General features: G+C 59.1%; 55 protein-coding genes, 1 tRNA gene and 1 pseudogene (1 of these 57 only partly in view). 36 read left to right on the forward strand and 21 right to left on the reverse strand.

The annotated features are described in order from the left end of the window. Nucleotides 1-4: the 3' portion of a hypothetical protein gene (locus tag WNY80_RS00785; RefSeq protein ID WP_342885434.1), read on the forward strand. The gene continues 938 nt to the left of window position 1, outside the view; the window shows 4 of its 942 coding nt (coding positions 939-942); its start codon lies beyond the left edge, outside the window; its stop codon occupies nt 2-4. 258 nt (nt 5-262) lie between these two features. Here the strand turns inward: WNY80_RS00785 and WNY80_RS00790 are convergent, their stop codons facing one another. Together WNY80_RS00790 and WNY80_RS00795 are read right to left on the reverse strand one after the other, a co-directional pair. After that, on the reverse strand, nt 263-1,084 hold the full coding sequence (locus WNY80_RS00790) for a glutathione S-transferase family protein (RefSeq protein ID WP_342885435.1): 822 nt from the start codon (nt 1,082-1,084) through the stop codon (nt 263-265). An 11-nt stretch (nt 1,085-1,095) separates the two neighbouring features. After that, nucleotides 1,096-1,482: a YciI family protein gene (locus WNY80_RS00795; protein WP_342885436.1), complete on the reverse strand. Its 387-nt coding sequence runs from the start codon at nt 1,480-1,482 to the stop codon at nt 1,096-1,098. 316 nt (nt 1,483-1,798) lie between these two features. On the opposite strand from WNY80_RS00795, the gene WNY80_RS00800 reads away from it, so the two are divergent. The 6 genes from WNY80_RS00800 to WNY80_RS00825 all read left to right on the forward strand — a co-directional run bounded on the left by WNY80_RS00800 (nt 1,799) and on the right by WNY80_RS00825 (nt 6,882). Beyond that, nucleotides 1,799-2,380, forward strand: a complete 582-nt coding sequence (locus WNY80_RS00800) for a malonic semialdehyde reductase (RefSeq protein WP_342886278.1) — start codon at nt 1,799-1,801, stop codon at nt 2,378-2,380. A 21-nt stretch (nt 2,381-2,401) separates the two neighbouring features. Continuing rightward, nucleotides 2,402-2,863 (forward strand): OsmC family protein, encoded by a 462-nt coding sequence (locus WNY80_RS00805; protein ID WP_342885437.1) that lies wholly within the window; start codon nt 2,402-2,404, stop codon nt 2,861-2,863. Nucleotides 2,864-2,945: 82 nt separating this feature from the next. Continuing rightward, on the forward strand, nt 2,946-4,004 hold the full coding sequence (locus WNY80_RS00810) for a C4-dicarboxylate TRAP transporter substrate-binding protein (RefSeq protein ID WP_342886279.1): 1,059 nt from the start codon (nt 2,946-2,948) through the stop codon (nt 4,002-4,004). A 32-nt stretch (nt 4,005-4,036) separates the two neighbouring features. Further along, complete coding sequence (locus WNY80_RS00815; protein ID WP_342885438.1) at nt 4,037-4,681, forward strand: TRAP transporter small permease subunit; 645 nt, start codon at nt 4,037-4,039, stop codon at nt 4,679-4,681. Next, nucleotides 4,678-5,988, forward strand: a complete 1,311-nt coding sequence (locus tag WNY80_RS00820; protein WP_342885439.1) for a TRAP transporter large permease — start codon at nt 4,678-4,680, stop codon at nt 5,986-5,988. Before WNY80_RS00815 ends, WNY80_RS00820 begins: the two co-directional genes overlap by 4 nt. A 21-nt stretch (nt 5,989-6,009) precedes the next feature. Next, entirely contained in the window at nt 6,010-6,882 is an 873-nt protein-coding gene (locus tag WNY80_RS00825) for a dioxygenase (protein ID WP_342885440.1), read from the forward strand. A gap of 145 nt (nt 6,883-7,027) precedes the next feature. On the opposite strand, the gene WNY80_RS00830 is transcribed toward WNY80_RS00825, so the two are convergent. Next, a complete protein-coding gene (locus tag WNY80_RS00830; protein WP_342885441.1) occupies nt 7,028-7,771 on the reverse strand; it encodes an FCD domain-containing protein in 744 nt (247 codons plus the stop codon). A 35-nt stretch (nt 7,772-7,806) separates the two neighbouring features. Then, nucleotides 7,807-9,216 carry a malonyl-CoA decarboxylase gene (locus WNY80_RS00835; RefSeq protein ID WP_342885442.1) on the reverse strand — a complete coding sequence of 470 codons (1,410 nt, stop codon included), beginning with the start codon at nt 9,214-9,216 and terminating at the stop codon, nt 7,807-7,809. Between the two features lie 307 nt (nt 9,217-9,523). Here WNY80_RS00835 and WNY80_RS00840 point away from each other — a divergent pair, with 307 nt between their 5' ends. Then, nucleotides 9,524-10,744, forward strand: coding sequence for a hypothetical protein (locus tag WNY80_RS00840; protein ID WP_342885443.1), 1,221 nt, complete (start codon nt 9,524-9,526; stop codon nt 10,742-10,744). A 190-nt stretch (nt 10,745-10,934) separates the two neighbouring features. Here WNY80_RS00840 and WNY80_RS00845 read toward each other — a convergent pair whose 3' ends face one another. Beyond that, nucleotides 10,935-11,618: a fumarylacetoacetate hydrolase family protein gene (locus WNY80_RS00845; RefSeq protein ID WP_342885444.1), complete on the reverse strand. Its 684-nt coding sequence runs from the start codon at nt 11,616-11,618 to the stop codon at nt 10,935-10,937. 315 nt (nt 11,619-11,933) lie between these two features. Here WNY80_RS00845 and WNY80_RS00850 point away from each other — a divergent pair, with 315 nt between their 5' ends. The 4 genes from WNY80_RS00850 to WNY80_RS00865 all read left to right on the forward strand — a co-directional run bounded on the left by WNY80_RS00850 (nt 11,934) and on the right by WNY80_RS00865 (nt 16,167). After that, nucleotides 11,934-12,866: a TAXI family TRAP transporter solute-binding subunit gene (locus WNY80_RS00850; protein WP_342885445.1), complete on the forward strand. Its 933-nt coding sequence runs from the start codon at nt 11,934-11,936 to the stop codon at nt 12,864-12,866. 88 nt (nt 12,867-12,954) lie between these two features. Then, nucleotides 12,955-14,856, forward strand: a complete 1,902-nt coding sequence (locus WNY80_RS00855) for a TRAP transporter fused permease subunit (RefSeq protein WP_342885446.1) — start codon at nt 12,955-12,957, stop codon at nt 14,854-14,856. Between the two features lie 2 nt (nt 14,857-14,858). Next, entirely contained in the window at nt 14,859-15,398 is a 540-nt protein-coding gene (locus WNY80_RS00860; protein WP_342885447.1) for a cupin domain-containing protein, read from the forward strand. A 7-nt stretch (nt 15,399-15,405) separates the two neighbouring features. Next, entirely contained in the window at nt 15,406-16,167 is a 762-nt protein-coding gene (locus WNY80_RS00865) for a sulfite exporter TauE/SafE family protein (protein ID WP_342885448.1), read from the forward strand. Between the two features lie 83 nt (nt 16,168-16,250). Here the strand turns inward: WNY80_RS00865 and WNY80_RS00870 are convergent, their stop codons facing one another. Continuing rightward, nucleotides 16,251-17,000, reverse strand: a complete 750-nt coding sequence (locus WNY80_RS00870; RefSeq protein ID WP_342885449.1) for an SDR family oxidoreductase — start codon at nt 16,998-17,000, stop codon at nt 16,251-16,253. 105 nt (nt 17,001-17,105) lie between these two features. Then, complete coding sequence (locus tag WNY80_RS00875; protein ID WP_342885450.1) at nt 17,106-17,795, reverse strand: GntR family transcriptional regulator; 690 nt, start codon at nt 17,793-17,795, stop codon at nt 17,106-17,108. A gap of 302 nt (nt 17,796-18,097) precedes the next feature. On the opposite strand from WNY80_RS00875, the gene WNY80_RS00880 reads away from it, so the two are divergent. From WNY80_RS00880 to WNY80_RS00890, 3 genes are all read left to right on the forward strand, one after another. Further along, on the forward strand, nt 18,098-19,102 hold the full coding sequence (locus tag WNY80_RS00880) for a TRAP transporter substrate-binding protein (protein ID WP_342885451.1): 1,005 nt from the start codon (nt 18,098-18,100) through the stop codon (nt 19,100-19,102). 101 nt (nt 19,103-19,203) lie between these two features. Next, nucleotides 19,204-19,698, forward strand: coding sequence for a TRAP transporter small permease subunit (locus tag WNY80_RS00885; RefSeq protein WP_342885452.1), 495 nt, complete (start codon nt 19,204-19,206; stop codon nt 19,696-19,698). Then, the gene (locus WNY80_RS00890; protein WP_342885453.1) at nt 19,695-21,005 is read left to right on the forward strand and encodes a TRAP transporter large permease; all 1,311 of its coding nucleotides are present in this window, start codon (nt 19,695-19,697) and stop codon (nt 21,003-21,005) included. Before WNY80_RS00885 ends, WNY80_RS00890 begins: the two co-directional genes overlap by 4 nt. A gap of 23 nt (nt 21,006-21,028) precedes the next feature. On the opposite strand, the gene WNY80_RS00895 is transcribed toward WNY80_RS00890, so the two are convergent. Beyond that, nucleotides 21,029-21,187 (reverse strand): helix-turn-helix domain-containing protein, encoded by a 159-nt coding sequence (locus tag WNY80_RS00895; RefSeq protein WP_342885454.1) that lies wholly within the window; start codon nt 21,185-21,187, stop codon nt 21,029-21,031. A gap of 388 nt (nt 21,188-21,575) precedes the next feature. On the opposite strand from WNY80_RS00895, the pseudogene WNY80_RS00900 reads away from it, so the two are divergent. The 5 genes and pseudogenes from WNY80_RS00900 to WNY80_RS00920 form a co-directional block, all read left to right on the forward strand. Beyond that, nucleotides 21,576-21,680 (forward strand): annotated as a pseudogene (locus WNY80_RS00900) (DDE-type integrase/transposase/recombinase); the annotation flags it as partial. A gap of 157 nt (nt 21,681-21,837) precedes the next feature. Then, nucleotides 21,838-22,749 (forward strand): ABC transporter substrate-binding protein, encoded by a 912-nt coding sequence (locus WNY80_RS00905; protein ID WP_342885455.1) that lies wholly within the window; start codon nt 21,838-21,840, stop codon nt 22,747-22,749. Nucleotides 22,750-22,855: 106 nt separating this feature from the next. Beyond that, the gene (locus WNY80_RS00910) at nt 22,856-23,980 is read left to right on the forward strand and encodes an ABC transporter permease (RefSeq protein ID WP_342886280.1); all 1,125 of its coding nucleotides are present in this window, start codon (nt 22,856-22,858) and stop codon (nt 23,978-23,980) included. Then, a complete protein-coding gene (locus tag WNY80_RS00915; protein WP_342885456.1) occupies nt 23,977-24,912 on the forward strand; it encodes an ABC transporter ATP-binding protein in 936 nt (311 codons plus the stop codon). The genes WNY80_RS00910 and WNY80_RS00915 overlap by 4 nt, the downstream gene beginning before the upstream one ends. Next, nucleotides 24,909-25,661 (forward strand): ABC transporter permease, encoded by a 753-nt coding sequence (locus WNY80_RS00920; protein WP_342885457.1) that lies wholly within the window; start codon nt 24,909-24,911, stop codon nt 25,659-25,661. Before WNY80_RS00915 ends, WNY80_RS00920 begins: the two co-directional genes overlap by 4 nt. A 121-nt stretch (nt 25,662-25,782) precedes the next feature. Here WNY80_RS00920 and WNY80_RS00925 read toward each other — a convergent pair whose 3' ends face one another. Both WNY80_RS00925 and WNY80_RS00930 read right to left on the reverse strand, forming a co-directional pair. Next, nucleotides 25,783-26,985, reverse strand: coding sequence for an OsmC family protein (locus WNY80_RS00925; RefSeq protein ID WP_342885458.1), 1,203 nt, complete (start codon nt 26,983-26,985; stop codon nt 25,783-25,785). Between the two features lie 149 nt (nt 26,986-27,134). Then, nucleotides 27,135-27,902 (reverse strand): GntR family transcriptional regulator, encoded by a 768-nt coding sequence (locus WNY80_RS00930; protein ID WP_342885459.1) that lies wholly within the window; start codon nt 27,900-27,902, stop codon nt 27,135-27,137. Between the two features lie 206 nt (nt 27,903-28,108). On the opposite strand from WNY80_RS00930, the gene WNY80_RS00935 reads away from it, so the two are divergent. Genes WNY80_RS00935 through WNY80_RS00965 form a run of 7 tightly spaced genes read left to right on the forward strand, consistent with a single transcriptional unit; the run spans nt 28,109 to nt 34,249 of the window. Then, the gene (locus tag WNY80_RS00935; protein WP_342885460.1) at nt 28,109-28,318 is read left to right on the forward strand and encodes a hypothetical protein; all 210 of its coding nucleotides are present in this window, start codon (nt 28,109-28,111) and stop codon (nt 28,316-28,318) included. Nucleotides 28,319-28,337: 19 nt separating this feature from the next. After that, complete coding sequence (locus WNY80_RS00940; RefSeq protein ID WP_342885461.1) at nt 28,338-29,777, forward strand: aldehyde dehydrogenase family protein; 1,440 nt, start codon at nt 28,338-28,340, stop codon at nt 29,775-29,777. Between the two features lie 37 nt (nt 29,778-29,814). Next, nucleotides 29,815-30,801, forward strand: coding sequence for a TRAP transporter substrate-binding protein (locus WNY80_RS00945; protein WP_342885462.1), 987 nt, complete (start codon nt 29,815-29,817; stop codon nt 30,799-30,801). Beyond that, on the forward strand, nt 30,801-31,325 hold the full coding sequence (locus WNY80_RS00950; RefSeq protein ID WP_342885463.1) for a TRAP transporter small permease: 525 nt from the start codon (nt 30,801-30,803) through the stop codon (nt 31,323-31,325). The genes WNY80_RS00945 and WNY80_RS00950 overlap by 1 nt, the downstream gene beginning before the upstream one ends. Continuing rightward, a complete protein-coding gene (locus tag WNY80_RS00955; protein WP_342885464.1) occupies nt 31,325-32,644 on the forward strand; it encodes a TRAP transporter large permease in 1,320 nt (439 codons plus the stop codon). The genes WNY80_RS00950 and WNY80_RS00955 overlap by 1 nt, the downstream gene beginning before the upstream one ends. A 15-nt stretch (nt 32,645-32,659) precedes the next feature. Continuing rightward, nucleotides 32,660-33,478 (forward strand): glutathione S-transferase family protein, encoded by an 819-nt coding sequence (locus tag WNY80_RS00960; RefSeq protein ID WP_342885465.1) that lies wholly within the window; start codon nt 32,660-32,662, stop codon nt 33,476-33,478. Between the two features lie 15 nt (nt 33,479-33,493). Continuing rightward, nucleotides 33,494-34,249, forward strand: coding sequence for a glucose 1-dehydrogenase (locus WNY80_RS00965; RefSeq protein ID WP_342885466.1), 756 nt, complete (start codon nt 33,494-33,496; stop codon nt 34,247-34,249). 97 nt (nt 34,250-34,346) lie between these two features. Here WNY80_RS00965 and WNY80_RS00970 read toward each other — a convergent pair whose 3' ends face one another. Further along, nucleotides 34,347-34,835: a cytochrome b/b6 domain-containing protein gene (locus tag WNY80_RS00970; RefSeq protein WP_342885467.1), complete on the reverse strand. Its 489-nt coding sequence runs from the start codon at nt 34,833-34,835 to the stop codon at nt 34,347-34,349. A gap of 105 nt (nt 34,836-34,940) precedes the next feature. Beyond that, a complete protein-coding gene (locus WNY80_RS00975; protein WP_342885468.1) occupies nt 34,941-35,243 on the reverse strand; it encodes a hypothetical protein in 303 nt (100 codons plus the stop codon). A gap of 26 nt (nt 35,244-35,269) precedes the next feature. Between WNY80_RS00975 and WNY80_RS00980 the strand changes: the two genes are divergently transcribed. Continuing rightward, nucleotides 35,270-35,551, forward strand: a complete 282-nt coding sequence (locus WNY80_RS00980) for a hypothetical protein (protein ID WP_342885469.1) — start codon at nt 35,270-35,272, stop codon at nt 35,549-35,551. Further along, on the forward strand, nt 35,518-36,450 hold the full coding sequence (locus WNY80_RS00985; RefSeq protein WP_342885470.1) for a hypothetical protein: 933 nt from the start codon (nt 35,518-35,520) through the stop codon (nt 36,448-36,450). The genes WNY80_RS00980 and WNY80_RS00985 overlap by 34 nt, the downstream gene beginning before the upstream one ends. Before the next feature lie 456 nt (nt 36,451-36,906). On the opposite strand, the gene WNY80_RS00990 is transcribed toward WNY80_RS00985, so the two are convergent. The 4 genes from WNY80_RS00990 to WNY80_RS01005 all read right to left on the reverse strand — a co-directional run bounded on the left by WNY80_RS00990 (nt 36,907) and on the right by WNY80_RS01005 (nt 42,993). Beyond that, nucleotides 36,907-38,334, reverse strand: coding sequence for a hypothetical protein (locus WNY80_RS00990; protein WP_342885471.1), 1,428 nt, complete (start codon nt 38,332-38,334; stop codon nt 36,907-36,909). A 187-nt stretch (nt 38,335-38,521) separates the two neighbouring features. Continuing rightward, complete coding sequence (locus WNY80_RS00995) at nt 38,522-41,461, reverse strand: hypothetical protein (RefSeq protein WP_342885472.1); 2,940 nt, start codon at nt 41,459-41,461, stop codon at nt 38,522-38,524. A gap of 715 nt (nt 41,462-42,176) precedes the next feature. Beyond that, nucleotides 42,177-42,266 (reverse strand) — tRNA-Ser (locus WNY80_RS01000). A gap of 70 nt (nt 42,267-42,336) precedes the next feature. Continuing rightward, nucleotides 42,337-42,993, reverse strand: a complete 657-nt coding sequence (locus tag WNY80_RS01005; protein WP_342885473.1) for a site-specific integrase — start codon at nt 42,991-42,993, stop codon at nt 42,337-42,339. On the opposite strand from WNY80_RS01005, the gene WNY80_RS01010 reads away from it, so the two are divergent. Next, nucleotides 42,955-43,356, forward strand: a complete 402-nt coding sequence (locus tag WNY80_RS01010; protein WP_342885474.1) for a hypothetical protein — start codon at nt 42,955-42,957, stop codon at nt 43,354-43,356. The genes WNY80_RS01005 and WNY80_RS01010 overlap by 39 nt on opposite strands. A gap of 180 nt (nt 43,357-43,536) precedes the next feature. On the opposite strand, the gene WNY80_RS01015 is transcribed toward WNY80_RS01010, so the two are convergent. Next, nucleotides 43,537-44,613, reverse strand: a complete 1,077-nt coding sequence (locus WNY80_RS01015) for a porin (RefSeq protein WP_342885475.1) — start codon at nt 44,611-44,613, stop codon at nt 43,537-43,539. Nucleotides 44,614-45,366: 753 nt separating this feature from the next. Here WNY80_RS01015 and WNY80_RS01020 point away from each other — a divergent pair. From WNY80_RS01020 to WNY80_RS01030, 3 genes are all read left to right on the forward strand, one after another. Beyond that, the gene (locus tag WNY80_RS01020; RefSeq protein ID WP_342885476.1) at nt 45,367-46,428 is read left to right on the forward strand and encodes a porin; all 1,062 of its coding nucleotides are present in this window, start codon (nt 45,367-45,369) and stop codon (nt 46,426-46,428) included. 184 nt (nt 46,429-46,612) lie between these two features. Next, nucleotides 46,613-48,379: an OmpA family protein gene (locus tag WNY80_RS01025; RefSeq protein WP_342885477.1), complete on the forward strand. Its 1,767-nt coding sequence runs from the start codon at nt 46,613-46,615 to the stop codon at nt 48,377-48,379. Nucleotides 48,380-48,535: 156 nt separating this feature from the next. Then, nucleotides 48,536-49,336 carry a hypothetical protein gene (locus WNY80_RS01030; RefSeq protein WP_342885478.1) on the forward strand — a complete coding sequence of 267 codons (801 nt, stop codon included), beginning with the start codon at nt 48,536-48,538 and terminating at the stop codon, nt 49,334-49,336. Nucleotides 49,337-49,380: 44 nt separating this feature from the next. Here WNY80_RS01030 and WNY80_RS01035 read toward each other — a convergent pair whose 3' ends face one another. After that, nucleotides 49,381-50,316 (reverse strand): alpha/beta hydrolase, encoded by a 936-nt coding sequence (locus WNY80_RS01035; RefSeq protein WP_342885479.1) that lies wholly within the window; start codon nt 50,314-50,316, stop codon nt 49,381-49,383. A 74-nt stretch (nt 50,317-50,390) separates the two neighbouring features. After that, entirely contained in the window at nt 50,391-52,430 is a 2,040-nt protein-coding gene (locus tag WNY80_RS01040; RefSeq protein ID WP_342885480.1) for a lytic transglycosylase domain-containing protein, read from the reverse strand. Nucleotides 52,431-52,789: 359 nt separating this feature from the next. Between WNY80_RS01040 and dapA the strand changes: the two genes are divergently transcribed. Together dapA and smpB are read left to right on the forward strand one after the other, a co-directional pair. Next, nucleotides 52,790-53,671, forward strand: coding sequence for a 4-hydroxy-tetrahydrodipicolinate synthase (dapA, locus tag WNY80_RS01045; protein WP_342885481.1), 882 nt, complete (start codon nt 52,790-52,792; stop codon nt 53,669-53,671). A gap of 2 nt (nt 53,672-53,673) precedes the next feature. Beyond that, nucleotides 53,674-54,156, forward strand: a complete 483-nt coding sequence (gene smpB / locus WNY80_RS01050) for an SsrA-binding protein SmpB (RefSeq protein ID WP_342885482.1) — start codon at nt 53,674-53,676, stop codon at nt 54,154-54,156. Here the strand turns inward: smpB and WNY80_RS01055 are convergent, their stop codons facing one another. Further along, nucleotides 54,157-54,720, reverse strand: a complete 564-nt coding sequence (locus WNY80_RS01055) for a uracil-DNA glycosylase family protein (protein WP_342886281.1) — start codon at nt 54,718-54,720, stop codon at nt 54,157-54,159. 131 nt (nt 54,721-54,851) lie between these two features. Further along, a complete protein-coding gene (locus WNY80_RS01060; protein ID WP_342885483.1) occupies nt 54,852-55,436 on the reverse strand; it encodes an NYN domain-containing protein in 585 nt (194 codons plus the stop codon). Nucleotides 55,437-55,835: 399 nt separating this feature from the next. On the opposite strand from WNY80_RS01060, the gene rpoZ reads away from it, so the two are divergent. Further along, on the forward strand, nt 55,836-56,237 hold the full coding sequence (gene rpoZ, locus WNY80_RS01065; protein WP_342885484.1) for a DNA-directed RNA polymerase subunit omega: 402 nt from the start codon (nt 55,836-55,838) through the stop codon (nt 56,235-56,237). Nucleotides 56,238-56,293: the final 56 nt, after the last annotated feature.

A 56,293-nucleotide genomic window follows, 5' to 3' on the forward strand; every position in this document is an offset into this window, starting at 1 on the left:
CTGACCTGCCGTTCAACTTGTCTATTTCCGCCGCTTGGGGGAGCGTGAGCCGGGCTCTCCATGTTAGCTGCCAGTGCGGCAATCGATGCCATGGCCGCTTTTGCCTGGACCATGATTATTCCTCTGGTGCCAATAAAGTTTCGAATGATCTGTCCTGAAACGACAATATCGACAAAGCATCATTCTGAGTAAAAATATACATCTATGTTTAGCGGCGCCGGCAGACATGGCGGTTTGAACTGTGTGATGCGGATTACATCGATCAGCGGTTTTGCAGGTATGCCTGCCATTTTTGCTCAAGCCGCGGCCAGTGCGCCGATCCTTGCGTGCGCATTTTCGCGGTCACGTCTGCGGGCGAGAACGCCTCGATCGCGTCCAGGTAGCTCTGACGTTGCCGGTACGCCTCCAGCCAAGGGCTGATTTCCGGAAAGCGGCCGGACCATAGGGCGTCAAACCCCAAGCGATCCAGCCGGTCGATATAGGCAATGAGTGCGATGTCGGCCATCGAATGCCGTTCGCCTGCCAGCCATTTGCCGCGACCGAGGGCAGCGCTCATTTCGGTGAATGTATTGAACAGGGCATGGAGGTCGCCGTCGACATGCGCCGACTCCAGTCCGTTGTCGATAATGTCCCGCCGTTTTGCCGCCGCCTTCGGGTTGGGGATCCGCGCAATCATTGCCGCGATCTGATCGGGTTTCTTGGTTGCGAGAATGCTGGAACGCTGGATTGTTGCGTAGGTCAGCGTGTTGATTGCGGCATGAATGTCGAGGCATTTGAGCAGCCAGTGCCGGGTTGCCACGATCGCCTTCGGATCCGTCGGCATCAACGGATTCCGATCCGAAAGGCTGTCGATGTATTCGAGGATCAGGCTCGATTCGAGAACGACCAGATCTCCGTCCACAAGGGTCGGAACAACGCCGTTTGGATTAAGCGCGAGATAGGCCGGGTCGAACTGCTCACCGGCCTTGAGGTCGAGCAGTTGGCTATTCCATTCCAGACCTTTTTCGACCAATCCGACACGGACCTTTGCCGAGCAGACGCTGGTTCTGCCGTGATAGAGAGTAATCGGGTCGTGCTTGTTCACCGGATGAAGCCTCAGTCAAAACCGCCGCGTTGTTCCGAAAGCCGGAGCTGAATATTCAGGGAGCCCTCATTGACCAGCCAGGCGCGGACGGTGAAGCTGCGGCCGCCTTGTTTGTGCATGGGATCCTTGGCGGCGATTGCGCGCGCCTCCTCGATGTCTTCGGCCCGGTAGATGATAAGGCCGCCGCCGCTCATCGCCGTCCCGGTTTCATCGGAAACCGGTCCGGCAAGAAACAGTTTTCCGGCTGCTTCCATTTCCTTTTGATAGGCGAGGTGGAAGGGCAGGATTTGTTGTATCTTTTCAGGTGGAGCCTTTGCCACCGATTCCACGATGAACAGTTGATAGGCAAGGGCGCCGCGTCCGCGGGCGATATCCCGGTATTGAGCCCAAGTTGGCATCTTCATTCCTCCTCTGCCGTTGGCCTGAATTCAGTTTTACACAAAAAAGTGTTTTGGAAAATAAAATATCGATATTTATTGACCGACTGAGGCAAATATGTGTAATTTTGGAAGTGAAAGATATGCCGCTATCCTGCGCAGGAAGCGCGACTTTTACGTAAAGGCGCGATCCGTGGAGAGCGAGCCGGCGAAAGCTGGTGAAGCGGCCTGGAAAATGGAGACTTGAATGAACCTGCACAAACCCGATGGAACCACACCCGAAGATCTTCGGGCCGCCGCGCAAGCGGATGCAATAGCATTGCGCGAGCGCATCGGGATGCTGGACCAGGACTCGCTTGATCTCATCCTGACCGGTGCCCGTTCCCATTATGCCTGGACAGACAAGCCGGTGACCGAGGAGCAGCTCCGCCGCATTCATGACATCGTGAAGATGGGGTCGACCAGCATGAATTCATGCCCGGCACGGTTCGTTTACGTGCGTTCCAGGGAAGGCAAGGACCGGCTGGCGAAATCCCTCAAACCGGCCAATGTCGCCAAAATGGCCAACGCGCCGGTTACGGCAATCATTGCCTACGATACCGAATTCTGGCGTGAACTGCCGAGACTGTTTCCCCACGACGACCGGCGGCCGCTGTTTGAGGGCAAGCCGGAGTATTGCGAGGAAACCGCCTTCCGCAATTCGACGCTGCAGGGCGCCTATTTCATGATTGCCGCCCGGGCGATCGGGCTGGATATCGGCGCCATGTCCGGCTTTTCCAATGCCGTGGTCGATGAAGAGTTCTTCAAGGGCACGACATTGAAATCGAACTTTCTCTGCAATCTCGGATATGCGGACGAGACGGCTCTTTTCCAGCGTCTGCCGCGCTTCGATTTTGAAGACGTTTCCACATTTGCGTAACCTGAAGGGAGCGTGCCAAGCATGGAAATCAGGCCTAAAACGACAGTGAAGCTCAGGATGGCGGCAAAATGCCGGTCGCATTCGCTTTCGGAACTGAGCACGCGTGATGTGTCGTTTGTCATCGATGAGCCGCTGGAGCGTGGCGGCACGAACCTGGGGCCGACGCCCACGGATACCGCGATTGCGGCGCTTGTCGGCTGCACCAACACGATCGGCAACAAGTGCGCGGACAGCCTCGGTATCGATGTTGGTCATTTCGAAATTTCTGCGGTGTGTGAATTTGACCGGAGGGGCGTGACGTTGACGGAGGAGGTCGACGTTCCTTTCAAGAAGATCACACTGACCGTCGAGGCCGATGGGCCAGCCAGCGATGCCGATCTGCAGCGACTGGCTCAGGAAGTTGCCAAGTATTGCCCGGTTTCGAAGCTGTTTCGGCAGGCGGGCACTGAAATCGAGGAAATCTGGAAGAAGAAATCCGCCTGAAGCTGCATGCTGCAGTCAGGTGATCAACTGGGAGGATGATTACATGATGAAACTTTCGCGCCGGATGTGTCTCTTGACTGCTGTGTCTATGGGCATGGCCTTTTCGCCGCTGGTGTTGCCGGCACAGGCAACCGAAACAATCAAGATGATTGCGATCGACGGCTATCCTGACCGATCGATGTGGGTGAAGGAGTTTTCCGGCTTCTTCATTCCGCGTGTCAACGAGGAACTCGCCAAGACCGGGAACTACAAGATCGACTGGCAGGAAGCCTATGGCGGCGCCATCGTCAAACCCCGCGGCGTGCTCGAGGGCATCAAGCTCGGTCTCGGAGACATCGGCATTGTCACCACCATCTTCCACAATTCCGCGCTGCCCAGCCAGGGCATTTCCGCGGTAACGCCGATGGTTTCCGCCGACGCAAGAGTGGTTGCCAAGGCGGTTGACGAGATCGCCCGGGAATTTCCGCAGATGAACAAGGAGTTCGATGCGGAAAACCAGGTTTACCTGGCGACCGGCGTTGTGCTCGACAGCTATCAGCTGTTCTCCAAGACACCGCTCAATTCGCTGAAAGACCTCGAGGGCAAGAAGGTTGCCGGAGCCGGCTACAATCTGCGCTATCTTGAAGGTGTGAAGGATGCTGCCGGCGTGCGCGGTGGTCTGCCGGACTTCTACAATCTGGTTCAGACCGGTGTGGTGGATGCAGCCATGCTGTGGCCGGAAGCCGCGGTTACCTTCAAGATGGCCGAAGTGGCGCCTTACATGCTGCAGGTCGACCTTGGTGCGGTGAACTCGAAAACCGTGACCATCAACAAGGATATCTGGGCCAAGCTGCCGGATGAAGTGAAGACCGTGCTTCAGAAGGTTGCCGTCGAGTACCGCGATCAGGTTGCCAATGTTGCAATGGACAAGGCGGCATCTTCGGTTGCAGCCTTCGAGGCTGCCGGCGGCACCGTCGTCGTACTCCCCGCAGCCGACCGCGAAGCATGGGCGAAAGCCATGCCGAACATCGCTGCCGAGTGGGCTGCAGGTCTGGACAAATCCGGCGCGCCGGGGTCCGATATGCTGAAGGCATACATGAAGAAGCTGGTGGATGCCGGAGCAACGCCGGTCCGTGACTGGGCGGCTGACCTCGCCAACTGATTTAGTCCAGAACGAGCACGGGACCGGAAGACATGCAAAATCTGGTGAGCGGTATTCGAGCCATTGCCACAAAGCTTGCCGTTGGCGCAAACGTGATAGGCACCACGTTCATCCTGCTGCTCGTTGTCATCATGAATGTCGATGTGGTGGCGCGTGGAGTTTTCCACGCGCCGCTGCGCGGCACTGTCGAGGTCGTGATCTTCTCGCTGGTGCTGATCGTCTTCCTGCAATTGCCCAATGTCGTGCAGGGCGGACGACTGACCCGTTCAGACGGTTTCCTTCTGCTAATGCAGAGCACCCGGCCGAAAGTATCGCATCTCGCATCGCGCGTGATCGACCTGGTGTCCGGGCTCTTCATGGCTTTGATTACCTGGACGATGTGGCCGGAATTCCTCGATGCCTTCGGCAGTTGCGGTTTCTTCGTTCAGCCGGAATTTGGCGGCGCCCCGACGGGAAGCATGTGGGGAGATGTGGTCCAGTCCTGGGGGCGGTGCGACTATTTCGGCACGCCGGGCGTCTTCACCGCACCCTGGTGGCCCGCCAAGCTTGCGATCCTCTTTGGCGTCGGGCTCTCGGCCCTGTTGTTTCTGCTCAAGGCAATTGCCGGTTCAGACTACGGCGACGCCTTTCCCGACTCTGACAACGACCCCTCCAACATGCAGCGCAGCCAGTCATGACCCCTGTTGAAATCGGTATCATCTCAGTCATCGCCATCGTGGTGATGATCTACATGGGCGTCTACATTCCCGTGGCGCTCGGCCTCGTCTCGTTCGCCTCGATCTGGATCATCAGCGGCAAATCAGTTCTTGCCTTCAATTTCCTCAAGGTGGCTGTCGGCGACGGCGTGACAGAATATTCCTTCGCCACGATTCCGCTGTTTACCGTGATGGGGCTACTGGTGTCCAAGGCAGGTGTCGGGACAGACATCTATACAGTCATGAACCGCGGCTTCAGGAAAATTACCGGCGGCATCGGAATGGCAACCGTCGGCGCCAACGCGGTGTTCGCTGCCGTGACCGGCTCCTCCATTGCCTCGGCGTCGGTGTTCACCAAGATCGCCGTGCCGGAAATGCAGCGCTACAAGTACAATCCCAGATTTGCCGTTGGCGTGGTTGCCGGCTCGTCCGTTCTCGGCATGATTATTCCGCCAAGCGCCATGCTGATCATCTATTCCTTCGTGGCCGAACAATCCGTCGGCGAGATGTTCATGGCGGGCATCGTCCCGGGGTTGCTGCTGACGGCCGCCTACATCCTGACCATCATGCTGATGGGCAAATTCTGGCCGTCCTTTGTCGGAGAGGATGCCGGCTCAAGTGATACGCCGCCGCTCACCTATGCCGAGCTGGCGGACAAGACGCTGCCGATTACCCTGCTCATCGTTGTCGTGCTTGGCGGGATCTACACCGGTTGGCTGACGCCGGTGGAAGCGGGTGCTGCCGGCGCACTGATCGCCCTGGTTATCGCCCTGGCGCGCCGCAAGATCGGGCTGAAAGGCTTGTGGGAAACGACAATCGACACCGGCTATATCACCGCCTCGATCCTGTTTCTGATCACCATGGCATCGCTCTACAGCCGCATGCTGGGCTACGCCGACCTGCCGGGCGAGCTGCATGCGTTTCTGGATCACTACCAGTTCGGTTTCTTCGGCATCATGGTCATCTATGTCCTGCTGATGCTGTTTCTCGGCACGCTGCTCGACACGGCATCGATCATCCTGATCGTTGTGCCGCTGTTCATCACCCTGATCGAGGCAAGCGGGCACAGCCTCGTATGGTTCGGCATCGTCACGGTGATTGGCGCCGAAATCGGTCTTCTGACGCCTCCGCTCGGTATTTCCTGCTTTGTCATCAAGGCAACCCTGAATGACCCGAACGTCAGTCTGAAAGACGTTTTCCTCGGCGCCCTTCCATTCGCTTTCGTGATGCTGCTGGTGCTGATGCTGATTATCCGTTTCCCCGCTCTCTCGACGGGGATCATCCAATGAAATCGACCTTGAGGTAGAGCTATGCGCACCGTGAACCAGGACACCATAACCCAGGCTTTCCTAGACTATTGCGGAGCCGAGACCGATCCGCGCGTGAGAACCTTGCTGGAGAGCCTGGTCAAGCACCTTCACGCCTTCGCGGTGGAGAACAAGCTGACCCATGCCGAATGGCGCAAGGCGCTGGAGCTTCTGACCAAGGCCGGCGAGATCACCGATTCAGAGCGCAACGAGTTCGTGCTGTTTTCCGATGTGCTGGGCTTGTCATCGCTGGTCGACATGATCAACTCGCCCGACGACGGCACGCCATCGAGCGTGCTTGGCCCGTTCCATATCCTGGGTGCGCCCGACCTGCCGGTTGGCGGGGATCTGAAGGGGGACAATGAGGGCGCGACCGTCATTGTCTCGGGCATTGTCCGCAGGCCTGACGGCCAGCCGATCAAGGGTGCCGAGATCGAAATCTGGCAGACGGCGGACAACGGGCTTTACTCGAACCAGGACCCGGACCAGCCGGAATACAATCTGCGCGGTCATATGGTGGTCGGCGATGACGGCCGCTATCTGTTCACGACCATTCGTCCGCAGCCTTATGCGGTTCCCGATGACGGTCCGGTGGGAGAGTTGCTGCATGCCACGGGGCGCCATCCCTGGCGGCCGTCGCACCTGCATTTCATCATCACCGCACCGGGCTATCGCTCGCTGGTCACCGAAGTCTTCCCCAGCGACGATCCCTATCTCGATGCGGACGCGGTCTTTGGGGTGCGTGAGAAGCTGATCATGGTCTATGAAAAACAGTCGGCAGGCGATCCTGTCCCAGACGGGCTTGCCGTGGGGGATGCGCTGACGGATCCCTATTACAAGGTCGACTTCGACTTTGTTCTGGTGCCGGAAGCCTAGAGCGAAATATCTTCAAACCGGGTCGGCCTGACGGGCCGGCCCGGTTTTGCCTTGGGCAAAGCGGGTTCAGGGCAGCATCGTCCGGGCGCCTTGGCGGAGCACGGCATTCCGGGTGGCAAGCAGTTGCGTTCGAGAATGACCGGGTTCAGGCCTTTTTCTTCGGCGACAGCTTTTGCTTGAGGAAATTTCCGGTCGTCGAGTAATGCGACATCAGGAGCTCGACCGCGAGGTCTGCGTTCCGTTCGAGCACGGCATCCGTAATGGCGTTGTGCTCGGCGTTGATGTCGCGTGACGGGTAGGCTTTCGAGCCGGACAGATGGCGGTAGCGCACGTTCTGATCGTAGAGCTGGTCGCAAAACTTGAGCATGATCGAGGACGGGCAGGCGGCCAACAGCGCCATGTGGAAATGCTTGTGGCGGATTTCCCATTCCTGGTTGGCGACGAACTGGTCATCGGCCTGGGAGCGCGGAACACGCGAAAGCCGGTAAGCGGAAAGAACCACCTGTTCCTCCCAGCGGTTGTCGCCGTGTGCAATGGATTCGCGCAAGGCCCGCTCCTCCAGCCAGCGCCGGGTGCGAAGCAGCTCGTCGAATTCCTTTTCACTCACATCGGCGACACGAAATCCGCGCTGGTCGATGCGCTCGACGAACAGATCCGAGGTCAGCATGCTCAAGGCTTCACGGATAGGGCTCGAGCCGAAATCATAGCGGCCCCGCAATTCCTCGATCTTGAGCTTCTTGCCGGGTGTGAGGGCGCCGGACATGATATCCGAACGCAGTCGTGAATAGGCCTGGCTGGTTATCGAGCTTGACCCGAGCGATTCCCCGTTCTGGCCGGATCCGGCCTCGTCCTGGGTCGCAATGTCATTTTTCTGGCTAGCTTCGTCCAAATCGGTCCCCGAGTTGCGTGCGGTACTCCGTCTCATCATGACATCCCCGCCGATTCGATGGAAGCCGACTCGCCGCTTGCAGATGCTGCCGCGGAATTTTGTCTGGCAAGCATATTGTCGAAGAGCTTGGCCGCGCGGTTCACTGCCGATGAGGCCACGATTTGGCCCTTGTTGGCGAAAGCCTCGTGATTGGTCTCGATTTCGTCGAGCTGGTAGCGATAGTTGACCATGATGCCGAATGAGCCGTTCATGCCGTTCTCCGACCGGTCCGCGGCCCAGTTGACGCGGTCAAGCCTTGCGCCGTTGCCCAGATGGAAGCGCGCGACCGGGTCGATCTGTTGCCGCTCCGGATTGCCGTTGCAGAGATACCAGGCAGCCAGCGGAGTGAGGATTGTCTCGATTTCCTGGGCCGCCCTGGCGTCATCTTGCCAGCCGTCCTTGCTTGCAAGTTCTAGCGCCTTGCGGGCTGCCGGCGGCAGTTGAATGTCGCTTGTGCCCTCCAGCGCGCCTGCTGCCCATTTCCTGAATGAGGGAACCGGAGAGAGGGTGACGAAATTCTTCAGGTTCGGATATTCGGTGCGCAGTTCTTCCACCACCTGCTTGATGAGAAAGTTGCCCAGCGGGATTCCGCGAAGGCCTTTCTGGCAGTTGGAAATGGAATAGAAGATGGCTGAGTTAGCCCGCTTGCTATCCAGCGCGGACCCTTCCGAATTCTCGTTGCCCAATACGCTGTCGATTGCGGAGGGGACTTCGTCCATCAGCGCCACTTCGACAAAGATGAGCGGCTCGTCTCCGAGCCTGGGATGGAAGAAAGCGAAGATCCTGCGATCTTCAGGATTGATCCGCTTGCGCAGGTCCTCCCAGCCGGCCATGCCATGAACGGCTTCGTACTGGATGATCTTTTCCAGGATTGCTGCCGGGGTGTTCCAGTCAATGCTCCTGAGATCAAGAAATCCGCGACTGAACCAACTTGTGAACAGGTGAACGAATTCACGATCAACAAACCGCAATTCCGGTGCCTCGCGCAGCCGCGCCAGCAGATCGGCCCGCATTTCGACCAGGTATCTGGTCGCATCGGGGGCCTGATTCAATCGCGTGATGAGGTTGAGGCGCGACGGCTGTGAAGCCGACCGCAACCTGTCGAGGTTCTGATGGTTTGGATTGCTGACATAGGCGTTGGCGGCATCCAGCGCCTTGTCCTGCTCGACGGAAAACTCCGACAACAGCAGCCGGAAGAAATCGGTTTTCTCCGGTTCATCAAGCCTTTTGTAGCAGTTCAGGATCTCGCGCGAGATCGCAGCGCCGGAGGCTTCACCGCGGCCTGAAAGCAGCATGTGGCAAAGCTTGATGATCTCAGCGGGGGCGAGCTTGCGCTCCTGCTGATTGGACATGCCGATGATGGAGAAGCCCTTGTCGGCGATTAATTGCAGTCGTGATCTGAGCAAAGAAGACATCATGATCCAAAATATCGATATTTTTTCCAATCTGCAAGCGCTAGTTTTTGCCAGGATGTATTGTGTGCTTGTTCTCTCGCTAACGAAATACGCGTTAAATCAATATGATAGACGATGCATGTTGCGGAGTGTTTGTTTGTCGGTCGCATCGCGAGGGAAAATTCGAGAATTTCCCTCCAATAAAAAAGTTGATATTTTTGTTCTGGTCTTTAAAATATGCACAACATGAGCTGGCGACCCATGGTTTGCATGAGCACAGTTTCAGGGATCAGAATCTTTAGGCAGTGGAGGCCAATTCATGCGCGAAACGCATTTCGAAGACGGAAAATGGTGGGTGAGCCCATATAATTTTGTGCCGGAAGTGCGCAATTCGCTCGAGTTGCCTCCCAAAGTCGAAATTCATGATGCAACGCTGCGTGACGGCGAGCAGACGCCAGGTGTCGTTTTCTCCGTTGATGACAAGATAGCCATTGCACAGATGCTCAACGATGTCGGTGTTGACCGGATCGAGGCGGGTATGCCGGCTGTTTCTCCGCAGGATGCGGAAGCCATCAAGCAGATCAGCAAGTTGGGCTTGAAGTCCCGGATCTTCACGTTTGCGCGTGCGATGAAGCAGGATATCGACATGGCGCTCGAGTGTGGCGCGCAGGGTGTCATCATCGAAGTGCCGATCGGCTATCCGAAGCTTGTGACACAGTTTGGCTGGACCTGGAAAGACGTTCTGGCCCGCAGTGCCCCGGTCATCAACTATGCCCGGGAAAACGGACTTTACGCGGTGTTCTTTCCCTATGACACCACGCGGGCCCGTGCTGATGACCTGGAGAACCTCTGCAAGGGGATCATGGCGGAATCGCCGCCGGATTCGATCGGCATCGTCGACACGATGGGCTGCGCCACGCCAGAGGCGATCAAGTACATGGTGCGCTGGGTCAAGGGCATGACGGGGCTTCCGATCGAGATCCATACCCACAATGATTTCGGTATGGGCGTGGCGACGGAACTGGCCGCGGTTACCGCAGGCGCGGAAGTGGTGCACAGCTGTGGCAACGGGCTTGGCGAACGCACAGGCAATGCGGCTCTCGAGGAACTGATGCTCGGGCTTGACCTGCTTTACGGCTACGAGACCGGCTACCGGTTTGACCTGATGCCGAAACTGGGCCGTTTGCTGTCCGAACGCGCCAATATTCCGATTGCCCGCAACAAGCCGATCCTCGGCGCCGGCAACTTTACCCGCGAGTCCGGCATCGGCATCCAGTACGTCATGCATGACCCCCTGGTGATGTTCGGCACGCATCCGGCACTGACCGGCCGTGTGGGCGAGGTGGTGCTTGGCAAGAAGAGTGGCAAGGCATCGGTTGTCTACAAGCTCGACCAGATGGGCATGCGGCCTGCGGACGACGCCGAGATTGCCGAGATCCTGGAGGCGGTCAAACAGGCAGGCATCAAGAAGCGTGACATCCTGAGCGACGACGAGTTCAGGGAAATTGCCGGACCCGTGCTCGCCCGGCGGGTGGCATAGCCCATAACACCTGATGCAAGCCGCGGTTGACCAATTGCGGCTTGCGCAGGTCGTATGACTGATTGTTGCTCCTGCATGCCGCGTATCCTGACCGGCATGCAGGATTTTTTGTCTTGGTATCTCGTGACTTTATCGTTCGAGGCGCCCGCGGACTGCTGGCGCGAAGAGGTCTGCGTGGCGAAATGATCCGTCAGACAACTTTGACTTCCAGGCTTTGAAGCCCTGCAATGTTGACGACCATGACATCGCCTCTGACCACCGGGCCGACACCTGCCGGCGTTCCGGACATGATGACATCGCCGGGCTGAAGCTCGAAGTAGGCGGAAAGATAGGAGATCATTTCCGGCACCTTCCAGATCATCTGGTTGAGATCGCCTTCCTGCCTGACCTCGCCATTGACCTTCAGCTCTATACGTCCGGCGGCAGGGTGCCCGACCTGGGAAACAGTCTGCAGCGGCCCTATTGGCCCGGAGCGTTCAAATGCCTTGCCGATTTCCCACGGGCGGCCCTTTTTCTTGGCTTCGCCCTGAAGGTCGCGGCGTGTCATGTCAAGACAAGGTGCATAGCCAAAAACATGATCCAGTGCCTCGGCGACAGGAATGTCGGTGCCGCCCTTTTTCAGCGCGACGGCCATTTCGACCTCGTGGTGCACGTCGGAAGTTTGGGGCGGGTAGGGGAAGTCGCCCGAAGCATCGAGATTGTCCGGATTTTTCTGGAAAAAGAACGGTGGATCCCGGTCCGGATCGTCACCCATCTCGATGGAGTGGGCGGCATAATTGCGGCCAACGCAATAGACGCGCCTTACCGGAAACTCCCCGCCGCCCTGTATCGGTATCGTTGGCGTTCTGGGGGCAGGGATGGGAAATTCAGGCATCGGTCTCACTCAACTGAAATGGGGGATGGGCCAACCTATTGCACGATTCTCCGGAAAACAGACCAGATTCATCCGCATGGCCGCGGGATGGGCAGTAGACTGCAGGTGTCTACAGAGGGGGTGCCGGACGCCTCCCTGCGCGCTGACCGGTCTGATGGGATGGAAAACAGGTCTCGGTTCACGGTCGGGATCAATATGGCTATTTTTCTTCATAATACAAGAATATCGATTTTTTGTTGCCTGAACACATAATTGTGATAGGCTTTGATGCAGTGAGGCAAAAGACAGCCTCGGCATTCCCGGGAGGAGACAAACATGAATTACAGGGCTTTTATTGCGTCGATCGCCGTCGGCGCGACGGTTGCATTTTCGGCTGTTGCGGCTCAGGCCGCAGAGTTGCGCCTCGGTACGGCAAGCCAGGGCGGGGCGTTCTATCCGGTTGGCCAGGCGGTTTCGACGCTTGTCTCGAAACATGCCGGCAATGATATCACCATGGTGCCGATCGTGACCGAGGGCTCGGTGCAGAATCCGCGGCTTCTTGGTTCGGGTGAGGTGGACGCGGGCATCACCAACAACAACCTGGCGGTTCTGGCGAACAAGAATACCGGTCCCTACAAGGACGCCGGTCTCGAGTTGCGGGCCATTGGCACGTTGCACCCGAGCATTCTGCACATGATGGTGCTGGACAGTTCCGACATCACCTCGATTGCCGACCTCAAGGGCAAGCGCGTCGCGGTTGGTCCCGCAGGTGGCGGAACGATCCCGTTTCTCAACGCAATCCTTGCGCTGGAAGGGTTGAGCAGTGACGACATCACGCCAAGCTTCGTGTCTTACGAAGACGGCTTCAGCCAGTTGTCGGACGGCATCGTCGATGCATCCTTTGCGCTTTCGGGCTACCCCGCAGGTGCGGTGATGCAGGCCAAGGCCTCCGCCAAGCTGAGGTTCATCAACCTGACTGACGCGCAACTGGCCACATTGAAGGAAAAGACCCCGGCCTATGGTTCCTTCACCGTGGCGCCGGATGTCTACGACACCGATGAAGCCGGTTCGGTGGTTGGTGTGTCCAATGTGCTGGTCGTGAATGCGAGCATGGATGACGACACCGCCTACAGGATCGCCAAGTCGGTCTATGGCAACATGGATGAATTTCGCGCCGAGAATGCGCTGGCCAAGCAGATCGACCCGGCCATGTCGTTGAAGCTTGCCATTCCGCTTCATCCCGGAGCCGAACGCTTCTTCAAGGAATAGTTCCCAGACACATCCAGACGATGGGACCGGCGGGCTGGCGAGCCCGCCTTGTCCTGCCCGCTGCCGTGCAAGCATCTTTGGAATCGATATGCCAAATCTGGTCGATAAGTTCTTCAAACATGGTTTTGTCGCCGTCGCATTCGTGATCGGGCTTTTCCATCTGCTCAACGTGTCTGGCATCGTGGTCTTGTCGACGCGCGAAATCCGCGTGTTCCATCTGGTGATGATGCTGGTGCTGCTGTTCATGGTCACGCCGGTCGGCCGGCGGTTCAAGGACGCAACATGGGACAAACTGCTCCGGCTTGTGCTGATCGCCATTACCATCGGGTCGGGCGTCTATCTGCTGTCGCGCTGGAAGGACATCGCCATGTCTGGCGGTGCGACGGTTCCGATGGATGCCACGGTCGGGGTCATCGTCATATTGCTGGTTCTGGAAGCGGCGCGCCGCGGCGCCGGGCTGGCGCTGGCGCTTTTGTGCGCGTTCTTTTTCACCTATCCGTTCTTTTCCGAATACCTGCCTGGCCCGCTTGCCAGCCGTGGCTACAGCCTGACACGGATTGCCGAGTACATGACGACGACATCAAATGGCATTTTCGGGGTGCCGATCGGGGTGTCGTCGACCTACATCATCCTGTTTTCGATGTATGGCGCCTTTCTCAGTGCGTTTGGCGCCGGCGATTTTTTCTTCCGTGTCGCCAACCGTCTGACCCGCGGCATGCGGGCGGCGGGGGCCAAAACGGCGGTGATCTTTTCGACGCTGCTCGGCATGATTTCAGGCTCGGCGGCCGGCAATGTCGCCGTCACCGGTACCCTGACGATTCCGATGATGAAGAAGGAAGGCTACAAGGCCCATCAGGCCGGTGCGATTGAAGCGGTGGTTTCCACCGGCGGGCAGATCATGCCGCCGGTCATGGGGGCCGCGGCGTTCATCATGGCCGAAATTGTCGGCGTTCCCTATTCGACCGTCATGGGGGCCGCGCTGATCCCGGCGCTGTTGTTCTTCAGTTCGATGTTTTTCGTCGTTCATCTTCAGGCGCACAAGAACGAGATCGTGCCTTTCGAACAGCCGGTGGATGATGATGAATCAATCTGGATGATCCTTCTCAAGGGCGGCCAATACCTCATTCCCTTCGTCACGCTGATCGTGATGATGGTCAACGGCTATTCGCCGTTCATGGCCTCGTTCTTCTCGATCCTGCTGCTTCTGGCTTGCCATGTCATCTGGACCCGCCGCATCTCGCTGGATACGTTCCGCAAGATCGGAACCGCCATTGTCGAAGGGGCGGAAAGCGTCGTCCCGATCGCGATTGCCTGCGCTGCTGCGGGTATCATCGCCGGAACCCTCGGCATTACCGGACTGGGATCAAAGATCTCCAGCCTGATCATTGATGCGTCGATGGGCTACACGCTGCTGGCGCTGATCCTGACGATGTTCACCGCGCTGATCCTCGGCATGGGCCTGCCCACCACCGCCGCTTACCTTATCCTTGCAACGGTGGTTGCGCCGGCGCTGGCGAAAATGGGTGTGCCGATCCTGACCGCGCATATGTTCGTCTTCTTCTTCGGCTGCGTTTCGACGATCACACCGCCTGTCGCGCTTGCGTCCTACGTCGCCGCGGGAATTGCCAAGGCCGATCTCAACAAGGTCGGCTGGACCGCATTCGGCTACGGCATCACCTGCTTTGTCCTGCCCTACATGTTCTTTTACGGGCCGGCCTTGATGTTGCAGGGAACGCCGCTGGAAATCGGCATGGCCGTGGTCAGTGGTCTGGCCGGCGTGTTCTGCGTGGCCGCAGGCGTGGTCGGCTATTTCAGGGTTTCGCTCGCCTTCTGGCAGCGCGCGGTCATGTTTTGCTCGGGCATTGCGCTGATGGATCAGGGGATTGAGTCCAATCTTCTGGGCCTTGCAGGCATTGCAACGGTCTGGATCAGCAGCTCGGCAGCGATCAAGCGTGCAGTCCCCAAATTGAATGCAGTTGAGGAGAAATGACGATGGGATTTGAAGCCAGGAAATTCAGGCGTGTGGTCACCGGCCACGATGCAAATGGTGTGGCGAAAGTCATCCGCGACGACACCGCGTCGTGTATCCTGCAGCGCCCGACGCGGCCAGGCGTGACGCTGACCAATTTCTGGCAGCACAGCCAGTCGCCGGCACCGATGGAAAGCCATGACGATCCGGTCGAGGGGCCGCTGATCCTGCACCCGCCCAAGAACGGCGCGGTCTTCCGGGTGGTGCAGTTCGACCCTGAAGATCCGGAGGTCATTGCCAGCATTGACGGCAAGAAGGCATTCGAGGCCATGGGAGCGGGGGCAAACGTGGTCGAGAACGCCCGCCACCCGTACATGCACCGTACAGATTCGCTGGATTATTCGATTGTGCTGCAAGGCGAAATCTGGATGCTGATGGATGAGGAAGACGTGCTTTTGAAGCAGGGAGACGTGATCATCCAGCAAGGGACGAACCACGCCTGGGCAAACAGGGGCACCGAGCCCTGCATCATCATGTTCGTATTGAACGACGCAGTGAAGTAGCGCCTGCATGCCACCGAACATCTCGTTTACCGATAGCTGGGGGCTGGCGGCCATTGCGGTCGCCATGATCCTCGGCGGTATCCTGAAGGGCGCCACAGGGGCCGGAATTCCGATCATTGCAGTGCCCGTCATCGCGGCCGTCTACGATGTCAAGGTCGCGGTTGCCGTCATGGTGCTGCCAAACCTGATTTCCAATGTCTGGCAAATCTACAAGTTCCGTCACTTTGCAGCGGAGCCAGGCTTTTGCTGGCAACTGGGGATTTTCGGAGCAATCGGTGCGGGGATCGGCACGATTGCGCTGGCCGAGCTGCCATCCGGTTTTCTCAACCTGTGCATGGCAGGTATCGTCATCGCCTATATTCTGCTGCGCCTGCTCAAGCCAAGCGCCCGGCTGTCCATGGCCAGGGCCAGGAAAGCCGTTGCGGTGGTCTCTTTGCTGGGCGGTATTTTGCAGGGCGCCGTTGGCGTTTCAGCGCCGGTCGCGGTGACGTTTCTCAATGCCATGAAGCTTGCGCGACCGGTCTTCATCTTCACTATTTCTGTTTTCTTCGCATCGATGGCATTCGTGCAGATCCCGACGCAAATCCACTATGGTCTTCTGACCTGGGATATAGCCCTGCTCGGGCTGCTTGCCTTCATCCCGCTGTTTGCGGCACTGCCGGTGGGGGACTGGATCGGCAGGCGTATCAGCCCCGCGGTATTCGATGCCCTGATCCTCGGGTTTCTAGCGGTTCTCGCGCTGCGGCTGATCTATGTTGAATTGACATGACAGGGCGCACCAGCTGTCTCCATGTGGTCTGGGATCCACATTGGGTAAGCTGATGCGCCCTTTATGCTGATCTCACATGGAGATCAGGAAAACAGAATGCCGCCGTTGATGTCGACACAGGTGCCGGTCATGAACGCGGCCTGTTCCGATACAAGGAATGCAACCAGGTTGGCGACATCCTCGGATGTGCCCTCACGCTTGAGAGGCGTGCCGTTGGCAACATTCTTGCGAACCTCCGGCTTGGTGAAGGTGTTGTGGAAATCCGTGTCGATCATCCCGGGGCAGACGGCGTTGACCCTGATCCGGGCGCCGAATTCCTTGGCCATGCCGCGGGTCATTGTCATGACGGCTCCCTTGGAAGTGGCATAGGCGATCGCGCCCGGGCCACCGCCATCCCTGCCGGCCTGGGAGGCGAAGGGGACAATGGCGCTGCCTTCGGGCATGTACGGTTCAACCGCTTTGACCAGCAGGAACAGCGAGGTCAGGTTGAGGTTCATCACCGTGTTCCAGTGGGCGAGATCCATCTCGTCAAATTTCTTCCGGGCGACCAGGCCTCCGGTGACATGGACCAGAACATTGATCTCGTCGCCGAACTGCTCCCTGGTCTTGGCGAGCAGGGCGTCGACATCGCCCTGGATGGTCATGTCGCCCTGGATGGCGATGGCTTTGCCTCCGGCCTTGGTGATTTCGGCCACTGCCGATTCTGCGCCCGCGCTGCTGGCGTGATAGTTGATCACGACCCGCGCCCCGTCCTGGGCGAGCCGAAGCGCACAGGCGCGTCCGATGTCGCGTCCGCCGCCTGTTACAATCGCTGTCTTTCCGCTCAGATTCATGGGACTTCCTCAAATTCATCGAGTGCTGACCGCCATCGGTCAGGCTGGAAGTCAACTGGTATGGTAGTCAACAAGTTTTGTCAAGATTGCGAAACGCGCGAAGGATCAGTCTTCGAAATAGTCGGTGTATTTCTCGCTCGCCCTGGTCAGCGTGGTGTCCAGACGGCTCAGGTGCTTGCGTGTCATCTGCACCGCTTTTTCCTCGTCCCGGGCGGTCAGCGCCCTGACGATATTGGTGTGGTCTTCAAGGATTTCTGCCATGCCGTTGTCGCCGGAGAGTTCGAGGGTGCAGACGCGGTCGGTATGGGCCTTGTTCTCGGCAATCGTCCTGAAGGCAGGCAGGCAGCCGGCGGATTCGCATATCAGGCGGTGAAACTCGTAATCGAGCTGGTGCATCCGGCTTGTATCGGCGGCATCGACCGCAGCCTTTTGCGGGGCGAGGCTGGCTTCAAGCCGGGCGAGGTCTTCTGTGCTTGCTGTCTGGCAGGCCTTGCGCACAACCTCCACCTCGACAGCAGCCCGGATGAAGCGTGTGTTCTCCAGATCCTGAAGTGAAATGCGTTTGACCAGTGTCGCCCGCTGCGGCCGGATTTGCAGCAGGTTGAGTTCGCCCAGCCGCAGGAAAGCCTCCCGCACCGGCTGGCGCGAGACCTGGTACATTTTGGCGATTTCGACTTCGGAGAGTTTGGTTCCGGGGGGCAGCCGCAGGGAAATAATATCGGAATGCAGCCGTTCGAAGGCTTCCTCGGCGGCGGTCTGCCGCCTGCTGTCACCAATGGGCTGACTGATGTTCATGCTTCTATCCGACTTCTATCTCGTGATGCGATTCCGCAACGAGACTCTACACGATTTCCGCCTCGCGCGCCCGGTGCTTCGGGCAACCCTCCAGGCAGCATTGGGCATGGAAAATCGTCCGCAGCGTTGAAAGGCCGCGTTGCCGGTTTTTCCATGAAAAACATCTAGTTCAAATTACCATACTAGTCAACATTTAGCTTGACGGACGGAGTTTATGCGGTTTAGCTCAGGCAGGTTTCGAGGAAAATCGAGCTCGCATTCTCGTTGCGGGCAATGAAGCCTGATCAAAAGGGAGGAATGAAATGCCACTGCTAGAGATGACGAAAAGAATGGTCCTGAGCCTGGCGCTTGCCACCGGGCTGAGCGCCGTCACCACCATCAATGTTCAGGCCGATGAAATTGCTCTTCGCGGCGCCAGCATGTTTGACGACAACCACGCGTTCACCAAGACCATGGTGAAATTCGCCGAGCTGGTTGATCAGTATTACGACGGTGACGTCACGTTCGACCTTCGCCTGAATGGCGAACTCGGCGTTGAATCCGATTATGTCACCTTTCTTCAGCAGGGCGTGGCGATCGATTACACGATCATGGCGCCTTCGAACATGGCAAGCTTTGCGCCCTCCATCCCGCTGATGGACATGCCGTTCCTGTTCCGTGACCTGGATCACTGGAACGCGGTCCTTTCCAGCGATGTACTGGCGCCGCTGGAAGACGAGTTGCTGGAAAAGGCCGACATCAAGATCATTGGCTACACCGGTGGCGGCGTCCGCAACCTTCTCTCCAGCAAGCCGGTCGGCAATCTCGATGAGTTGAAGGGGCACAAGATGCGGGTCATGGGTGCCCCCATCCAGGCGCGCATTTTCTCGGCGCTGTCCGCTGCTCCCTCGGCGATTGCCTATAACGAGGTCTATAACGCCATCCAGTCCGGCGTCATTGCCGGTTTCGAGAATGAAGCCGCGAGCATTCAGAATCTCAAGTTCTATGAAGTGGCTCCGAACGTGACGCTTACCCGGCACACCATTACCGTTCGGCCGATCGTGATGAGCGGCAAGACTTTCCGCAAGCTTCCCGAAGAGCTTCAGGCGGCTGTGTTGAAGGCCGGTGCGGAGGCTGGTGCTTTCGGCCGCGAGCTGGAATCGCGCGAGGACGGCATCAAGCTGCAGGAAATGATCGATGCCGGCCAGATCACGGTTCAGGAGTTCGAAAACCGGGATCAGTTGCTTGAAATGGTGAAGCCCGTGCAGAAGGCCTATGCTGAGGAACTCGGCGCGACGGACCTGCTGACCGCGATCCAGGCAAAATAGATCGCCTGATCAAGGCACCCCGGCGGCAGGTCTGTTCCGCCGGGGTGCATCCCTGTTTCAGGCTGCTGAGGCCTGGAGGGGTACACAAGGGAGGGACGCAAGTGATTGGACACGCGCTCGAAACGCTTTGCCGCGGACTTCGGCTGCTCATAGGCATTCTTATGGCGGTGCTGGCGGTGCCGGTCGGGATGCAGGTGATCTCCCGTTACACCGACATCATTCCGGTCTACCTGTGGACCGAGGAACTTGCGACCTTCATCTTTGTCTGGGTTGTGATGATCGGCTCGATGGTCGCGGTGTGGGACCGTACCCATTTTGATGTTCACGTGATGCCGGATGCGACGACGCCGTTCTGGACCATGGTGCAAAACGGGCTTGTCATGGTGCTGATCCTGATCTTCGGCCTGCTGTTTGCCTGGTTCGGCATCGAGTATGCGGAATTCGGATACATCCAGAACTCCGTAATGATGCGCGCCAACCTCCTTGTGACCTACATCTCCGTACCGATTGCCGGGCTGGTGTGGTCGCTGTTTGCGTCCTACCGCCTCTACGAGGTGATTGACCATTACCGGCAAGAGAAAGCGGCTTTGTCATGATTTTATCAACCGGTCTTGCCAGCATTATCCTGGTTGGCGGATTTCTGCTTCTTGTCTTCATCCGGGTGCCGGTGGCCTTTTCGCTCGGCCTGGCGATCATTCCGATCGTCATGCTCGATATCCGGTTGACGCCCTTCATCATCCTCGACCGGATGTTTCAGTCCTACAATTCGTTCATCCTGCTGGCGGTGCCGTTTTTCCTGCTGGCCGCCAACCTGATGAATTCCGGCAAGATAACCGACAAGCTGATTGACCTTTCGCGGGTGCTCACAGGGTGGATGCCGGGCGGGTTGGGGCATGTCAATGTGGCCGTGTCGATGCTGTTTGCGGGCATTTCCGGCTCATCGACGGCGGATGCCGCCGGCTGCGGCAAGATCCTGATCCCGGCGATGGTCAAGGAAGGCTACGATCCCCGCTTCGCCATCGCCATTACAGCCTGCTCGTCCGTGATGGGGGTGATCATTCCACCCAGCATTCTCATGGTCGTGTGGGGCGGAGTGATGCAAGTCTCTGTTGGCGGGCTGTTCCTGGCCGGTGCCATTCCGGGCCTGATGATCGGCTTTGCGCTGATGGCCACCGTCTATGGCTACGCCAAGGTCTACAACTATCCGACCGCCGGACGACCGACGCTGGCTGGAACATGGGATGCATTTCGCGGTGCGGCGCTGGCCATGATGACGCCGATCCTGGTTATCGGCGGTATCGTCGGGGGGCTTGTGACGCCGACCGAAAGCGCCATCATAGCGGCAGCCTATGCGCTGATCCTCGGCGTGTTCGTCTACCGCACGGTGACGCTGAGGGATCTCGGCCATATCTTCTACGACACCGGCCGTTTCGCATCCATCTCGCTGTTTGCCATCGGCACCGCTTCGGCGTTCGGCTGGATGCTGTCCTTCTACAACGTTCCCCGGCTGGTTGTGATGTCGCTGACCAGCCTGGAATTCGGCACCTTCGGCACTGCGCTGATCATTGCCGGGCTGTTCCTGTTCTTCGGCCTGTTCATCGATGCCATTCCGACCATCATCATCCTGGGAACAGTGCTGATGCCGGCGGCGGCGGCGGCGGATATCCACCCGCTGGTGTTTGCCATCATCGGTATCGTTTCGCTTGCTTTCGGGCTGGTGACCCCGCCTTACGGGCTGTGTCTGCTGATCTCGGCGGCCATTGGCGGAATGAATGTGATGAAGGTCATTCCCGACGTGATCATCATTCTCCTGCCGATGCTGCTGATCCTGCTGCTGATCATCCTGTTCCCGGAGATCGCGTTGTTCCTGCCGCAAACCCTGATGCCGGATTCCTTTGGCTAAGGGCGGGCGCGGCCCGCACGATTTCAGGCTGCGGGTAGGGACCTGCTTGCCACGATGAGGTGCCGCACGAACATGGTGCTCATGCTGGCCGCCGTGAGATTGAATTCTCGCGCCAGCCGGGCCTGCGAGGCGTCGCCCATGCGATCGAGTGCATCGAGGATGCGTGCCTGCCGATGCGTCACAGATGCGGCGCCACTGTCCGGAGCTAGCCATAGGGGAAGGGCGAGGATAGTGGCTGTGAGGACGTCCGCCATATCTGCGTTTCATCACATTCCTCGCGCCCAAATAACGCAGCAGCTGCTATCTGTCGCTGCGCGGTGCTCACAGCCCAAAGCCCGCTGATCGATCCAGGTAGTTCGGCGAGGTCGTCAACTGTGAAGATGCGGGGATCCGAGATTCGCACTGCGCTGTCGATTTTAATGCCCCTGTCTACCGCCAGGCCTGTTTGCTTTGCCAAGCCGACATTGGGCCGGATGCCGGCGCAGGCGACAACGATTTCCGCTTCGATAACCTGTCTGTCTGCCATTACAACGCCACTTACACGTCCGTCGCCGAGGATTTCTGCGACATTCGCGTCGGATCGCCGGGACCTATGTCAGTATCCGCGGCAAGTGGCGCTATCTGTACCGCGCCATCGATAGGCACGGGAAGCCGGTGGGTTTCTTGCTGACTGCATTGCATGTTTGGTGGTAAATTGGGGGTGCCCGTCGATTTTTTTGGGGGACCTCTATCTTTTGCGGGGCTTGGACTTATATGCGCTGTCGTGCTTCGCGTTTGTCGCGGATATGCCAGTATTGCTCATGCAAAAACTCTCTTGAAGGAGACCGCGACAATGCGTTTTCGACCCAACATAATCGCAACCACCCTCGCACTCCTTGTCACGACGGCTTCCGCGTCGGCGCAGGTTGTGGTGTCATCCAAGATCGATACCGAAGGCGGTGTGCTTGGCAACATCATCCTCTCGGTGCTCAATGCCAACAACATCGAGACCACGGATCGCCTGCAACTGGGCGCGACGCCGATCATGCGGCAGGCGATCACCGCCGGCGAGATCGACATCTATCCCGAATATACCGGCAATGCCGCATTCTTCTTCCAGAAGGCCGATGATCCTCTCTGGACGGATGCCGCGAAGGCCTATTCGGAAGCCAAGTCACTTGATTACGACGCCAACAAGATTGTCTGGCTGACGCCGTCGCCGGCCAACAACACCTGGGCTGTTGCGGTTCGCAAGGATCTTGCCGAGGCCAACCAGATCAAGACCTTCAGTGATTTCGGCGCCTTCGTCGCAAGTGGCGGCACTGTCGTTCTGGCCGCCTCTTCCGAATTTGTGAATTCGCCTGCCGCTCTGCCGGCCTTTCAGACCGCCTATGGTTTCACGCTGAACCCGGATCAGCTGATCACGCTTTCGGGCGGCGATACGGCAGCAACGATCGGGGCTGCGGCCAACCAGACCAGCGGCGTCAATGCGGCCATGGTGTACGGCACTGACGGCGGCATCGCCCCGTCCGGTCTGGTCGTGCTTGAGGACGACAAGTCGGTGCAGCCGGTCTACCAGCCGGCGCCGATCATTCGCGAGGCGGTTCTCACTGAGTACCCGGAAATTGAGGCGCTGCTGAAGCCGGTGTTTGAAAAGCTCGACCTGGTGACACTTCAGGACCTCAACGGTCGAGTCCAGGTCGGTGGCGAGCCGGCCAAGGCGGTGGCCGAAGACTTCCTGAAAGCAAACGGCTTTCTGAAATAGGATGGCGCGGTCTGCCTCTGATCCTTGGAAGCAGGCCGCGTCCGGTGCTGACGGGGATCGCGGCTCGGGCCTTCGCTTTGACAAGCTTGGTGTGGTCCTCGCTCTCATGGTCGCCTATGGCGCCTTTGCCGCCCCGTTCGTGACTTTTCGGGCCAATCGCATCGTGCCTGGCGAAGGCCTCTTCCTGCTTGAAGCCCTGCCGCCCGGCCTTGGCATGGCGCTGGCCATTGCCTTGCTGGTTGCCGGTCTGGTGGCGCTGGTTCGCGCGCCAATCCTGCTGCGCCTGTTGATTGCTTCGGTCATGCTTCTAGGCCTTGCCGTCACCATCGGCATTGCCGCCAGCAATCTGACGCCCGAGGGAGACAGTTATGCGCGCATTGCGCCGGCGTCCGGCTTCTGGGTGCAGGTGTTTGCCTTCGCCCTGATGGCAGCCGATGCTATCGCCCGCCTCAATCCGAAACCGCTCACGCGGGTTGCCTTGCTTGCGGTGGCGCTGGCGGCTGTCGGCGTCTTCCTGACGTCGGGGCTGTGGGCCAGTCTTTCGATCCTCAAGGAATATGCCAGCCGCGCCGATGCCTTCTGGGCCGAGGCGCTGCGGCATGTCCTGCTTGCCGTGGGGTCGCTTGTGGTTGCAGCGATGGTTGGCGTCCCGCTCGGGATCCTCTGCCACCGGGTGGAGCGGTTGCGTGCCGGGGTGCTGAATGTGCTCAACCTGATCCAGACCATTCCCTCGATCGCGCTGTTTGGAATCCTGATCGCCCCGCTGAGCTGGGTGGCGATCAACGTTCCGGGCGCCAGCGCGCTCGGCATTCGCGGCATCGGTGCAGCACCCGCCTTTGTCGCCCTGTTTCTCTATTCGCTGCTGCCGGTGGTGGCCAACACGGTGGTTGGCCTTGCCGGCGTGCCGCGTGAAGCCAACGAGGCGGCGCGCGGCGTCGGCATGACCGGCGCCCAGCGGTTGACGCGGATCGAATTGCCGCTTGCCCTTCCGGTTATTCTGACCGGCATCCGGATCGTGCTGGTGCAGAATATCGGCCTTGCGACCATCGCCGCGCTGATCGGCGGCGGCGGCTTTGGCGTGTTCGTGTTCCAGGGCATGGGGCAGACGGCCATGGATCTTGTGCTTCTCGGAGCGGTGCCGACGGTGGTTCTGGCTTTCGCATCGGCCATCGTCCTGGATGCGCTTGTCGATTTGTACGCCCCCGCGGGCACAGCTGGAACAGTCAGATGATTGAACTTGAAGGTCTCACCAAGCGCTATGATCAGACGACAGTGGTCGCCGATATCTCGATGGTCATGGAGCCGCATAGCGTCACCGTGGTGGTGGGTACCTCAGGGTCCGGCAAGACAACGCTGTTGCGGATGATCAACCGGCTCGTCGAGCCGACCTCCGGCACGATCCGCATCGACGGTGAAGACATCAGCACGCTTCCGGGATTCGAACTCCGGCGTCGCATCGGCTATGCGATCCAGGGGCACGGGCTGTTTCCCCATCGCACCGTCGCCCAGAACATTGCCACCGTCCCTGATCTGCTCGGCTGGGACAAGGCCAGGATCAAAGCGAGGGTGGCGGAATTGCTTGAACTGTTCCAGCTTGATCCGGCGATGTTTTCCGACCGCTTTCCACATGAGCTCTCCGGCGGCCAGAAGCAGCGCGTGGGCGTTGCGCGGGCATTGGCGGCCGAGCCGAATGTGCTTTTGATGGACGAGCCATTCGGGGCGCTCGATCCGATCATCCGCACCAAGGCGCAGATTGATCTCTTGGAGATCCAGAAGCTGTTCGGAACCACGATCATCCTGGTCACGCATGACATGGATGAGGCCTTTCACCTGGCAGATCGCATCGCGGTGATGGATGCGGGCGCACTGGTGCAATACGCCACGCCCTCGGATCTGGTGAGACAGCCGGCCACGGGTTTTGTCCAGAGCCTGATCGGGGAGAATGAACGTGCCTTCCGGCTGTTGTCGATCGACACGGTGGGCCATGCAGTTGAGCCGGGCACGGCCCAAGGCGCGTCGCTTGTCGAAACCACCAGCCAGAGGGACGCCTTGTCCGAGCTGTTGTGGAGCGGCCGTCAGGCAGCACCGGTTGTCGGGGCCGATGGCTCGCCGCTTGGCAAGGTGACGCTCGAAGCCCTGTCGCGCAGGGCTGCCGGGCCATGACAGGGACATGGTTTCCATGGCTCGCACGAGCTGGCCTGTTGTCGCTGCTGGTGGCCTTTCTGCTGTCGCCTGACTGGTTCGAGCCGCTGCTGAGGCCTCTGGCCCAGGAAAATGCGCCGGTGATCTACAATCAGGGCAGCCTGCTGACGCTGACGCTGCTGCACTTGCGCACAGTGGCGATTGCGACGGCGGCGGCGACTGTGGTGGCGGTCTTGCTCGCCATTCTGGTCACCCGTCCGTTCGGGGCGGAATTTCTGCCGCTGTCGCGCAGCCTGGTCAATGTCGGCCAGACCTTTCCGCCGGTCGCGGTTCTGGCGCTCGCCGTTCCGGTGCTTGGCTTCGGTGAAAAACCGACGCTGGTTGCCTTGTTTCTGTACGGGCTGCTGCCGATTTTCGAAAACACACTGACCGGATTTGCGACCTTGCCGGGGCCGGTGCTGGAAGCCGCGCGCGGTGCAGGCATGACAGACCGGCAGCGGCTGTGGCGGGTCGAGCTGCCGCTGGCCATGCCGATCATTCTGGCTGGTATCCGCTTGTCGGTGGTCGTCAGTCTTGCAACCGCGACGATCGGTTCCACGGTTGCGGCGAAAACCCTGGGAGAGGTTATCATCGCCGGCCTGCAGACCAACAACACAGCTTTCGTGCTGCAGGGTGGCCTGATCGTCGGCGCGGTTGCTATTTTGCTCTATGATGCATTGTCCGCCATCGAGCGCGGTCTCGCCCGCCGGACCGGCTTGTCACCGGCATGACAGGCAAGTCATTCTGGTTTCGGCGCGCCGTCGATGCCGAAATGACGAATGCTTCAGTGAACTGATACGCAGCAAGGCCGGTCAATCCACCAACGCCACAGCCGGGTACTCTGAAGCAGGGTTAAACCCGCTGAATCTTCAACTTCGTTTTCAGATCTGTTTTGCAGAAGGCGTGAAGGAAGCAGGTCTGTTCCGAGATGTCCAGCATTTCGCGGGCAACGTCGTCGCTTTCGCTGGTTTCGAGATAAACATGCGTTTCCAACGGGTCTGCCCGACCTGCCTTGCCAGTGCCACCTGATGCTCCGCCAAGAGAGAAATGACTGTCCTGTACAATCCGGTAATCGCTCAGATCGAGATTGAGCATTTTCACGAAGCGGCCGAACTGGGTCATGAAGCAAAAGCCGATACCGGCCGAGATGTAGCTGTTGGCGTCAGGTGCACGGCCAAGCCCGCCGTTGACTGGCGCTTCCTCTGACAGGAAATTGAAGGATGTGCCGTGAGGGCTGTATTGCAGTTGAAGAATTTCCTTCATCCCGTCTTCGCGCAGGGTGCACGTTGCACCGATGTTGAGCGTCCGGTTTTGTTCTGTCGCCAATGATGAACCGGCTGTTTCGGTTCCGCCCCGAACCTGCTTCTTCGGCGTAATCCCCTCAGGCCAGCAGAGGGTTTTGATGGCCGGTTCGGAACCTGGTTGAACGAGAGCAAACCTGTTCCCCGGATCCGGATAGACCGGCCCGTCTGTTCGCAGCGCCTTGCCGTTGGGGATTTCGATTCCATTCTTGGAGAGCGTAAACAGGCTTTCGAGTCTGCCGCGCATCAGGCCATTCAGGGGAGATGCGTGGACAGCGTTCATGAGGAACTGTGTGAGACTGGCGTCGTCAAGGTCGCAATCGATCTCGACCTGAAGCTCGACCGGCAAGGCACCTCCAACCATGGTGCGTTTGGGCATGGAGCCAGTCATTGTGTAGTAATTGTCCTGAGTGAGCTTGAGTTTCCTGATCTTGACATTCTGCTGCTTTGCCAGCGCCGTGATCTCGTTCATGTAGCTGGCAATCATCCCTGATGTCAGGAAGGCCAGCGGGCAGGGGGCAGCGTCGTGCCCGTCGAGATAGGGGCCTTCGTCGCTGGCCAGACGCCAGACCTTTCCGGTACGGCTGGACGCCACCAGGGCCTCTTTCTGAAATACGGAAAGGGAGCGAACCCATGTCCGCAGACTATCGCCCATCCTTGCTTCCGGTGCTTCAATGCCGACGTCAGCGGCATCCATGAGTTCAAAGAACAACGGTAGGCCGCTGTCGGCGAGTGTGTTCGGTCCTAGTGCCATGGGGACGTCCTCTTCGTGTCAGACAAGACCGCGCGGAACGCGATCCGTATAAGGGGGGAGTGGTCGAGGCTGTGGGAAAACGAGCCGGCGACGACCGACTTTGCCAAGGATTGAGATCCAGCCTTTCTCATAATCCGCAGTTGCTCCGCCTATTCTGCATCGGAGTCCGCATGCGAGAGCTGGACACCGGAATAGCTGATCAGATCCGCTACAGTGAGTTCCTGGTTTCTCTTCTCGAAAACCTCGATGTACTCAATCATTGTATTCGAGTGTTCGCGCATCATGCCTTCGGCGCGCACGGCATCCCCCTTCTGGATTGCCTCGAAAATGACCTTGTGTTGGGAGTTGCCGAGTTTCAGGCGAAACAGGCTGCGGTCGACTCCCTCTCTCGTCGACAGGACCTGCCGGTCGAAAACCATCGAGCCCACCTCCAGCATGGGCAAGTGGCTGATACGGTTGCAGGTGAAGCTGACAAACTCGTTGCCGCATCCCTCAAGGACTGTCTTGTGGAACAAGGCATTCTGGCGCTGGATCAGCCGCAGAGAAGCATCGTCCATCTTTCCGGCTGCGGCCAGACGGTCGATTTCATCTATGGCAGCTTCCAGGTTCGGGAGGATGTTGTGGCGGCCGGGTGACTGCGCCATCAGGCGGGCTGCAAGACTTTCGAGATGACCACGCACCTGAACCGCCTGCATGATGTCGGCCACCGTCGGACTGTTGACGAAATAGCCCCGGCCTTCGCTACGGCGTACCAGACCTTCTCGTTCGACCAGGCGTAAAGCCATGCGAACCGGCGTTCTGGAGACATTGTGAGTTTCACAAAGCTGCGCTTCCGAAAGGCGTTCGCCTTCCTTGTAGGTGCCGTTGATGATGTCGCTTCTGATCCGAGCGGCAAGTTCTGTGTCGATAGATTCCATGAAAGCAATCAGCCAATTTGGGATCCCAAAGTCAAGGATGAATGTTTAAATTCTCAAAAATTTGGAAATTTGGCTTGATTTAGGATCCCGAAATGGTGTTATCCTGAGTGTGGCACGACGAAAGCCGGTCAGTGCAGGCTGTCGCGATGGGTTTTTGGGATCCCAAAACTGCGCAAGGCCTGCCTAGCCAATCTTGGGAGGATGCAATGGCTAACACTTGTCTCGGTCCCGGTCCCGGTATCGGCCTGGCGTTGGCGTCTGCGCTAGGCTTTTCTGCGCAAACGGCTGCCTGCGAAGAGTTCACAGTCGCGACATTCGTGCCGCCGCAGCACCGCACCAACGCCACGATGATCGGCCTTCTCAGCCTTTTTCCGCAAATCGCACTTTTCCTGCCACAGACGTTCGTCGGCGGATAGCAGCAACAGGAGCCGTTCCATGAAGACGAATACTGCCGTCAAGACACTTCAGCATTTCATTGGCGGGGAGTGGGTCGATGCCGAGACGAATGCCACTTTCGAAGTGCTGAATCCGCTGGACGACAGCCTTTACGCCAATGCTGCGAAGGGAACAGGCGGCGATATGCGCAAGGCTGTTGCTGCAGCCAAGTCCGCCTTTTCCGGATATCGGGAAACCTTGCCCAAGGACCGCGAACGCTGGTTGTTGCGCGTGGCCGAAATCATGGAGGCGCGCAAGGCCGAGCTGCTCGATTGCCTGATCGACGAGATCGGCTCGCCAATCCAGAAGGCCATGTTCGAATTCGAAAAGGGCCTGACCATGGTCCGTGCCGCCGCCGGCCTGTGCCGGAATGTGCGGGGCGAAACCATTCCATCGGATGCACCGGGCAAATTCTCGATGTCGATCCGGGAGCCGCTCGGGGTGGTCGCAGTGATCACGCCCTTCAACGTGCCTCTGATCAAGACGACACGGCTTGTCGCCAATGCTCTGGCCGTTGGAAACACGGTGGTTCATCTTCCCTCGGAAATGGCGCCGCACCTCTCGCTGCTGTTTGCCTCGATTGTCGCCGAGGCCGGGTTCCCGGAAGGGACGTATAACGTCGTCACCGGTTACGGACATGAAATCGGCGATGCCCTGACCGGCCACAAGGACGTGGATTTCGTCACCTTCACAGGCTCCTCGGTCATCGGTCAGCACATCAACGAGATCTGCGCCAGGAACAAGACCCGCAATACACTGGAACTGGGCGGCAAGAGCCCGACGCTTGTGATGGCCGATGCCGACCTCGACAAGGCGGTTCCGCTGGCTGCGCGCTCGATCTTCATGTTCGGGGGGCAGGCCTGCATCGGGTCCAGCCGGTTCTATGTCGAGCGACCGGTCTATGACGAATTCGTCAAGCGGTTCGCCATGATTACCTCAAAGGTCGGGATGGGGGATCTGCGTGATCCCAACACCGTCATCGCACCGATCATTTCGCAGCGGCAGAGGCAGCGGGTGAAAGACCATATCGCCGATGCGGTTGCCAAGGGCGCGACGATCGTGACCGGCGGGGAATGGGAGGGCAATCGTTGCCAGCCGACGCTGATGACCGGCGTGACCGAAGAGATGACCGTCTGCAAGTCTGAAACCTTCGGGCCGGTCACCTCGATCTACCCGATCGACAGCTATGAAGAGGGTCTCGAGAAGGCCAACGATACCGACTATGGCCTGTCTTCGGCGATCTTCACCAAGAACATCGACCGGGCGTTTCACTTCGCGCGAAACATCGGTGCGGGCATGTGCCACATCAACGGCCCCACCATTCATGACGAGGCGCATGTGCCGTTTGGCGGCAATGGCGAAAGCGGTGTCGGCCGCGAAGGCACAGATGCCGATATGGAAGCCATGACGGAACTGAAATGGGTGACCATTCAGCTGTGAGAGCAGTGACCAAAATCAATCTGGAGGAGGAAAGACCATGACATTGAAACGAGCAATTCTTGCAACGGTAGCGCTTGGCGCTCTGAGCGGCGCCGCTCTGGCGCAATCCGAGTTCACACTGAGCTACTTCATGGGGCCGAAGCACCGGTTCAACGAGGCGTTCTTCACGCCATTTGCGGACAGGCTGGCCGAATTTTCTGGCGGTGAGCTGACGGTCAAGCAATATGCCGGCGGTACACTCAATTCAAACCCGGCGCTTCAGTACTCGACCGTTGTCGAGGGGGTAACGGACGTGGCGTTCGGCATTTCGAGCTACACTTACGACCTGTTCCCGATTTCCAGCGCCATCAGCGTGCCGGGGGTCTGCAATTCCGGTATCGATTGCACCGAGGCGCTTTGGCGTGCCCGGGACCTGATCGAGAAGGAGTTCAACGCCAAGCTGATCGCCATGTGGTCGAATGAACCGATGGCCATCGTGACGCGCGACAAGCCGATCAGGACGTTGGAGGATTTCAAGGGCCTGAAGATCCGTGTGAGCTCGAACATCGAGGCGGACTTTCTTTCTGCTCTGGGCGCAGCCCCGGTTTCGCAGTCGGTATCGGAGATCAACCAGAACCTGGCCAACGGCACCATCGACGCCATTGCAATCGACCCGACCTCCATTCGCGACTTCAAGCTTTATGAGCCTGCGAATTACGTCACGCTCGGGATGCCAACTTCCGGTTTGGCCTTCTGGTTGCTGATGAATAAGCAGAGTTACGAAGGCCTGTCGGATGAAGGAAAAGCCTGGGTCGACGCGGCGTCGGGACGTGAATTGAGCGTCGCAGGCGCCAATCTGACAGAAACCATGGCGGAGGGTGCGCTTCAGGTTGCTCGCGACGCCGGGGTGGAAATCATCACGCTGTCGCCTGAAGAAACCGCGCGGATTACCGAGGCGTTTTCTGCCCCATTGGCCAAGTTCAAGGCCGAGACGTTCAATGGCGTCAGCGGTGCTGACATCTATGCGGCTATGAAGGGCGAGTGATGTCCATGCCCGGCAAGTCGTTACCAAAATGGCTTTTCCGCACTGGCGACCTGTTCGCCTTTGCGGCCGGGCTAGCAGTCGTGATCCTGGTCCTGATGACCGTGGTCGCAGTGGTTGGCCGATATGTATTCGGCCAACCTATCTTCGGCATCGAAGATGTCTCCCGCGTATTGCTGGCCTTCATCGTTGCCGGTTCAATTGCCTATGGCGCAAAGCGCGGCGCCCATGTGCATGTCGACGTGATCTCGATGCAGGCCGGTAGTAAGATCCTGGTAATTACCGACATCATTGCTCGTCTTGTCGGCATCGCAGTCGTGTCTTTCACCGCGTATTCCCTGTTCTCAAAGGGGCTTTGCGGCAAGGCCTGCGGATATTTCACACCCAATCTGAGTATTCCCTACATGCCGTTCTACTTCGCTCTTTCCCTGAGCATGGCGCTATACGGTTTGATTCTGGTGGTCGATCTGTTCACCGGAAACCCGGTCGAGGAGCACACCCCGGAAGAAGAAGGGGAGCTGTTCTGATGCCATCCGATATCACGACTGGAATCATGGGGTTCGTCATTCTGCTGGTTCTGTTGGCAATTCGCGTCCCAGTGGGCACGGCCATGCTGGCTGTTGGTGCCGGAGGCATCTGGGTCCTGCATCCGCGTGGCGAGGTGGCAGTGTTTGCCACGCTGGCGGGCGAAACATTCTCGGTGTCCTCGCTCTATTCAATGACCATCCTGCCGCTGTTTGTGCTGATGGGAAATCTCAGCGGTGTGTCAGGCATGAGCCGCGATCTCTACAGTGCCGCTCATGCCTGGTTCGGCCACCTCAAGGGCGGGCTTGCCTCGTCCACGATTGTGGGCTGCGCCGGATTTTCAGCCTTGTCGGGATCATCGCTTGCCAGCGCTGTCACGATGGGCCGCGTGGCAATCCCAGAGATGAAACGGTTCAACTACTCGGATTCGCTGTCGACCGGATCCGTCGCGGCGGGGGGCACGCTGGGCATCCTGATCCCTCCGTCGGCGGGTTTCGTCATCTATGCCATCCTCACCGAGGAAAGCATTGGCCGGCTGTTCATGGCCGGCGTGTTGCCGGGGCTGACGCTGATGGGCTTGTTCATCGCGGCAATCATGATCCAGGTGTCGCGCCATCCGGAGCTCGCGCCGGACGCTCTGCCCAAGGTTTCGCTGCCAGAACGGCTTCGGGCACTGGCGCGGGCGCGCTGGATCATCGGCATCGTCGTGATCACTGTTGGCGGCATTTATGGCGGCGTGTTCTCTGCGGTCGAAGCCGCCGGCATCGGGGCATTCCTGGCATTTGTTGCCACGCTCATGCGCGGCGCTTTCCGCTGGCCGGAAATCAAGAAGGCCATGGGAGACACGCTGGCCTCAACAGCAACCACCTTCTACATCCTGATGGGTGCCTTTGTTTTCACACCCTTTGTCGCACTGAGCGGCATACCAGACGCCCTGAGTGGTTGGGTCGTCAGTCTCGGGGCAGGGCCGTACACCGTTCTGATCATCTGCCTTATCGCCCTGGTCGTGCTGGGCACGTTCATGGAAGGGTTTGCGATCCTGGTCTTGACGCTTCCGCTGCTCCAGCCGCTGCTGGAGGGCTATGGCTTCGACATGATCTGGTTCGGGGTCCTGATGGTCATCGTGCTTGAAATGGGCCTGATTTCGCCACCGGTCGGCATCAATGTCTTCGTCGTCAAGGGCATTGCGCCGGACGTGCCGATGAACACCATATTTCGCGGAATCTGGCCGTTCTGGTTTGCCATGGCGGCGATGATCATCCTGCTGATCCTGTTCCCGCAAATCGCTCTTTTGTTGCCGAACTCGATGTTCGGGCCGTAAACCAAGGAAACAAGAATGTTCACTCTCTACCATCACGGATCTTCTGTCTGTGCCGCCAAGGTGCGGTTTGCTATGGCCGAAAAAGGACTCGGCTGGGATGGCGTCTATATCGACATCCTGAAGGGCGAGCAGTTCACCCCGGAATATCTGGCGATCAATCCCAAGGGCGTTGTTCCGACCCTGGTGCATGACCAGACGGTCATCCTCGACAGCACGGTGATCATCGAATATCTCGACCAGATCGCGCCGGAAACCAGCGTTCACCCGACTGACCCGTGGGAGCGCGCACAGGCCAGATACTGGACCAAGGCGGTGGACGAAGACCTGCATCCGGCCTGCGGCGCGGTCACCTTTGTCTGCTCGCACAGGCACACCGTTTTGAAGAACCTCGGCGAGCAGGGGGTGAAGGACTTCCTTGCTTCAACGCCGCCGTTCTCCGTCACATCGGATTGGAAAAGCCAGAAAGACGGCTTCACCCGCTACGGGTTCGAGGCTCCGGGCGCCGCGGAGAAGGTCAGGCTGTATGATCGCTATCTGCAAAAGATGGAGGAGGCGCTGAGCGGCGGCAATGACTGGCTGGTGGGCGACAAATTCTCCATCGCAGATATCGCCATGACGCCTTACGTCAACCGGCTTGCCATGATGTCGATGCGCGGCATGTGGGAAAACGGACGTCTGCCCAATGTTGAAAAGTGGTTTGCCCGGATCGAGGCGCTGCCCAATTTCAGGAAATGCCTGATCGACTGGGTGCCGGAAGACCTGACCAATGATCTGCGCGAAAACGGGGCCATGAGCTGGCCCGAAGTCGCGAGAATTCTCGAAATCGAAACCTGAGCAAAGGATGCCGCAATGGGCCGTCTAGATGGAAAAACCGCAGTCATAACCGGTGCTGCGCGTGGGATCGGAGCCGTGATGGCGAAACGCATGGCGCAAGAGGGCGCCAATGTCGTGGTGACCGATGTGTTGGATACGGATGCCACGGTCGCGGCGATCAAGGAGAGCGGCGGCTCGGCGATCGGCCTGAGCGTCAACATCACCTCAGACGCCGATCTTGCTGCCATGGTGGACGCAACTGAAAAACAATTCGGCAGCCTGGATATTCTCGTCAACAACGCCTCGATCTTTGCTGCGCTTGAGCCCAAGCCGTTCATGCAGATCGACAATGACGAATTCGACAAGGTCATGACGGTCAACGCCAGAGGCGTGCATCAGGCCACCAAGGCGGTGGTTCCGGCGATGTTGCGCGCCGGAGGCGGCAAGATCGTCAATATCGCGTCCGGCACGTTTTATTACGGACCTCCCGGGCTGTCCCATTACACAGCATCAAAAGGTGCTGTCATTGCGTTGACGCGCTGTCATGGTCGCGAACTGGGTGACAAGAACATCCAGGTCAACGCCATCGCACCGGGGCTCACCGAAAGCGAGGCCCTCAAGGGCAACACGGGATTTGATCCCGCGCGGGCGCCAACCGTGCAGTCCCGGTCGATCAAGCGGGAAATGGTGCCGGAGGATCTTCTGGGTTCCCTGATGTACCTGATCACGTCCGACAGCGATTTCGTGACCGGACAGACGCTGAACGTGGATGGCGGCAAGATCAACGTCTGAGCAATGGCGCCATGGCCAAACGCCATTCTCTCTTGCCCCTGGTTGGGGCGAGAGCGAGCCGCTGTGACAGAATTTCCTGGCCGCGCAGTTGCCGGCCCTAGTTCTCGGCCCGCAGCATCCGGTTGATCAGACCTGTTCGCATAACGAATTGCTGGAACAGCGCGGCGGTAAAATGGAGTGCAACCAAGCCAAGAAGCGGGAATTTCAATGTGGTGTGGATGAAGTCCGCGGTCTCACTTCCGCCGAACCATGTGGCCAGACCGGTGATCGGCAGGATCAACATCAGTGCGTAGAGCGACCAATGGGTGAGATGCGCCAGTCCCTTGAGCAGGGGAGGCTCTTTCTCCGGCAAGGCGGGGGCGCCACGTGTCAACCTGAGCGCCAGCCGCCAGATCGCCAGTGCCAGGATCATCGATCCGCAGGCAATGTGGAACCAGACAAGAAGGCCTGTTTCGGGCATTTCACCCTTTGATACTGCCTCCCAGGCAGCGACGATGGGATCATGCAATGCAAACTGTGCGACGATCAGAACCGCCATGCTCCAATGCAACCAGATCTGGGAACGTGAATAACCTTTGGGGTTCATTTTCGGATTCCTTCTGTGCCGGACACAAGCATAGCCGTCTTGCGAATATGGACAGTACCAATTCGGCCCGAATATGAAAGCGGGACTGTAATTGACCGAGGCTGGTCACATCGGACGGGCCCCAAATCGTTGGCACCGTCCGCTGATCGTATCTTGGCCGTGATAGGCTTGGCTGACGGCAAAGCTGAATTCAAACCAGTGCCAGAGAACGATCTTGTCTTCGCGCACCTTGGCGCGTAGCGCCAAGGTGAATTCACCGGTTTGCTTATCCGGTTTCGTGGTGATCGGGTTTATCTTGCCAAAGACTGCGACAATACCGAAGCAGACATTCATTCGTGCCACCCACGCTGCGGGTTTCGGCCCATTGCTGCCGTTCGTGTCATCCGCACCGAGTGGCAGGTCCAGCATTCTTCAGTTTCAAGGAACGTCATGGGTTGATAGCTGTTGCCGCACAAAATGCCGATGGCGCAGTGAAAGACAGCTGCGACTTCAAGTTGGATCATTTCGACACGGACTATCGGGATGATTGGCAAAAGCCCAAGAAGCCGGAGGAAATCCATAAAAACCGGCTGGAAAACCACCTCAAAAGGGTCAAAAATACAGTCAGGAAATGTGATCATGAAAACTGCCGAAACCAGCAATGGCATCGGGGCTTTCTTGCAAGAGATGAGATAGAGATCGAATGCCGGATCCGCTGTTTTATGGCGATGAAATAGCGGCTTTACCCGCGTTTCGTACGCTTGCCTACCTGGATGGCCCGCCGGATGATCCGCGGGTTGCGGCCGCCGTTGGCGCGATGTTTGAGGCGTTTGTCGAACGGTTTGGCGACGGTTTGGGGCTGATGTCCAAGCGTCTTGTGGGCCGTACCGGCAAGCCTTCAAAGGTTACCCCAAAGGCGCTTAAAGACCTCCGTAACTGGATCGGAGCGCCGGATCGGCTGGATTCTGGCGCAGGCGTGCGCCTTGGTTCGGTCAACACCGAAGAGCTTCCCCCCGCAATACCGTGGTTTCGCCTTGAGCAGCGCTACGATGATCAAACGATGGTGGAAATTTCCGTCGCGCCAGATGCGCCCAGTTTACTTGGCTTTGCCGATGAAATCGCGGACGATTTGGCCACGGCTCCGATGATCTGTGCGGCTCAGGGTTTTGGTTTTTTCCTGCCCCCGGCCCATGACAGTCTCAATTGGCTGCTGCCGCGCCTTTCCACGCGCTATAAAACGGCTCTTTTGCACACGCTTGATATGCCATCCTGCGGTTTGCGGCGCGCCCATTCGGCAATGCCCTATACCGGCGATATGCAGCCCGGAATTACCGACATCGGTTGGCGCACTTTCATAGGGCCAGAGTATCTTGATCGCCTGCCAAAAACCTTTGATCTGCCTGCCGACGTCACCATTGCGGCAAGCGATGCGATGGTGATCCTAACGGCGGGCAAAACGCCGATTTGGGGGGATGCAGTTCTTGGAGAAGATATTGAAACCTACCGCGCCATTGCCGCAGCCCTCGCCCCCGTGCGCTATCCCTATGCCATTGCGGTACACCAGAACTTCGGTGGCGATACGGCCGCTGCAGATCAGGCTGATCTTATAAAAGGCCATTACCATAGACTGGATTAGTCGATGAGAAGAGGCAGCGGATTTCACACTTATGTTTGCTTTACAGAGCAACATGGAGTCCATGCGCATTCTTGCAAAGCCCGGTACAGTTGGCCCGGCTTGAAGCGAACCGCTGCTTTTGCGAGTTCGGTCTCAAATCACGATGCACGTCCGACGTGAGGGTGTATTGCGGCCCGGCTCGTTCGGTGCCGGCTGTTGTCAGCCTGCTTCTGGATGAACTGGTCCGGAAGCAGACATGAACTGACTGGGGGAGGCGACTGTGGATTGGTCGGTTTCAATCGCCAAGCCCGGGCGGATGGACCGGTTCCATCGTTGGCCGGCGCAAGGCTGGTCAAGGGAAGATGGCGCGGAGACGATGCGAGTACATCACTGTCTCCACGCAAATATCCAGCTCGCCTCGCGGTGCTGAATTGCCAATGCGTTGCAATTGTGGATCCGCGCGACGAAGCCATTTGTTCATATCGGGCTGCCTTTGCTACCCGGGCAAAGCTGTCCTGTTTCACGCCGGGCTGAAGAGCGCATGAAGATCAACGGCATGGCAACCAGGACCAGCACGCACTGCACCAGAAAGATGGTGGAATAGATCTGAGCCGAGGGCACCGCGAGCAATTGCATGACTGTTGCCATGATCTCGAAGCCTTCCAGCCCCACTTCTGTGCCGATTACAATGACAAAGGCGATGAAGAACGCCAGCGAGTTGCCCCCGGAGGCACTGTTGGAACACGCAAATATCGCCGCGGTTATCAGGATCCCTGCGCCAAAGCTGGAGAGCATTTTGGAGCCGATAAACACTTCGGCAGAGGGAAAGGATTCATAGAGCAGGAACGAGCCCAAGCCGATCGCCGTGATGATCGCGCCGATGAGCATCAGCGGGCGTTGCAGATCGTAGCGGGCCAGAATGGCGGTTGTGCCCATGGCTGCAACAACCTGGGTCAGTGCGCTCAGCGTGGCCCGGTTGGTAATGAGCGTGTCGGCCTTCAGGTGCTCGAACAGATAGGCGGTGTCGTAAAAACCGTTTGTGGCGATGTTGACCAGAAACATGAAGGCAAAGATGCCAAGCACCTCGACGTCCGGAGCCTGGCTTGAGCCGGCGGCCACCGACTTCTGACGGCGCATGATCACGAGAAAATAGCCCAGCGCCAGAACGAACACCGCTGCCGCCAGGAGGGTGTAGAGCGATGTGATGCCCGTCAGCGTTACGAGCATGGTTGCGACCTCGAAGCTGACCAGCGCCGCCAGCACGGGGAGCAGGCTGCCGCCGGCCGCGGCGCGTTGCTGTTGATTGCCTGCATCCTCCAGGCTGGCAGCCGGCGCCTTGACCAGAAGAAGCCCGGCAATCAGCAGAAAGACCACCGAAGCGAAACCGGTGAAGAAAACTTCCAGCCCATAGTGCGGGGTGATGGCACGGATCAGTTGGGGGGTCACCAGAAAGGCCAACGGCATGGCAACGGCCCATGCGCCGGTCAACAGCTTGGTATGTCTTTCGCTGCCCCAGCCGGTCATGAGTTGTGCCACCGGCGCCAAAGTGGCCAATGAAAAACCCAGCAATGGAAACAACACAAACACACTGGCCTCGCGCATCGCCAGCGGCGGCGACAGCCAGAACACCAGCGCCAGTCCCAGACTGGCCATGCCCGCAACAAGGCACATGACGCCTGCGAGCTGCCGGGGTGGAAACCGTGCGATCAGTCGTGGTGCGACCAGCAGCGCCACCAGAACGGCGCCGAGCAGCAGCTCGATGACCGCCGAGGTTTGCGTGACCGAAATCCTCAAGAAACTGGCAAAAGCCCCCTCGGAGACAAACACGGTCGACGTGACCACGGATCGCAACCCGTTGCCAAACAGAACCAGCACCAGCAGCAAGGGGAGAGAGGCCTTGTTCATCGGGTTCAGTGCCTTTCAGGAGTTTGACAAGCCGGGCATCCATGACGGTGACAGCCATGGCGGGAGCCTTGAAACTGTCAGTCAGACCTTAAAATGATCTTTAGGCCACTTACCGCGCAAACGTGGCCCGGGATGCGTTGATCAGGTCTCGATGGCCGCTTTTCACGCGCGGGACAATGGCCCCGCGTTATTGCACCGCCTTTGTCGCCGTTCCTGCTACCTGCAGTTTCCAGCCCTCAGCAGGAGTGTCGTCCAGGTTGAGGCGTCCGACCATGTCGTAGAGGCGCTCGGTGTCCGGGCCTTTGGCAGTACAGAACCGGTCCTGCAGATAGAATGGCGGCGTGGCCTGATAGTAGAGCTTTGCCTGAACGCTGGCAGGGGTGCCCTCGAACTCGGCGCGATCGATGGCGTAGCTCACGCTGTCAAAACCGCCCTGCTCATAGGCTGGATCGCCGTCGACGGCGAACGATCCCGACTCAAGGGCCAGGTCCTTACCTGCGCCGAATGCTGCGGCGATGGTCTGGCGTTCAGCCAGCGGCAGATACCCGTGGGGGAGGATGCGATTGTCCTTGATGGTGCTGCAGATCGACAGGAAGCTGGTGGTCAGGTGACCGCTCGGCGTGCTGGTCGGGCCACACACCGCCGCGTCACTGCCGGGGGTGGAGACCAGTTCCTGGTAAATCTGGGCCTGTGACTGGCTGGTAACGGTGGCGTAGTGAGGCTGGTGCAGGCGGCTCTCGGGCGCAAGCCGCGCCGAGCAGTCGTTCTTCCACCAATACTCGCCATCCAGCGGTTTGGCATCGGCATCGACCAGAGCACCGGCGGCATTTGTACGTCCGGACTGCCAGAGAACGACGCCCTTGTCATCAAGCACGGAGAACTCGACAAAGGCCCGACGGAAACCAACACCAGATGGGAATTTGTGCCCGGCCTTGTTGGTCACGGTGACGGTGGCATTGAGTTGGTTATCCGTGATGGCAACATCGGAGATGGCCAGATCTGCGGTATGCAGTCGCGCCTGGTCGACCATGGCCTGTTCGGTTCGCAGCAGGGGATCGGTCGCCTTGCTGCCCAGCATGGGGTCGCTGGTGGGAATGCCCAGGATATCGGAAAACTGCTGGGCCACCTCGATCAGGAAGATATTCAAGCCAACCAGCGTGTGCTGGGCAAAGCCATCGCGCACGGCCAGATCGATGTCTTCTGGCGGCAAGGGATGATCGGCCGCCGGAAAGTTGGAAAACTCCTGAATACTGGCGATCTTGGACTTGTAGGGCACGCCATCGGCGTCCCGGCTCGGCATATGGCACGACTGGCACGAGGTCGGGTTGGCACCCGGTCCGGACGGCAGCGGGCCATCAGGGCTGACCCCGGTGCGATAGGCACTGAAGGCCCATTCGGGATAGGTGGTCTGCTCATAGACGTAACCGAGCGTCTTGCCCTTGTTCAGGACGGGCAGATGGACAGTGTGACAGCTGCCGCATATCTCGGAACTGGTGACGGTCTCATGGTAGTCGGGCTTGATGCCCATGGCGTTTTGCATGGGTTTGGTTTTCGGGGCCTTGAAAGGTCCGATCAGGCTATCGGGCGGGCCGACCAGAAAACTTCCCGTAAAGGTGCGGGCAAAGCCGGTGGCGCCGGGATTGAGGAGCTCCTGACGCTCGCTGACGCAGGCATTTTCAGGCGCGTCGGCCTGTGCCGCGGTGGCACGGTCGCCCATCGCGATGCGATGGCAGGCGGTGCAGGTGATGCCGTCGCGGGCCAGCATGGCATATTTGGCAAAATCCGGGCCATCGCCGGCTTCAGCCCATGGCGGGGTATTGAGCGCGCTGCGGGGGAAGGGGGCGCAGGCGTCGCCGGCGGCCACGGTGTCGATGTTGAACTGCCGTTCGCCGGCAATGCCGTGGCAGCCCAGGCACGTGGTCTGCACCAGATCCCTGGATTCGGGGTGAAAACTCTGCATCTCGCTGGCGAGCTGGGCAAAGAAGAAGGGATCGCGCCCGGCCAGGCCCATCGGCGAGGTGCGCCAGGTTGCGTAAGGGGACAGATTGGCCAGGTCATCGCCATGTGGATTGGGCTGGGTCATGTCGAACTGCAGGCCCGTGCTCCCCGCGTCATGGCAGCCAAGGCACTGGCTGGACGTGAGAAAGGTATCTGCGGCTGTCGGCCCGCCGGCAGCTACCCAGGTGTTGTCATAGGTCTGCGAGGGCATGACGTGTCTGGTGCCAGGCGACGGCAGTTCCCGGGCGTAGGCTCGCAGGTCGTTGATGACGGCGGTGTCGGCCTTGTCGTGGGGCTTGCTGAGTTGCAGGACCCCATCGGGGGCGTGCACGGCTTCGTGGTGCACGGGCGCGGGGGTGGGCGTAAAGAAGTTCTGGCTGAGATAGGCCCGTGGCTGGCCCGGATGGCCCTCGATATTGTCCGGCGTGGCGAAAGTGAGATTGTTTTCCGCCGAGGCATGACAGTTCATGCAGTATTGGGCAAAGCCCATATTGGGGATGGAGTTGCTGGCGCCGGCTGGCCAGTCGGGCGCCCAGCTGTCGGGCGCAAAGCCATACCAGCCCCAGAACCAGCCATCGAACGAGGCCGCGGGATCGCGCACCATTACAGCCGCGCCGCTGGTGGGGAAAAGATGCAAGGGATCGACACCAGCGCAGTCAGCGGCCGGCGAGGGGAACATTTCCTTGATCATGATGGCGCCCTTCGGCACCTCCGGAGTTGCCTCCGGCGCGGTCGGCGTTGCCCCACGATTGGTGACGAGCCAATCGACCATTTCGGGCGAATACCAGATCACCACGGGGGTGTGGGTGCCGTGATAGCTGCCCTGCCAGCTGCCTTCACTGAACACGGCGGTAAACGGGCCCGTGTCCCGGACAAATTTGTCGCGTTCCCAGCCCGCATCAGCGTCGCGATGGCAATAGCCGCCGACAAAGCGGTTGAGCTTGTCCTCGTAGACATCAAGCGGGAAACCGCCAGGATTGCGAATGTCGCCCGCCAGAGACTTGCACAGAGCCAGATCCGTCGGCACCAGCGCTTCGGCACGTTCGGCCGCGCAGCTGCCGGCCAATGCCGCGCTTGCGGTCAGTGCAGATAGAACCGTGCCGATGATCGTGCTTTTGAGCCAGCGCATTGTCGCGTCCTTGTTTTCGTGCGGCATGAATAGCCAATTCAGCGTGAAGGCTGCACTCACAGCCAGAAACCAACATGATTGGATCGATCATGGATTGCCGCGTTGTGGCCCAGTAAGTCCTTGATGTTAAGTGTGGAACAGTTCCGGTGCCTCGTAAAGACCATGATGCGCCCGCCTGCTGCACATCCGAATCCAACTTTTGCCGGAAAGCGGCGTGGACAGGGGTTTTCCGGGTGATTGGAGCCAAAATTCCAACCCGGCTGCCTGTTGATACAGGGGCCGATGACGGCCCACACTTGGCAGTTCATATGCCAGCGCGCTGGTCTTTGGGCCGGTTTGGAGCGCGGGTTTGGCACGAATCACTGGAGTGCCATCGCCGAGGCAAATATCGCTCCTGGATACCGCATGCGCAACAAACTGTTGAACGAGCACCTGTTCGATAACCCGCGTCATGTCCGCAATCTGGCGGTGGAATGGCGCACCGCCTTCAACCATTAGTCCCCATTCCAGCCTGACCGGCCTGACGCCAGGGGACTATGTTGGCTGGTCAAAGGAAGGCCAAACCTGAACGGGGCTTGCTTATAGACGCGGACTCTATCGGGATCAGGTCAACTGGAACTTGGGCCCGGCCGCAACCGAAATGTGGGGCTACGTGTGATGTCAGGAAAAGGGCGCTAAAAATGCCGCATATAAATCAATGTATTGAAGGTAAGGATGGCGGAGAGGAAGGGATTCGAACCCTCGATACCCTTCCGGGTATACTCCCTTAGCAGGGGAGCGCCTTCGACCACTCGGCCACCTCTCCGTCGAGTGGTCTGTTACCCCAGCATGGCCGCGTAATCAACCGTAATTCAGGCCGGACCCCATCATTGTCATCACGCGTGGTCGCGTCGCGGCGAATTCCCAGCGGGCATGGCCTGTCTGCCGGCCTTTTTTGCGCCGGGTTTTTCGTTTCCGGGGGCTGACTGACGCGTATGCCTGGCGCCTTTGCCGCGCGGTGGCTGGGCTGGATGTGCACGCGCCTGAGTTTTGGTGGTGGCCGCCAGATTAGCCGCATTGAGCGCAATGGCGCACTGATCGAGATCGTTGGTGGCCAGGTGGGCGTAACGCAAGGTCATCTGGATTGTCTGGTGCCCCAGGAAGGTCTGTACCCTTCTCAGGTCAATACCGGCCTGAACCAGACGCGAGGCGCAGGTGTGACGCAGGATGTGAGGCACCATGTGTGGATCGTCGGCAAAGCCGTTTTCCTTGCGCGCGCGGTTCCAGTTGTACTTGAAATTCTGATAGGAAATTGTCGAGAAGGGGCCGCTGCCGCCAAACGCGCGTGCCAGGTCGAGCGCCTCTGCGGCGCGGAGGGTCAATGGAACCGAGCGGCTTTTGCCGGATTTCGTGATCCAGAAGGTCACGGTGTTGTTGTGAATGTCGTTCCATTTGAGCGCCAGTGCTTCCCCCACGCGGGCGCCGGTGTCGACAAGGAACCGGCACAGAAGTTCATGATGCGGATTGCTTTTGCCAATGGCGGCAAACATCATGCTTTCTTCCTCGGCAGTCAGAAAGCGAACGCGGGAATTGCGCTCTCGCAAACGGACATAGGATGGAAGCCGTGTAATCTGACCGCTCCTCTCCGCCTTCCGCAACAAGCGATAAAGTGCGGAAAGCTTGCGATTGATGGTGGAGTTGCGATTGCCGATACCGCGAAAATGATCCACCAGTCTGTCTATAAGCTCGTCGTCATAGGCCGCGAGTTTTCGCAGCCGCATGAACTCGTCAATCTCGTGAATGAAGGCGTGGCAATTTTCCTTGTGCCGCCCGTTTTCCCACAGCGCGCCGGAATGCTGAAGCCACAGTTGCGCCGGCAATGGTGTATTGGGCGCTTCCGCAGCGAATGCGGTTGAAAATCCAGCGTCAGTTGCTTTTTCAGTTAGCTCCGCCCTCATTTCCCCGGAAATGTTCAGTCGTGTGCAGAAATCATGGTAATCCGAGCATATGAGCATATAATTTTCTGACACACAACAGAGGATAGACCGGCGACTCTCGCCGCCGGTCCGAGGGGTATCGGATCAAACCGGGTTTGATCAGAACGAACGGCGGACCCAGACGAAGCCGTCTGCAGTCGTGGTCTTTGCGCCTGCGTAGGTCTTCTGCTGGCCGTAGTGACCTTCAAGACGAACGTTGAAGTTGGTGACTGGAGTCCAGGACAGTGCACCTTCAACAACGTGCGCGTTCTTGAACACTGCACCCTTGGCAGCCGAGAAGCCATCCAGATACTGGTAGCCGATCTCCATGCCGAGCGTGTCGGTCAGGCTCTGGGTGTAGCCGATGGCTGCAGACCAGTTAGCAACTTCGGTCGAACCAGTTGTACGGCCAGGCATACCCAAGCCATAAGCAGCGTTGGCGATCTTGCTCGAGTAAAAACCGCCGAGACGGATGGTGCCGCCGGTGGCTGCAACGTCGAACTGAACGCCAGCCTTGATGCCGACTGCCCTGTCGGATTCGTCGTAACCGAGGTGCATGAATGCGCCGCCCCAACCCTGGGTCACGCCGAGAACACCGACAACGTCCGGAGTCCAGTCTGCAGTTGCGTCATCTTCGAGAACCAGAGCCGCGTAGAAGGCGTCCCCATCGAAGCGATAACCGATCTGCTGAACCTGGTGATAGCCATACACACCGCCGTTATCGGTGGAGATGAAGCCCCAGTTGCCGACGCCGCCGCCCCAGAGAGCTGCGAATGCCGATTCGGTGTAACCCATGAACAGACCGCCGAGTTGGACGATTGCCTGGTCGGTACCGAACACAGCGTCGCCGCTCGCATTGTTCAAAGTGGAGTTGCTCGAATCGGACTGCACGCGGATGTAGCCACGCAGGGTGCCGAGTTCGGTTTCCGAACGGGCGTCGAAGTTGATGCGAGCGCGGGTGTTATGCGTGTAACCGCTGGTGCCCTTGGCCGCGCCCACGCGGAAGCGGACATAACCGTCGATCTTCAGGCAGGTTTCGGTGCCCGGGATGTAGAAGAAGCCGGTGCCGAATGCGTCGCAGACGCGAACGTATTCAACGGGCTCAGGTTCAGCTGCCACGATAGCGTCGGCAGCACGTGCGCCAGATACAGCAACGAGAGCTGCCGCGGAGCCGATGAGAAGGCTCTTAATGTTCATTTCTGACCTCCAGTCAGAAGATAAACCAAGATTGATTTTTCGGTCTAAGTATTTGATTTTACTTCATGTGCTGTTGTGTTGGTTTCGCGGGCTGTTTTTCACGGGAGAATCGCGGGCACCTGCCGTATCGGGTGAAAGGGCGTTTTCCGGGCCGCAATTGCGCATCATGAATGATGAAGAGCTGTCTGTCCTGGCTTGCCCGGGGCGTCAGCGGCGCCAGCGAACGGGCTCTGCTGGCCCATATATCTGGCCCATATATATAGAGTGCGTGGACAGCACCCCAATATAGAGCGTGTGAAGTCAGCCGCATTCGGGGCGGGGCTGCTCAGCCAGTTGCGATTCCCTGTCAGTCATCCCGTCAAAGCCATTCGGGGGCTTGATCGAAGCGAGTCGCGGCTTGGCTGAAAGCGGCGGGGAATCACATTCAAATGTGCGAAAACAGCGAAAACGGGCAGGAATCCGGTCGCCAAACGCTCTCATCACAGCGTCGGAAGCGCTGAATTTCCTAACGAAGGGTAAACAAAACGGGCCGGGGGCGAAGATTTCGTGTCATTTGTGCAACAGGGGGAGGTGAAGGCATGGGGTGGACCCTTTGACGGGAGCGATCTGCGTTGCGCGGCCTGCCCGGGTGAGTATGTTCACTTTCGAAGCCACGGCGATTACCCGCCTGTCTTCTTCCATTGTGGGGATGGGACAGAGAATACTGTCCTTCAGCGACAACCCAGACCATTAACTTTTGACTGGAGGTCAGAAATGAACATTAAGAGCCTTCTCATCGGCTCCGCAGCAGCACTCGTTGCTGTATCCGGCGCACGCGCTGCAGACGCTATCGTTGCAGCTGAGCCTGAGCCCGTTGAATACGTTCGCGTTTGCGACGCCTTCGGCACCGGCTTCTTCTACATCCCGGGCACCGAGACTTGCCTGAAGATCGACGGTTATGTCCGCTTCCGCGTGACTTCGACCAAGGGTACTGCTGGTTACACCCAGAACACCCGTGCTCGCGTCAACTTCGATGCACGTTCGGAAACCGAACTCGGCACCCTGCGCGGCTACATCCGCTTCCAGTCCAACTCGGGCAACGTCAATGGCGATGCTGACGTTGTTCAGGACCAGGCTATGATCCAGCTCGGCGGCCTGTTCATGGGTTACACCGAATCGGCATTCGCAGCTCTCTGGGGCGGCGGCGTCGGCAACTGGGGCTTCATCTCCACTGATAACGGCGGTGCTTACGGCTACCACCAGGTTCAGCAGGTTGGTTACCGCTACGACTCGGGCGCATTCTATGCAGCTCTGGTTCTCGAGCATGACGCAACGACTGACTGGACTCCGGACGTTGTCGGCGTTGTCGGCGTGACTCAGGGCTGGGGCGGCGCATTCATGCACCTCGGTTATGACGAATCCGACAAGGCAGTCGGCATCAAGGCTGGCGTTCAGTTCGACGTTGCTGCTACCGGCGGCGCTATCCGTCTCGGCGGTTTCTACTCGAGCAAGATCGCTAACGGCGCTTACGGTCTCGCAATGCCGGGCCGTGCGGCTGCTTCGACCGAAGTTGCTAACTGGTCTGCAGCCATCGGCTACACCCAGAGCCTGACCGACACCGTCGGCATGGAAATCGGCTACCAGTACCTCGACGGCTTCTCGGTCGCCAAGGGTGCTGCTATGAAGAGCGCGCACATCGTCGAAGGTGCGATCTCCTGGACTCCGGTTACCAACTTCAACGTTCGTCTTGAAGGCCACTACGGCCAGCAGAAGACCCATGCAGGCGTGAAGACCACGACTGCAGACGGCTTCCTCTGGGTCCGTCGTTCGTTCTAATCAAACCACGGTTTGATTTGATGGAACCCGGCAGCTTTGGCTGCCGGGTTTTTTGTGCCTGCATTTCAGGGCTGGTTGATTTCCATCCGCAGACGGGCGGGCGGCGTCGATGGTGCTTTTGGCTTGGCCAGTGTCAGGCAGGGGTGATAGGTTTGCCGTCCAGCAAGGTTCTGGCGGAGATCTCATGCGAAACGTTAAACTTTGGATATGGCCCGGTCTGGCTGCCGTGGTGTGTCTTTCGGCCCTGGCGATCTGGTTCAAGGCCGGTGCCATCGAAACGGACCTCCGCTCTCGCACATTGTCGGCGCTCCGGATGGATCATGCCTGGGTGAAGGTGCTGATCAAGGGCAGGGATCTCACCCTGACCGGTCTGGCACCGGACGAGGAAAGCCAGTCGCAAGCTCTTTCCATTGCGCGCAATGTCTATGGCGTCCGCGCCGTCAAGGATGCTTCGGTTCTGTTGCCCGAGGAAAAACCCTACCGATTGTCTGCGGAGAAAACCGCAAACGGCATCACGCTGAGCGGGTTTGTTCCCAATGAAGCCGCCCGCGGCAGCATCATCTCCACGCTGACCGGATTGCTGCCGGGCATCGCGCTGTCTGACCAGATGAATCTCGCGCGGGGCGCGCCCACGGGCCTGGTAACGCTCGCCGGTCATGGATTGTCCGCGTTTACGCGGTTTTCAACCGGATCTCTGACCATCACGGACCGGACGATGCAGATCCGCGGTCAGGCGCTCAATCCGGACGACCATGAGGCGGCACTTGCCGTGCTGTCCGCAATACCTCCCTCCGCAGGTATCGTCAGTTTGGTCGAGATTACACCAGCCGCCGTGACCGGAGACTACAGCTGGTCTGCGACAAAGGGGGCTGACGGAATTGTCGTGAACGGCTACGCGCCGAATGCCGAGCTTCGCGAAGCGATCATGGCGCGCGCCGGATCGATTGGCGGGAATACGGGTGCAGTTGACCAAATGCGCTACGCAGCTGGCGTGCCCGACGGCGTTGACTGGCTGGCGGCGGCCGAAACGGGGTTGTCTGCGCTTGAAAAAATGACCGAGGGCACCGTCACCATCACGGACAGAACGCTCGATGTTTCCGGTGAGGCCAGCGATGCGGCTTCATTTCGCGGCATCCAGGATGGTCTGTCGGGACAGCTGCCGGGTGGATTGGTGCTTGGCACCGCGGATATCGGCATGGCGCAGGGGTCTTCCTATGACTGGAGCGCGCGGCTGACAGGGCAGGGACTTGAATTGGCCGGCCTTGTGCCAAGCGAAGCTTTTCATTCCACCCTGCTGCAGGTGGGCCGCCTGAAATTTGGATCTATCGAGGTCACGGATACTCTCGGGATTGCGCCCGGTGCTCCAGAGGGCTTCGAGGATGCCGCCCTGACGGCGCTGCAGGCGCTGAGCAGGCTGGATGAAGCCGAAGTTGCGATAAACGGCGGCGTGGTTTCTATCCAGGGAACCGCCTTGAACGGGGCCGGCTCGGCGGAGGTCGCCCGGTTGATGGCGCAAGGCCTGCCGCAGGGCTTTTCCGGCGAGGCCACCGTTTCCCCGGGCAACGATGCAGGGCCGCAACTGGCCGCTGCGTCGTGCCAGGACGAGCTCAACCGGCTGACGGGTCTGAATACCATCCTGTTCCAGACCGGTGAGGCAGCCATACAGGACCATTCCTACGGGTTCCTGGACCGGATTGTCCATGTTGCGCAACAATGTGGTCAGGTCCGGCTGGAAATCTCCGGGCACACGGATTCGGACGGTTCGGAAACGGACAATCAGGCCCTGTCCGAACGTCGGGCCAGGGCGGTGGTAGACTTCATGACAGCCGCGGGCGTTGCGCCGGACCGGCTGATTGCGGTTGGCCATGGTGAAAGCCAACCGCTGACGAACAATGAAACGGACGAGGGCAAGGCGGCAAACCGCCGGATTGAGTTTCGCGTCCTTAACTAACGGGCCATCGGCCTATGGAGGGACTAATGTGGTACATGTTCACACATCTTTGGTTTTGGCTGCTGCTGGCGTTTGTTGTTGGCGCGCTGGTCGGATGGAAGACCTGCGACCGTGCCCGCAGTTGAGGGCCGAAACGACTGATCCGGAGGGGGAAAGATGACCATGTTTGTTTTTCAGGTAGCGATTTTCATAGCGATTGCATTCGGTTTGGGGTGCCTGTTCGGATGCTGGCTCAAGGGACGATCGGCCGGTTCGCGGCATCATTCCGGCGCTGCGGCAGCGGTCCCGCATGAAGCCGCGGCAAAGGTCGTGACTTCAGGCGAGCTTGCAGCGCCAATGCCGCATTACGAGCCAGAGGCCTCGCCACAACCGGCGTCGGCCCTGGCGTCGAAACCCGGTCCCGCCGAAAAGGCGGCATCAGAGGTTCCGCCCGCACCGGCGAAAAAGGCATCCAAGCCAAGGGCGGTCAAGAAAACGGCGGCCAAAACGTCTGCTGCCAAATCCTCTGCCGGAAAATCATCAGCAGGCAAGCCGGCTGCACCGAAGGCTGCGGCTGCCAAACCGGGAGCCGCAGGTGGCAAGGCTCAAAAGGCAAAGGCCGCAAAGCCGGTAGCCGCCAAATCAGAAGTGGCGAAACCGAGGGCTCAAAAGGCCAAGCCCGTCGCCGCTGCCGTTCCTGACAATCTGAAGAAAATCAAAGGTGTAGGTCCGCAGATTGAAGCCAAGCTGAATGCCGCAGGTATCAATAGTTTCGCGCAGATCGCGGCCTGGACCAAGAAGGAGCAGGCGGAGTTTGCCGAGCAATTGTCGTTTGCCGGCCGTATCGAGCGGGAAGACTGGGTGAAGCAGGCCAAGATCCTGGCGAAGGGTGGTTCCACGGATTTTGCCAAGCGCGTTGCCAAGGGTGAAGTTGCGAGTTCGGCTGACAGCAAGCCCAAGCGTGGCGGCAAGACGTAGCCGGAAGCTGCTGCGGCTGGCCTGATCAGCCGCAGCAAGCCGCTTCAGTGCCGCCGCTGCTTGTCGACGGAGGCGAAAAAATTCGTCAGGATTTCGGGAATTCCCGACAGATGCAGGATCGGCGCGTGGCCGTGACCGGGGATGGTCACGGTCTGGAGCGAAGGCACGCGGTTTTTCATCTCGATCAGCGTGTCTGACGAGAGCAATGTCGAGTGTTCGCCGCGCAGCGCCAATAGCGGCATGCCGCGCATCCCCTCGAATTGCGGCCACAATGTTGGCAGCGGCGTGCTCAGATCGACGCCGGCAAGGCCATGAAGCAATGCCGGATCGAAGTCGGACACCAGTTGGCCGTCCTTCTCCACATAGATTGCCCGGGCGAAATCGGCCCAGTCGGCTTCACTGAGAGCCGGGAAGCTCTTTGAATGGGCTTCGGCAAGGATTTGCGCTGCATCTGCCCAGTTCTTTGGATGAGGCATCCGGGACAGGTAGGCCTTGATCTGGGCAAGGCCCGCACCCTCGATCACCGGGCCGATGTCGTTGAGCACGCCGGCGGCCATGACCCCGGGCCGCATCGCCGCGAGAACGTGCATGATCAATCCCCCGCGTGACGTCCCCACGAAAATCGCATGTTCGAGCCCGAGCGCCGCCATGCCGCTGAGCACATCTTCGGCTTCGATGACGATGGTGTAGCGCGAGGGATCCTTGTCCCATACTGAGCGGCCGCGGCCGCGGTAATCGAAACTGACCACGCGCCGCGGCGTTTTCGGATCGGTTGACAGGAGCCGCGCCAGATCGTCGAAATCCCGTGTGTTGCGGGTCAGCCCGGGCAGGCAGACGACAGGCAGGCGATCACGGGTGGCGAGGTTGTCGCGGCCGTAGTCGGCGGCGTGCAGGCGCAGGCCGTCGCTGGCGGAGAAAAACACACTGTCGTATCCGCCTGTCTCCAAAGTGCCGGCTGCGCCAGAATTCCCGTTTGCCATGGTCAGATCCTGTTTTCGTCGGTTTCGCTTCAGGATCAAGCCTATAGCCTATTTTGGGTGCGATGCGACAGGTCTCATCGGCGGCCGAATCTGAGATCGTTCTCGATGTTGCCAGGCTGGCCAAGGCGGGCCTTGTAGATCTGGTAGTTCTCCATGACACGCTGGACGTAGTGACGGGTCTCGGTGAACGGGATCATCTCGATCCAGTCGATGACTTCGTCCAGCGGTTTGCCACGCGGATCGCCAAAACGCTTGATCCACTGGGACACCCGGCTGGGGCCGGCATTGTAGGCGATGAAGGTCAGAATGTAGGAGCCACCGAAGTCACTGATCTGTTCACCGAGGAAATGCGCGCCCAAGGTGGCGTTGTAGCCGGCATCGGTCGTCAGCCGCTCCCGTGAATAGGCAAGCCCATGGCGGGCGGCGACGCCCTTGGCTGTTCCGGGGAGAATTTGCAGGAGGCCGCGGGCATTGGCCGGCGAGATCGCGGCCTTGTTGAAGGCGCTTTCCTGCCGGGCGATCGAGTAGGCGAGCGCCTTGCCCGATCCACCGATATTGGCGGCACTTGGCACGGCTCCCAGCGGATAGGCGAGGGCTGCAACGTCAAGGCCGCGGTTCCAGGCAATCTTGCCGACCTGCAGCGACAATTGATGGTCGCCACGCTTTTCCGCCATCGCCGCAAGAATGGCCAGTTCGCCGGGGCTGTCGAGCTCGGCGGCCAGCGCCCGGTAGAGCGTATCTGCGCGCCATTCGGCGCCCGCATCCTCAAGCTTGCGAATGGCCTGTACAGCCTCGCGGGCGGCGAACCGGTCGCGGTCCTTTGCCGATGGTGAGGGGTAGGCGATGCTTAACGATGTGCGTCCGAGTTTGGCGCTGGCGAGCTGTCCGTAGAAGGTCGAGGGGTATTTTGCCGCCCGGGCATAATGTTCCGCCGGTTTGCCGGGGGCTCCAGCCTCGGCTGCGCGCCCGAGCCAGTAGTGGGCGCGGGCGGTCGATATCTGGCCATTGGCAACGTCAAGAATGGCGGCAAAGTGCCTGGCGGCTGTTTTGGCGTCCTTGAGTCCACGCAGAGCGTACCAGCCGGCGTGAAATTCGGCTTCGGCAACGTCCTGAGGGCTTTGCGCAAGATGGGCTGCGGCGAGCTTGTAGGCGCCCGTGGCGTCGCCTTGCTCGTAGAGGCCACGGCTGACCACGCGGGCTTCGACCCACCACTCGTCGGGGTCAACCAGCAGGTCGCGGTCCCGGGGCATCCTGGCGAGTAGAGCGGCGGCCTCCGTGTTGCGATCGAGTTCGCGCAGCTGGCGAATGCGCAGATAGAGATAGGCAGGTGTATCGTGCCAGGACCGGTCAACCGCCTTGATGGCGCCGGAGGCCTTTGCCGGATTGCGGATCACGGCCGTCCAGGCGCGGTAAAGCGACTGGGCTTCGGCTTTCCTGGAAACGGACTTGGCGTCGTTGACGTGGTCGCGGTAGAGCAACATTTCCATCCGGCGGAAATGGTCGGCCTTGGTAAGCAGGCTGTCGAATTCGCGCAGGAATGTTTCGGCGTCCCGGTCATCCATGTTGGTTGTGCGCCAGAAGCTTGAGGCAATGGCGCGGGCGCGCTTGCTGTCTCCGCTCTCCATCAAGGCCCTGACGAGCGTAATGGTGCCCTTTGCGGTTTCAGGCTGCTTGCCGGCGAATGCGGCAAGCGCCTGCTGTGCCGTCGGATTTTCGTGAAACAGGGCGTTTTCATAAAGCCGCGGAAGAGACTTGAGGCCGGGCCAGCCTTTCAGCTCGTTGGCCGCAGCGGCAATTTCGGCTGACGGCACCTCTGACAATCCCGACAGGGCAATTGCCCAGGTCAGGATGTGGCGGTCGAGCGCATTGCGCGCCATCTTGTCACGGATCGCGCGGGCAAGGCCGGCGTCTCTGTCACCAAGTGCCTGCAGGCCTGACTCGAGCGTGCGACTTGCCGGGGTGACCGAGGTTGCAGCCGGTTGGGCTGCGGGGGCGGCGAGGTCAGGCCGTGGAACGGGCAGGGGTACCGAACCGGAGGGCAGCGGTGCCGCGAAGGTGGTGCCGACGGCCATTGTGGAAAGCGCAAACAGTGTCGCAAGAGCAATTTTGGGCATGATAGCCTTCTATTCGAATTGATAACCCTGTCTGCCGGCAGCCGAGCAATCGTGCTCCCCGAGCGGCGATCTTGCATTTCCAAGCCTTACCTTGCTCTACCGGGAACCTGTGAAGCAAGGGTCATGGAGTGCTTGTCGGCTTCACCCAATCGGACTATTCCCGCATAATTGCGGGTAATCTGCGGCAGGTATCGTGGATTGGCCACGCGGCGGCTTTCAATCAGCAGCCTGCAATCCGCGCAAAAGCGCTCTGAGGTGGCGCGCAAGGCTTTTCCGTCGCCGTTATTTCCTGTATCGCCTGCTGTACAGGCAAGTGAATGCGCCCATTGGGCGTCAAGTGACAGTTTTTGGAGATCAGCATGTTCAAGGGTTCCCTACCGGCCCTCATTACCCCTTTCACCGAAAATGGCGCGGTGGACGAGGACGGCTTTGCGAGCCATGTCGAGCGGATGATCAAAGCCGGCAGCACCGGCCTTGTTCCTGTTGGCACGACGGGTGAATCTCCGACGCTGACCCATGCCGAACACAAGCGGGTGGTGGAGCTGTGCGTTGAGGCAGCTGGTGGCCGGGTTCCGGTGATTGCCGGTGCCGGCTCGAACAACACGGCTGAATCGATCGAACTTGCGGTTCATGCCGAAAAGGCCGGCGCGGATGCCGTGCTGGTGGTGACGCCCTATTACAACAAGCCGACGCAGAAGGGGCTCTACCAGCACTTCAAGGCGGTGGCCGAGGCGATCACGCTGCCGATCATCATCTACAATATTCCGCCGCGCTCGGTCATCGACATGTCCGTCGAGACAATGGCAGCGCTGCATCGCGATTTCGCCAATATCATCGGCGTCAAGGACGCGACCGGCAACCTTGCCCGGGTGCCTGAACAGCGGATGGCCTGCGGCACGGATTTCGTGCAGCTGTCCGGCGAGGACCCGACGGCGCTCGGGTTCAACGTGCATGGCGGTGTTGGCTGCATCTCGGTGACGGCCAATGTGGCGCCAAAGGAATGTGCCGAGTTTCAGGAAGCAACCCTGCGCGGCGACTATGCAACCGCGCTGACGATGCTTGACCGGCTGATGCCGCTGCACAAGGCAATCTTTGCCGAGCCGGGTGTTGCCGGCGTGAAGTATTGCCTGGGCAAGATGGGCCTGATCAACAATGTCGTCCGCTCGCCTTTGACCACGGTCGAGCCGGGTACGGCGGCATTGCTTGACGCCGCACTTGCCCAGGCGGGCATTGTGAGCTGATCATGGCTCCCAAAAAGGAAGACAAGTCGCAGCACGGCAAGGTCGTGGCCGAGAACCGCAAGGCGCGGTTCAACTACGAAATCGTCGACACGATAGAGACTGGTCTGGTGCTGAGCGGAACCGAAGTGAAATCACTTCGGGAAGGCAAGGCCAATATCGCCGAATCCTATGCCAATGAAGAAGGCGGGGAGATGTGGCTGATCAATTCCTATGTGCCGGAATACCTGCAGGCCAACCGGTTCAACCACGAGCCCCGGCGACGGCGCAAGATCCTGCTCAAGGCCCGCGAAATCGCACGGCTTGCGCAGGCGGTGCAGCGTGACGGGATGACGCTTGTGCCGTTGAAGATCTATTTCAACGACAAGGGCAGGGCGAAGCTGCTGCTGGCTCTGGCCAAGGGCAAGAAGTTGCACGACAAGCGCCAGACCCAGAAGGAACGCGACTGGAACAGGGACAAATCCCGGCTGTTGCGGGACCGCGGTTAGTCAGGTCCATGATGCCGGGCCGGGACCAAGCGACCTGACCGCCTTTTGGAAGACTGTATCGAACATCTGTGGCGTCAGACGGCCGGTGTTGATGTTGTAGCGCGAGCAGTGATAGCTCGACAGGATGCGAATGCTGCCAATTTCTGTTTCCGCGGCATGTATAAACGGGTGGTGCGCAACCTTGCCGCCGAGCGCGCGTATGGTGCTGTCATGGGAAATCTTGCCCAGGGTCACGATGACCTTGAGTTCGGGCATCCGTTTGATCGTTGCAACAAGAAATTTCCGGCAGGTGTTGATTTCGGCTCCGACCGGCTTGTTCTCCGGAGGGACGCAGCGAACCGCGTTGGTGATCGCGGTGCCGTTCAGGGTTGGCCGGTCAGCACTGTCTGATTGAAGGCTTTGCCTGGCCAAACCGTGTCTGGCCAGCGTTTGATGCAAGAGCGTGCCTGACTCATCGCCGATAAATGGAATGCCGGTGCGGTTTGCTCCCCGCAATCCCGGGGCCAGTCCGACAATCAACAACTCTACCGCGCTCGGACCCGCTGGAGGGTACCAGGTTTCCACCGGCGCATTGTGCCATTCGGGAAACAGCTTGCGGTTCTGGAGTGCGAAACTGCGCAACCTCGGGCACAGTCTGCAATCATGCTCCGGCTCGTGCCGGCAGTCAGTCTGCCGGGACCGCGCCAATTTGCGGATCAGTCCTCGAATTCTTCTTCTTCTTCGGCAGGAACATAAGCGCGCTGGGGACGCTCGGACTGTTCGCGGCCGATTTCGGATTTGAGGCTGGTCAGTTCGATGAAGTAGTCGGCCTGGCGGCGAAGATCGTCGGCAATCATCGGGGGCTGGGACAGCAGGGAGGAGACCACGGTCACCTTGCGGCCCTTGCGCTGAAGCGCCTCGACCAGGGAGGTGAAATCGCCATCGCCCGAAAAAATCACCAGATGATCGACTACGTCAGATTGCTCCATCGCGTCGATTGCCAGTTCGATGTCCATGTTGCCCTTGACCTTGCGACGGCCCATGGAGTCGGTAAATTCTTTTGCAGGCTTTGTAACTACTTTATAGCCATTGTAATCGAGCCAATCTATCAATGGACGGATCGATGAATATTCCTGATCTTCAATCAACGCGGTGTAATAATACGCGCGTAACAAATACCCACGGGTTTGAAATGCCTTCAGCAACTTCCGGTAGTCAATGTCGAAATTCAGGCTTTTGGATGCTGCATAAAGATTCGCCCCGTCAATGAAGAGCGCAATTTTCTCTCTTGGATCAAACACTTATGATCTTCCTTTCAAAGAAGCCCTCTGTCGCAACTGAAGGCAAATCTGGCTTCCATACGAGCAATTTAGATCGATCTCGAACTTTTTAAAAGCCACGCAAGTACCATAATCCTACTGTTCCACGACTCAATTAATCGTGAGATTGATCCAAATGCTGCGCTTGGCCCCACATTTCAAGTGTCTGGGCCTTGATACTTATGCATAGCTGCTAAAAAACCTTTGCTGTTGACGCAAGGGTTCGACGCGTAAGCTGTGTTGCAAGGAGTCCTGTAATGTACGCTGACGGGATGGATTCGGTCCTGAAATGGCGCATTTGGCGTAAAGGACTTGAAATAGCCACACAATGTGTTTATCGCATGGCCAAACTCCCCCATAGCAGTTTGTAAAGGACAGGCAATGGCTCGCGTCACAGTCGAAGATTGCATCGACAAGGTTGATAACCGTTTTGAACTGGTATTGCTTGCCAGCCATCGCGCCCGTCAAATCTCACAGGGTGCCCCGATCACGATCCCTCGTGACAACGACAAGAACCCCGTTGTTGCATTGAGAGAAATCGCAGACGAAACACTTTCGCCCGGCGATCTGAAGGAAGACCTCATTCACTCGCTGCAGAAGCATGTCGAAGTTGACGAGCCGGAACCCGATCCGGAGCGTTTCCTGCAGACTGGCGAAGCTGCGGAAGAAACGGTTGTCGAGGATGATCAGCCGGAAGCGGTTTCATTCGGCTCAATGTCGGAAGAAGAGCTGCTTGCAGGCATCGAAGGGCTTGTGCCGCCGGAAAAAAGCGACGACTATTGATCATCTGGGCGATTGCCTGCTGATTTGCAACGAATTGGTGGCAGCCGGTCCAGAGG

It is taken from the genome of Hoeflea sp. AS16, assembly GCF_038900095.1.
GTDB lineage: Bacteria > Pseudomonadota > Alphaproteobacteria > Rhizobiales > Rhizobiaceae > Hoeflea.

Excerpts from the sequence above, each read along its gene's own strand:
- WNY80_RS00970 (WP_342885467.1), bottom strand. The coding sequence starts at position 34,835 with ATGAACCCCAAAGGTTATTCACGTTCCCAGATCTGGTTGCATTGGAGC.
- WNY80_RS00905 (WP_342885455.1), top strand. The coding sequence starts at position 21,838 with ATGCGTTTTCGACCCAACATAATCGCAACCACCCTCGCACTCCTTGTC.
- WNY80_RS00935 (WP_342885460.1), top strand. The coding sequence starts at position 28,109 with ATGGCTAACACTTGTCTCGGTCCCGGTCCCGGTATCGGCCTGGCGTTG.
- WNY80_RS00930 (WP_342885459.1), bottom strand. The coding sequence starts at position 27,902 with ATGGAATCTATCGACACAGAACTTGCCGCTCGGATCAGAAGCGACATC.
- WNY80_RS00920 (WP_342885457.1), top strand. The coding sequence starts at position 24,909 with ATGACAGGGACATGGTTTCCATGGCTCGCACGAGCTGGCCTGTTGTCG.
- WNY80_RS00925 (WP_342885458.1), bottom strand. The coding sequence starts at position 26,985 with ATGGCACTAGGACCGAACACACTCGCCGACAGCGGCCTACCGTTGTTC.
- WNY80_RS00825 (WP_342885440.1), top strand. The coding sequence starts at position 6,010 with ATGCGCACCGTGAACCAGGACACCATAACCCAGGCTTTCCTAGACTAT.
- WNY80_RS00950 (WP_342885463.1), top strand. The coding sequence starts at position 30,801 with ATGTCCATGCCCGGCAAGTCGTTACCAAAATGGCTTTTCCGCACTGGC.
- smpB (WP_342885482.1), top strand. The coding sequence starts at position 53,674 with ATGGCTCCCAAAAAGGAAGACAAGTCGCAGCACGGCAAGGTCGTGGCC.
- WNY80_RS00965 (WP_342885466.1), top strand. The coding sequence starts at position 33,494 with ATGGGCCGTCTAGATGGAAAAACCGCAGTCATAACCGGTGCTGCGCGT.
- WNY80_RS00870 (WP_342885449.1), bottom strand. The coding sequence starts at position 17,000 with ATGAATCTGAGCGGAAAGACAGCGATTGTAACAGGCGGCGGACGCGAC.
- WNY80_RS00915 (WP_342885456.1), top strand. The coding sequence starts at position 23,977 with ATGATTGAACTTGAAGGTCTCACCAAGCGCTATGATCAGACGACAGTG.
- WNY80_RS01020 (WP_342885476.1), top strand. The coding sequence starts at position 45,367 with ATGAACATTAAGAGCCTTCTCATCGGCTCCGCAGCAGCACTCGTTGCT.
- WNY80_RS00875 (WP_342885450.1), bottom strand. The coding sequence starts at position 17,795 with ATGAACATCAGTCAGCCCATTGGTGACAGCAGGCGGCAGACCGCCGCC.
- WNY80_RS00955 (WP_342885464.1), top strand. The coding sequence starts at position 31,325 with ATGCCATCCGATATCACGACTGGAATCATGGGGTTCGTCATTCTGCTG.
- WNY80_RS00840 (WP_342885443.1), top strand. The coding sequence starts at position 9,524 with ATGCGCGAAACGCATTTCGAAGACGGAAAATGGTGGGTGAGCCCATAT.
- WNY80_RS01015 (WP_342885475.1), bottom strand. The coding sequence starts at position 44,613 with ATGAACATTAAGAGCCTTCTCATCGGCTCCGCGGCAGCTCTCGTTGCT.
- WNY80_RS00880 (WP_342885451.1), top strand. The coding sequence starts at position 18,098 with ATGCCACTGCTAGAGATGACGAAAAGAATGGTCCTGAGCCTGGCGCTT.
- WNY80_RS00820 (WP_342885439.1), top strand. The coding sequence starts at position 4,678 with ATGACCCCTGTTGAAATCGGTATCATCTCAGTCATCGCCATCGTGGTG.
- WNY80_RS01030 (WP_342885478.1), top strand. The coding sequence starts at position 48,536 with ATGACCATGTTTGTTTTTCAGGTAGCGATTTTCATAGCGATTGCATTC.
- WNY80_RS00865 (WP_342885448.1), top strand. The coding sequence starts at position 15,406 with ATGCCACCGAACATCTCGTTTACCGATAGCTGGGGGCTGGCGGCCATT.
- WNY80_RS00995 (WP_342885472.1), bottom strand. The coding sequence starts at position 41,461 with ATGCGCTGGCTCAAAAGCACGATCATCGGCACGGTTCTATCTGCACTG.
- WNY80_RS00975 (WP_342885468.1), bottom strand. The coding sequence starts at position 35,243 with ATGCTGGACCTGCCACTCGGTGCGGATGACACGAACGGCAGCAATGGG.
- WNY80_RS00815 (WP_342885438.1), top strand. The coding sequence starts at position 4,037 with ATGCAAAATCTGGTGAGCGGTATTCGAGCCATTGCCACAAAGCTTGCC.
- WNY80_RS00795 (WP_342885436.1), bottom strand. The coding sequence starts at position 1,482 with ATGCCAACTTGGGCTCAATACCGGGATATCGCCCGCGGACGCGGCGCC.
- WNY80_RS00940 (WP_342885461.1), top strand. The coding sequence starts at position 28,338 with ATGAAGACGAATACTGCCGTCAAGACACTTCAGCATTTCATTGGCGGG.
- WNY80_RS00800 (WP_342886278.1), top strand. The coding sequence starts at position 1,799 with ATGCTGGACCAGGACTCGCTTGATCTCATCCTGACCGGTGCCCGTTCC.
- WNY80_RS00945 (WP_342885462.1), top strand. The coding sequence starts at position 29,815 with ATGACATTGAAACGAGCAATTCTTGCAACGGTAGCGCTTGGCGCTCTG.
- WNY80_RS00910 (WP_342886280.1), top strand. The coding sequence starts at position 22,856 with ATGGTCGCCTATGGCGCCTTTGCCGCCCCGTTCGTGACTTTTCGGGCC.
- WNY80_RS01035 (WP_342885479.1), bottom strand. The coding sequence starts at position 50,316 with ATGGCAAACGGGAATTCTGGCGCAGCCGGCACTTTGGAGACAGGCGGA.
- WNY80_RS00960 (WP_342885465.1), top strand. The coding sequence starts at position 32,660 with ATGTTCACTCTCTACCATCACGGATCTTCTGTCTGTGCCGCCAAGGTG.
- WNY80_RS00890 (WP_342885453.1), top strand. The coding sequence starts at position 19,695 with ATGATTTTATCAACCGGTCTTGCCAGCATTATCCTGGTTGGCGGATTT.
- WNY80_RS00860 (WP_342885447.1), top strand. The coding sequence starts at position 14,859 with ATGGGATTTGAAGCCAGGAAATTCAGGCGTGTGGTCACCGGCCACGAT.
- dapA (WP_342885481.1), top strand. The coding sequence starts at position 52,790 with ATGTTCAAGGGTTCCCTACCGGCCCTCATTACCCCTTTCACCGAAAAT.
- rpoZ (WP_342885484.1), top strand. The coding sequence starts at position 55,836 with ATGGCTCGCGTCACAGTCGAAGATTGCATCGACAAGGTTGATAACCGT.
- WNY80_RS00985 (WP_342885470.1), top strand. The coding sequence starts at position 35,518 with ATGCCGGATCCGCTGTTTTATGGCGATGAAATAGCGGCTTTACCCGCG.
- WNY80_RS00845 (WP_342885444.1), bottom strand. The coding sequence starts at position 11,618 with ATGCCTGAATTTCCCATCCCTGCCCCCAGAACGCCAACGATACCGATA.
- WNY80_RS01010 (WP_342885474.1), top strand. The coding sequence starts at position 42,955 with ATGATGCGGATTGCTTTTGCCAATGGCGGCAAACATCATGCTTTCTTC.
- WNY80_RS01040 (WP_342885480.1), bottom strand. The coding sequence starts at position 52,430 with ATGCCCAAAATTGCTCTTGCGACACTGTTTGCGCTTTCCACAATGGCC.
- WNY80_RS00805 (WP_342885437.1), top strand. The coding sequence starts at position 2,402 with ATGGAAATCAGGCCTAAAACGACAGTGAAGCTCAGGATGGCGGCAAAA.
- WNY80_RS00855 (WP_342885446.1), top strand. The coding sequence starts at position 12,955 with ATGCCAAATCTGGTCGATAAGTTCTTCAAACATGGTTTTGTCGCCGTC.
- WNY80_RS00850 (WP_342885445.1), top strand. The coding sequence starts at position 11,934 with ATGAATTACAGGGCTTTTATTGCGTCGATCGCCGTCGGCGCGACGGTT.
- WNY80_RS00990 (WP_342885471.1), bottom strand. The coding sequence starts at position 38,334 with ATGAACAAGGCCTCTCTCCCCTTGCTGCTGGTGCTGGTTCTGTTTGGC.
- WNY80_RS01025 (WP_342885477.1), top strand. The coding sequence starts at position 46,613 with ATGCGAAACGTTAAACTTTGGATATGGCCCGGTCTGGCTGCCGTGGTG.
- WNY80_RS01005 (WP_342885473.1), bottom strand. The coding sequence starts at position 42,993 with ATGATGTTTGCCGCCATTGGCAAAAGCAATCCGCATCATGAACTTCTG.